Annotated in this window: 49 protein-coding genes and 1 tRNA gene (2 of these 50 running past the window's edge); 29 read left to right on the plus strand and 21 right to left on the minus strand. The window is 68.0% G+C overall.

The window, feature by feature from the left end; genetic code table 11:
* The 5 genes from phoU to MLE42_RS01635 form a co-directional block, all read right to left on the minus strand.
* On the minus strand, positions 1-84 hold the 5' end (the start) of the coding sequence (gene phoU, locus MLE42_RS01615) for a phosphate signaling complex protein PhoU (protein WP_243286129.1). Its footprint begins 582 nt before the window's first position; only the first 84 of its 666 coding nucleotides appear in the window; it begins with the start codon at positions 82-84; its stop codon lies off the left edge, out of view.
* Entirely contained in the window at positions 84-866 is a 783-nt protein-coding gene (pstB, locus tag MLE42_RS01620; RefSeq protein WP_275975636.1) for a phosphate ABC transporter ATP-binding protein PstB, read from the minus strand. The genes phoU and pstB overlap by 1 nt, the downstream gene beginning before the upstream one ends.
* Positions 866-1,747, minus strand: a complete 882-nt coding sequence (pstA, locus tag MLE42_RS01625; protein WP_243286130.1) for a phosphate ABC transporter permease PstA — start codon at positions 1,745-1,747, stop codon at positions 866-868. Before pstA ends, pstB begins: the two co-directional genes overlap by 1 nt.
* Complete coding sequence (gene pstC, locus MLE42_RS01630; protein ID WP_243286131.1) at positions 1,747-2,787, minus strand: phosphate ABC transporter permease subunit PstC; 1,041 nt, start codon at positions 2,785-2,787, stop codon at positions 1,747-1,749. The genes pstA and pstC overlap by 1 nt, the downstream gene beginning before the upstream one ends.
* A 68-nt stretch (positions 2,788-2,855) precedes the next feature.
* Positions 2,856-3,701 (minus strand): phosphate ABC transporter substrate-binding protein, encoded by an 846-nt coding sequence (locus tag MLE42_RS01635; RefSeq protein ID WP_243286132.1) that lies wholly within the window; start codon positions 3,699-3,701, stop codon positions 2,856-2,858.
* A 348-nt stretch (positions 3,702-4,049) separates the two neighbouring features.
* Here MLE42_RS01635 and MLE42_RS01640 point away from each other — a divergent pair, with 348 nt between their 5' ends.
* The 3 genes from MLE42_RS01640 to MLE42_RS01650 are packed head-to-tail and all read left to right on the plus strand — an operon-like array spanning position 4,050 to position 9,338.
* Positions 4,050-6,290, plus strand: a complete 2,241-nt coding sequence (locus MLE42_RS01640) for an Rne/Rng family ribonuclease (protein WP_243286133.1) — start codon at positions 4,050-4,052, stop codon at positions 6,288-6,290.
* A 6-nt stretch (positions 6,291-6,296) separates the two neighbouring features.
* The gene (locus MLE42_RS01645) at positions 6,297-7,019 is read left to right on the plus strand and encodes a ZIP family metal transporter (protein ID WP_243286134.1); all 723 of its coding nucleotides are present in this window, start codon (positions 6,297-6,299) and stop codon (positions 7,017-7,019) included.
* 36 nt (positions 7,020-7,055) lie between these two features.
* Positions 7,056-9,338 (plus strand): LPS-assembly protein LptD, encoded by a 2,283-nt coding sequence (locus MLE42_RS01650; protein WP_243286135.1) that lies wholly within the window; start codon positions 7,056-7,058, stop codon positions 9,336-9,338.
* A gap of 10 nt (positions 9,339-9,348) precedes the next feature.
* Here MLE42_RS01650 and alr read toward each other — a convergent pair whose 3' ends face one another.
* From alr to kdsB, 3 genes are all read right to left on the minus strand, one after another.
* Positions 9,349-10,488, minus strand: a complete 1,140-nt coding sequence (gene alr / locus MLE42_RS01655; protein WP_243286136.1) for an alanine racemase — start codon at positions 10,486-10,488, stop codon at positions 9,349-9,351.
* A 12-nt stretch (positions 10,489-10,500) separates the two neighbouring features.
* Positions 10,501-11,469: a thioredoxin-disulfide reductase gene (gene trxB, locus MLE42_RS01660; protein WP_243286137.1), complete on the minus strand. Its 969-nt coding sequence runs from the start codon at positions 11,467-11,469 to the stop codon at positions 10,501-10,503.
* A 68-nt stretch (positions 11,470-11,537) separates the two neighbouring features.
* Entirely contained in the window at positions 11,538-12,398 is an 861-nt protein-coding gene (gene kdsB, locus MLE42_RS01665) for a 3-deoxy-manno-octulosonate cytidylyltransferase (RefSeq protein WP_243286138.1), read from the minus strand.
* Here kdsB and MLE42_RS01670 point away from each other — a divergent pair.
* Genes MLE42_RS01670 through MLE42_RS01700 form a run of 7 tightly spaced genes read left to right on the plus strand, consistent with a single transcriptional unit; the run spans position 12,397 to position 22,484 of the window.
* Complete coding sequence (locus MLE42_RS01670; protein ID WP_243286139.1) at positions 12,397-14,424, plus strand: chemotaxis protein CheA; 2,028 nt, start codon at positions 12,397-12,399, stop codon at positions 14,422-14,424. The genes kdsB and MLE42_RS01670 overlap by 2 nt on opposite strands.
* Complete coding sequence (locus tag MLE42_RS01675; RefSeq protein WP_243286140.1) at positions 14,417-14,848, plus strand: chemotaxis protein CheW; 432 nt, start codon at positions 14,417-14,419, stop codon at positions 14,846-14,848. Before MLE42_RS01670 ends, MLE42_RS01675 begins: the two co-directional genes overlap by 8 nt.
* A 50-nt stretch (positions 14,849-14,898) precedes the next feature.
* Positions 14,899-15,900, plus strand: a complete 1,002-nt coding sequence (locus MLE42_RS01680) for a beta-ketoacyl-ACP synthase III (RefSeq protein WP_243286141.1) — start codon at positions 14,899-14,901, stop codon at positions 15,898-15,900.
* 12 nt (positions 15,901-15,912) lie between these two features.
* The gene (locus tag MLE42_RS01685; RefSeq protein ID WP_243286142.1) at positions 15,913-16,443 is read left to right on the plus strand and encodes an RsmD family RNA methyltransferase; all 531 of its coding nucleotides are present in this window, start codon (positions 15,913-15,915) and stop codon (positions 16,441-16,443) included.
* A gap of 25 nt (positions 16,444-16,468) precedes the next feature.
* Positions 16,469-18,955: a methyl-accepting chemotaxis protein gene (locus tag MLE42_RS01690; protein ID WP_243286143.1), complete on the plus strand. Its 2,487-nt coding sequence runs from the start codon at positions 16,469-16,471 to the stop codon at positions 18,953-18,955.
* 41 nt (positions 18,956-18,996) lie between these two features.
* Positions 18,997-20,667, plus strand: coding sequence for a sensor histidine kinase (locus tag MLE42_RS01695; RefSeq protein ID WP_243286144.1), 1,671 nt, complete (start codon positions 18,997-18,999; stop codon positions 20,665-20,667).
* Positions 20,664-22,484, plus strand: a complete 1,821-nt coding sequence (locus MLE42_RS01700) for a response regulator (RefSeq protein WP_243286145.1) — start codon at positions 20,664-20,666, stop codon at positions 22,482-22,484. Before MLE42_RS01695 ends, MLE42_RS01700 begins: the two co-directional genes overlap by 4 nt.
* Here MLE42_RS01700 and MLE42_RS01705 read toward each other — a convergent pair.
* Positions 22,465-23,175: a CoA transferase subunit A gene (locus MLE42_RS01705; protein ID WP_243286146.1), complete on the minus strand. Its 711-nt coding sequence runs from the start codon at positions 23,173-23,175 to the stop codon at positions 22,465-22,467. The two genes, MLE42_RS01700 and MLE42_RS01705, sit on opposite strands and share 20 nt — an antisense overlap.
* 81 nt (positions 23,176-23,256) lie before the next feature.
* On the opposite strand from MLE42_RS01705, the gene MLE42_RS01710 reads away from it, so the two are divergent.
* The 8 genes from MLE42_RS01710 (at position 23,257) to MLE42_RS01745 (ending at position 31,204) form a co-directional block, all read left to right on the plus strand.
* On the plus strand, positions 23,257-23,808 hold the full coding sequence (locus MLE42_RS01710; RefSeq protein WP_243286147.1) for a D-glycero-alpha-D-manno-heptose-1,7-bisphosphate 7-phosphatase: 552 nt from the start codon (positions 23,257-23,259) through the stop codon (positions 23,806-23,808).
* A complete protein-coding gene (gene sfsA, locus MLE42_RS01715) occupies positions 23,805-24,545 on the plus strand; it encodes a DNA/RNA nuclease SfsA (RefSeq protein ID WP_243286425.1) in 741 nt (246 codons plus the stop codon). Before MLE42_RS01710 ends, sfsA begins: the two co-directional genes overlap by 4 nt.
* A 39-nt stretch (positions 24,546-24,584) precedes the next feature.
* Positions 24,585-25,688 carry a glycine cleavage system aminomethyltransferase GcvT gene (gcvT, locus tag MLE42_RS01720; RefSeq protein ID WP_420843061.1) on the plus strand — a complete coding sequence of 368 codons (1,104 nt, stop codon included), beginning with the start codon at positions 24,585-24,587 and terminating at the stop codon, positions 25,686-25,688.
* 54 nt (positions 25,689-25,742) lie between these two features.
* On the plus strand, positions 25,743-26,129 hold the full coding sequence (gcvH, locus tag MLE42_RS01725; protein ID WP_243286149.1) for a glycine cleavage system protein GcvH: 387 nt from the start codon (positions 25,743-25,745) through the stop codon (positions 26,127-26,129).
* A 4-nt stretch (positions 26,130-26,133) separates the two neighbouring features.
* Positions 26,134-28,119, plus strand: coding sequence for a LysM peptidoglycan-binding domain-containing protein (locus MLE42_RS01730; RefSeq protein WP_243286150.1), 1,986 nt, complete (start codon positions 26,134-26,136; stop codon positions 28,117-28,119).
* Positions 28,120-28,169: 50 nt separating this feature from the next.
* Positions 28,170-28,245, plus strand: a tRNA-Ala gene (locus MLE42_RS01735).
* A 115-nt stretch (positions 28,246-28,360) separates the two neighbouring features.
* The gene (locus MLE42_RS01740) at positions 28,361-30,346 is read left to right on the plus strand and encodes an ABC-F family ATP-binding cassette domain-containing protein (RefSeq protein WP_243286151.1); all 1,986 of its coding nucleotides are present in this window, start codon (positions 28,361-28,363) and stop codon (positions 30,344-30,346) included.
* Positions 30,347-30,394: 48 nt separating this feature from the next.
* Positions 30,395-31,204, plus strand: a complete 810-nt coding sequence (locus tag MLE42_RS01745) for an SDR family oxidoreductase (protein ID WP_243286152.1) — start codon at positions 30,395-30,397, stop codon at positions 31,202-31,204.
* Positions 31,205-31,240: 36 nt separating this feature from the next.
* On the opposite strand, the gene MLE42_RS01750 is transcribed toward MLE42_RS01745, so the two are convergent.
* The 3 genes from MLE42_RS01750 to MLE42_RS01760 all read right to left on the minus strand — a co-directional run bounded on the left by MLE42_RS01750 (position 31,241) and on the right by MLE42_RS01760 (position 35,409).
* Positions 31,241-32,509 carry a chloride channel protein gene (locus MLE42_RS01750; protein ID WP_243286153.1) on the minus strand — a complete coding sequence of 423 codons (1,269 nt, stop codon included), beginning with the start codon at positions 32,507-32,509 and terminating at the stop codon, positions 31,241-31,243.
* A gap of 54 nt (positions 32,510-32,563) precedes the next feature.
* Positions 32,564-33,964, minus strand: coding sequence for an aldehyde dehydrogenase family protein (locus MLE42_RS01755; RefSeq protein ID WP_243286154.1), 1,401 nt, complete (start codon positions 33,962-33,964; stop codon positions 32,564-32,566).
* 74 nt (positions 33,965-34,038) lie between these two features.
* Positions 34,039-35,409 (minus strand): tryptophanase, encoded by a 1,371-nt coding sequence (locus MLE42_RS01760; protein WP_243286155.1) that lies wholly within the window; start codon positions 35,407-35,409, stop codon positions 34,039-34,041.
* 108 nt (positions 35,410-35,517) lie between these two features.
* Between MLE42_RS01760 and MLE42_RS01765 the strand changes: the two genes are divergently transcribed.
* The 5 genes from MLE42_RS01765 to MLE42_RS01785 all read left to right on the plus strand — a co-directional run bounded on the left by MLE42_RS01765 (position 35,518) and on the right by MLE42_RS01785 (position 41,033).
* Entirely contained in the window at positions 35,518-36,312 is a 795-nt protein-coding gene (locus MLE42_RS01765) for a type III pantothenate kinase (RefSeq protein ID WP_243286156.1), read from the plus strand.
* Position 36,313: 1 nt separating this feature from the next.
* Positions 36,314-36,994, plus strand: coding sequence for a biotin--[acetyl-CoA-carboxylase] ligase (locus MLE42_RS01770; RefSeq protein WP_243286157.1), 681 nt, complete (start codon positions 36,314-36,316; stop codon positions 36,992-36,994).
* A gap of 120 nt (positions 36,995-37,114) precedes the next feature.
* The gene (locus MLE42_RS01775; protein WP_243286158.1) at positions 37,115-39,403 is read left to right on the plus strand and encodes a nitric-oxide reductase large subunit; all 2,289 of its coding nucleotides are present in this window, start codon (positions 37,115-37,117) and stop codon (positions 39,401-39,403) included.
* A 22-nt stretch (positions 39,404-39,425) separates the two neighbouring features.
* Positions 39,426-39,734 (plus strand): cupin domain-containing protein, encoded by a 309-nt coding sequence (locus MLE42_RS01780; RefSeq protein ID WP_243286159.1) that lies wholly within the window; start codon positions 39,426-39,428, stop codon positions 39,732-39,734.
* Between the two features lie 6 nt (positions 39,735-39,740).
* Positions 39,741-41,033, plus strand: a complete 1,293-nt coding sequence (locus MLE42_RS01785) for an NAD(P)/FAD-dependent oxidoreductase (RefSeq protein ID WP_243286160.1) — start codon at positions 39,741-39,743, stop codon at positions 41,031-41,033.
* Here MLE42_RS01785 and MLE42_RS01790 read toward each other — a convergent pair.
* Together MLE42_RS01790 and MLE42_RS01795 are read right to left on the minus strand one after the other, a co-directional pair.
* Positions 41,002-42,201 carry a LeuA family protein gene (locus MLE42_RS01790; protein ID WP_243286161.1) on the minus strand — a complete coding sequence of 400 codons (1,200 nt, stop codon included), beginning with the start codon at positions 42,199-42,201 and terminating at the stop codon, positions 41,002-41,004. The genes MLE42_RS01785 and MLE42_RS01790 overlap by 32 nt on opposite strands.
* A gap of 7 nt (positions 42,202-42,208) precedes the next feature.
* Positions 42,209-43,705, minus strand: coding sequence for a Ppx/GppA phosphatase family protein (locus MLE42_RS01795; RefSeq protein ID WP_243286162.1), 1,497 nt, complete (start codon positions 43,703-43,705; stop codon positions 42,209-42,211).
* Positions 43,706-43,807: 102 nt separating this feature from the next.
* Between MLE42_RS01795 and MLE42_RS01800 the strand changes: the two genes are divergently transcribed.
* The 4 genes from MLE42_RS01800 (at position 43,808) to MLE42_RS01815 (ending at position 47,095) form a co-directional block, all read left to right on the plus strand.
* Positions 43,808-44,194 (plus strand): BlaI/MecI/CopY family transcriptional regulator, encoded by a 387-nt coding sequence (locus tag MLE42_RS01800; RefSeq protein WP_243286163.1) that lies wholly within the window; start codon positions 43,808-43,810, stop codon positions 44,192-44,194.
* Entirely contained in the window at positions 44,191-45,507 is a 1,317-nt protein-coding gene (locus MLE42_RS01805) for a M56 family metallopeptidase (RefSeq protein WP_243286164.1), read from the plus strand. The genes MLE42_RS01800 and MLE42_RS01805 overlap by 4 nt, the downstream gene beginning before the upstream one ends.
* 174 nt (positions 45,508-45,681) lie before the next feature.
* Positions 45,682-46,863, plus strand: coding sequence for an SCP2 sterol-binding domain-containing protein (locus MLE42_RS01810; protein WP_243286165.1), 1,182 nt, complete (start codon positions 45,682-45,684; stop codon positions 46,861-46,863).
* Positions 46,864-46,870: 7 nt separating this feature from the next.
* Positions 46,871-47,095 carry a hypothetical protein gene (locus MLE42_RS01815; protein WP_243286166.1) on the plus strand — a complete coding sequence of 75 codons (225 nt, stop codon included), beginning with the start codon at positions 46,871-46,873 and terminating at the stop codon, positions 47,093-47,095.
* 13 nt (positions 47,096-47,108) lie between these two features.
* Here the strand turns inward: MLE42_RS01815 and MLE42_RS01820 are convergent, their stop codons facing one another.
* The 5 genes from MLE42_RS01820 to MLE42_RS01840 form a co-directional block, all read right to left on the minus strand.
* Entirely contained in the window at positions 47,109-47,864 is a 756-nt protein-coding gene (locus MLE42_RS01820; protein ID WP_243286167.1) for a LytR/AlgR family response regulator transcription factor, read from the minus strand.
* Positions 47,861-48,925, minus strand: a complete 1,065-nt coding sequence (locus MLE42_RS01825) for a sensor histidine kinase (RefSeq protein WP_243286168.1) — start codon at positions 48,923-48,925, stop codon at positions 47,861-47,863. The genes MLE42_RS01820 and MLE42_RS01825 overlap by 4 nt, the downstream gene beginning before the upstream one ends.
* Positions 48,925-49,635 carry a LiaF transmembrane domain-containing protein gene (locus MLE42_RS01830; RefSeq protein WP_243286169.1) on the minus strand — a complete coding sequence of 237 codons (711 nt, stop codon included), beginning with the start codon at positions 49,633-49,635 and terminating at the stop codon, positions 48,925-48,927. Before MLE42_RS01830 ends, MLE42_RS01825 begins: the two co-directional genes overlap by 1 nt.
* Complete coding sequence (locus MLE42_RS01835; protein WP_243286170.1) at positions 49,632-50,057, minus strand: LiaI-LiaF-like domain-containing protein; 426 nt, start codon at positions 50,055-50,057, stop codon at positions 49,632-49,634. Before MLE42_RS01835 ends, MLE42_RS01830 begins: the two co-directional genes overlap by 4 nt.
* A gap of 200 nt (positions 50,058-50,257) precedes the next feature.
* Complete coding sequence (locus MLE42_RS01840; RefSeq protein ID WP_243286171.1) at positions 50,258-50,866, minus strand: YigZ family protein; 609 nt, start codon at positions 50,864-50,866, stop codon at positions 50,258-50,260.
* Between the two features lie 108 nt (positions 50,867-50,974).
* Here MLE42_RS01840 and MLE42_RS01845 point away from each other — a divergent pair, with 108 nt between their 5' ends.
* A complete protein-coding gene (locus MLE42_RS01845) occupies positions 50,975-52,882 on the plus strand; it encodes a formate--tetrahydrofolate ligase (protein ID WP_243286172.1) in 1,908 nt (635 codons plus the stop codon).
* Between the two features lie 273 nt (positions 52,883-53,155).
* Positions 53,156-53,575: a hypothetical protein gene (locus MLE42_RS01850; RefSeq protein WP_243286173.1), complete on the plus strand. Its 420-nt coding sequence runs from the start codon at positions 53,156-53,158 to the stop codon at positions 53,573-53,575.
* Position 53,576: 1 nt separating this feature from the next.
* Here the strand turns inward: MLE42_RS01850 and MLE42_RS01855 are convergent, their stop codons facing one another.
* Complete coding sequence (locus tag MLE42_RS01855; RefSeq protein WP_243286174.1) at positions 53,577-54,518, minus strand: DUF4402 domain-containing protein; 942 nt, start codon at positions 54,516-54,518, stop codon at positions 53,577-53,579.
* Positions 54,515-56,850 carry the 3' portion of a carboxypeptidase-like regulatory domain-containing protein gene (locus MLE42_RS01860; protein WP_243286175.1) on the minus strand. 373 nt of this gene lie beyond the right edge of the window, so the window shows 2,336 of its 2,709 coding nt (coding positions 374-2,709); the start codon falls outside the window, past its right edge; the stop codon is at positions 54,515-54,517. Before MLE42_RS01860 ends, MLE42_RS01855 begins: the two co-directional genes overlap by 4 nt.

Raw genomic sequence — 56,850 nt, forward strand, 5'->3', positions numbered from 1 at the left:
GAGCTCGAGCATCTCCTCCGCCACCCCGGCCATGGCCATGATGCCATCCCGCAGCTCCTTCAGCTCCGTATCGAACTGCCGCATCAGCCGAACCTCCCCGTGATGTAGTCTTCCGTCATTTGCACCTTCGGCGTGGTGAAGATGCGTTCTGTCAGGTCCATCTCCACCAGCCTGCCCAGCCAGAAGAAGGCCGTGTAGTCGCTGACCCGGGCCGCCTGCTGCATGTTGTGGGTGACGATGACGATGGTGAGGCTCTCCTTCAGCTCGGTGATGAGGTCCTCGATCTTTGACGTGGCGATGGGGTCCAGGGCCGAGCAGGGCTCGTCCATCAGGAGCACTTCAGGATTCACCGCCAGGGCCCGGGCGATGCAGAGCCGCTGCTGCTGGCCGCCGCTCATGCCGCTGGCGCTCTCCTTGAGCCGGTCCTTCACTTCATCCCAGAGGGCGGCCTTGCGCAGCGCGTCCTCCACGATGCCGTCCAGGGTCGCGCGATCCTGGACCCCGAAGAGACGCGGCCCGAAGGCGACGTTCTCGTAGATGGATTTGGGGAAGGGATTCGGCTTCTGGAAGACCATGCCCACGCGGCGCCGGAGGTCCACCACGTCGATGCCGCCGCGGTAGATGTCCACCCCGTCGATCTGGATGTCGCCGCTGACGTCGACGTCCGCGGCGACCTCATGGATGCGGTTGAAGCACTTGAGGAAGGTGCTCTTGCCGCACCCGCTGGGGCCGATGATGGCGGTCACTCGCTCGGCATGGATGTCCATGGAGAGGCCGTCCAGGATCTTCTTCTGGCCGTAGCTGAAGGCCATGTCGCGGACGGACAGCTTGATGGGCTTGGTTTCTGGAATGGTGGGAATGAGCATCAACGGGTCCGTCGACGGATGGCGCGGTCCACGAGGCGGACCAGCAGGTTCAGGGTGAGGAGGACCAGGATCATCACGGCCGCGGTGCCCGCCGCGATTTCCCGGGCGTCGGGCAGGGTGCCGTCCGAAGTGACGTACCAGAGGTGCACGGAGAGGGTCTCACCGGGCACCGTGAGGCGGAAGTCCGGGAACTGGGCGCTGGCGTTGGTGCCTGCGGTGAAGACCAGGATGGCGCTCTCGCCGAAGGCCCGGCCCGCCGTGAGCACCAGGCCCGTGAGGATGCCCGTGGCGGCGTAGGGCAGGGCCACCTTGAGGATGGTCTGGAGCTTGGTGGCGCCCAAGCCGTAGCTGGCTTCTTTCAGCTCCCGGGGGACGGCCAGCAGGCTCACCTCGGTGACGCGGGTGATCACGGGGATGTTCAGCAGGGCCAGCGTGAGGGCGCCGGAGCGGATGGAGAAGCTCCAGCCCATGGCCTGAACGAAGACGATCATGCCGAAGAGGGCCAGCACGATGGAGGGTGTGGCGGCGAGGGTCTCGATGCAGAGCCGGAGGAAGCGCAGGGCCCGGCCCTGGCCCGCATAGGCCGCCATGTAGATGCCTGCGCCCAGGCCCACGGGCAGGGAGATGCCCAGGGAGAGGACCACCAGGTAGATCGAGTTGAAGATTTGCGGCTTGATGCCTCCGCCCGCGTCCAGGGTCTCGGACATCTTGGTGAGGAAGCCCAGGTTCAGGACAGGCCAACCCTGCTTGAGGATGGCCCCCACGAAGAGGATCAGCACGGCCACGAACGCCAGTGCGATGGCCCAGAGGACGCCGCGCATGAGGCGGTCCACGACCTTGGAGGTCCGGGAGCGGCGGAAGACGGGGACGGCGGCGTTCATCAGGCCTCCTTCCCGCGGCCCAGCCGCCGGGTGGCCAGGATCAGGACCATGGTCAGCAGGTAGAGCAGCAGGCCCATGGCGAAGAGGACGTTGTTCCAGGTGGAGCCGGCGGCCGTGTTGGGGAGCTCCTGGACCAGCTCGGTGGTGAGGGTCGCCGCCGGAGTGAAGAGGGCACGGAGGAACGGGGCCCGATCCGTGGATTCCCGCATGAGGGCCATCCACTGGGGGTTGTTGCCGATGACCATCTGCACGGCCATGGCCTCGCCGATGGCCCGGCCCAGGCCCAGCACCGTCGCGGTGAGCAAGCGGGGGCGGGCCGCGGGGATGAGGACGCGCCAGATGGCCTGCCAGCGGCTGGAGCCCAGGGCCTGGGCGCCCTCGTCCAGGGCGGCGGGCAGGGATTCGAAGGCGTCCGTGGACAGGCTGACGATGGTGGGCACGATCATGACCGCCAGGATCAGGGCGGACACGGCGAAGCCCGAGGCCGGGGCGTCCGCGAGCCAGGTCCGGCTCACCAGGGGCAGCACCACGGTGAGGCCGAAGATGCCGTAGACCACCGACGGGATGCCCACAAGCAGATCCATGACCTGGCGCATCAGGTTGCGCATCCACGCCGGGGCCATCTTGGCGATGAACACGCCCGTGAGGATGCCGGCGGGAGCGGCGATGAGGAGGGCCAGCCCCGTGACGCCCAGGGAGCCGGCGATGAAGGGCAGGATGCCGAAGCGATCCGAGGAGGGGGCCCAGTCCGCGGACAGGAATACTTCGGAGAAGCTCAGGGCTCTTCCGGTGTTGCCGGCCAGGGGCAGGAAGGCGGCCAGCCCGCGGGTGGCCAGGAAGTAGAGGATGCCTCCGATGAGGCCCACCACCAGGAGGCTGCAGATCAGGAAGCCGAGGTGGGCCCAGCGGTCCGCCAGCCTCTGGAGCCGGCTGTGCTTGAAGGTGGGCACGCCGGCGCCAGCGGGGCTGAGGTCCTCCTTGAGCACGGGATAGCCGCCTTCGGAGGCGGCCGCGATGGAGACTTCAGGTGCCTCAGGCATGGGCTCGGCTTTCCGCAAACCACCCGGCGGCAGGGCCGCCGGGTGGGCAAGGGTGGTTCCGATGGATCTCAAAGCTTGGTCTTGAGCGACTTCACGTAATCCACCGGCAGGTAGCCGGCCTTGATCACGTTCTGCTGGAACGCCGGGCTAAGGATGTAGGCCAGGAAATCCTCCACGGCCTGCTTCACCTTGGGATCGCCCAGCTTGGCGGGGTTGGTGTAGGCGTGGCCGAAGGAGAAGACGGGGTACTTGCCGGACTTCACGGTCTCGTTGGAGCAGGTCACGCCGTTGTAGGCGATGCCGGCGATCCGGTTCTTGTTCTTCTCGAGGTGCTCCAGCTCCACGAAGGAGACGGCCCCGGGCGTGGTGGCCACGGCCGTGACCACGGCGCCGGTCGAGTCCTGGATCAGCACGTCCTTGGCGAACTCCTGGTCGTGCAGGATGGTCTTCTTCTGGACGGCGCGGGTGCCGGAGGACTCGGGGCGGATCACGCGGACGATCTTCCGGTTCTGTCCGCCGACTTCCTGCCAGTTGCCGATCTTGCCGGTGAAGATCTGCTCGGCCTGCTGGGCGGAGAGACTCTTCACGCCGACGCCCGGATGGGCGATGAGTGTGAAGGGCTGGACCACGATGTTGTGGTTCTTCACGCCAGCCTTGTCCTGGTCGGGGGTGGCGAACACGTCGGAGATGCCGATGTGGCAGCCGCCGCTGGTCACCTGGTTCAGGCCGGTCATGGAGCCGCCGCCGCTGACGGCGATCTGGACGCCGGGATGGGCCTTCATGTAATCCTCGGCCGCCTTCTTGACGATCGGACCCAGGGCGGTGGAGCCCATGACGGTGACGGTCTGGGCCTGGGCGGCCCCGGCCACGAGCAGGCCAGCCAGGATGACCTGGGCCATGAATCGGATCTTCATTGATGCCTCCTTCGATGACCTCGACTCTGAGGGGCATGGGTGAAGGCCTGTGGCCATGGGTGTGACATCCCTGTAACTTCCGCCGGGCCGCTCTGGGCCTTCCCGGGGGGTCTAGGCTTGCCCCCGCAGGAATAAGTGGATTTAATGATTGAAGATCCAGCGGGCAGATCGAGGCCACGCCCTTTGCCCCCGGGGATCGCGACCATCCCTTTTTTTCATTCCGGGTGGCCGAAGCCAGGGCAGGGCCCCCTTCGGTTTCCCGACCTCCCATCCCGAATATCCAGCCCCAAGGAAGGCCGCCGCGCTTGCCATGCGCCAGCCGTAGCCTGGGAACCCACAGGAGAATCCTTGAACCCCAAGAAAATCATGATGATCAATGCCACCGATCCGGAAGAGATCCGGGTGGCCAGCCTGATCGACGGTGTGCTGTTCGACTACGACGTCGAGTTCCTCCACAACGAGAAGATCAAAGGCAACCTCTACAAGGCCAAGGTCGTCCGGGTGGACACCAGCCTCCAGGCCGCCTTCGTGCACTTCGGCGGCCAGAAGAACGGCTTCCTGCCCCTCGGGGAGCTGCCCCGGGACATGAGCGAAGGCCGCCGGGGCCGGATCCAGGAGATCCTCCAGCGGGACCAGGAAATCCTCGTCCAGGCCGTCCGCGAGGAGCTGGGCACGAAGGGCGCCATGATGACCGGCCAGATCAGCCTCGCGGGCCGGTACCTGGTGATCACGCCGGGAAACCCCGTCAACGGCATCAGCCGCAAGATCGAGGGCACCGAGGAACGGCGCCACTTCAAGCAGTTGGTTGACACCCTGGAGATCCCCGAGGACATCGGCGTGATCGTCCGTACCGCCAGCTTGGGCGTCACGAAGGAGGACTTCCAGCGCGATCTGGAGTACCTGCTGGACACCTACAAGGAAGTCCTGAACCGCTACAAGCACCGCCACGGCCCCGGCCTGGTCTGGCAGGAGGACGACGTCGTCACCCGCACCCTGCGCGACACCTTCAGCGCCGACGTGGAGGAAGTCCAGATCGACGACCTGGACACGTTCCATGCGGCCCAGTCCTTCTTCAAGCGCACCATGCCCCAGCACTTGGACGTGCTGAAGCACTACACCGGCAAGAAGCCCCTCTTCTCCCGCTTCCAGCTGGAAGAGCAGATCGACCGCATCTACGGCCGCAAGGTGCCCCTGCCCAGCGGCGGCGCCCTGGCTCTGGATCAGACCGAAGCCCTGGTGGCCATCGACGTGAACAGCGGCAAGACCTCCGGCGACGGCGTGGAGGACATGGCGTTCAAGACGAACATGGAGGCCGCCGAAGAGGTGGCCCGGCAGCTCCGCCTGCGCGACCTGGCGGGCCTCGTGGCCATCGACTTCATCGACATGAAGCGCGAGTCCCACATCCGCGCCGTGCAGGACCGCCTGGTGGAGTGCCTCAAGGCCGACAAGGCCCGCATGGAGGTGGGGAAGATCAACCGCTTCGGCGTGCTCGTCATGACCCGCCAGCGCATCCGCCCCAGCCTGCAGCACGTGAACCACGAACCCTGCCCCACCTGCGCGGGCACCGGGAAGGTGAAGACCCTGGAGGCCCTGGTGCTGTCCGTGGTGCGCCGCCTGCAGGGTATCCTGGCCAAGGGCGGCATCGGCGAGATCCGCGTGAAGCTGGCCCCGGCCATCGCCGCGGCGGTACAGAACCAGAAGCGCCGGGACCTGGCCCAGCTGGAGGAGCAGAGCGACGCCAGGATCCTCATCCAGGCCGATTGGTCCATGTCCTACGGCGAGATGGCCGCCGAGATCGAGCGGGCCGAGGAAGTTCCGGTCGAGAAGGCCGCGTCCAAGCCGCCCCGTGAAAAGGGCGCCCCGGAGGACGAGACCGTGGTCCTGGGCGGCGACAGCCCCATCTCCTTCGAGAAGGCCCTGGGCACCCCGGGTGAACCCGCCAAGGAACCCAAGAAGGAAGCCTTCAAGTACGACCGCCGCGACCTCCAGCGGGCCGCCCTGGATGAGCGTGAGCGGCTGCGCGCCCTCTTCGAGAGCGCCAAGCCCGAGGATGAAGAAGACGAGGAAGGGACCGACGCCGAAGGAGGAGAATCCAAGGGCGAAGGCGCCAAGCGCAAGCGCCGCCGCCGTCGCCGGAAGGGCGGTGCCGAGCGGAATGGCGAGGCAACGGTGATGCCGACCGCCGATTCCACTGAGCCGGCCTCCCGCCCGGAGCCTTCGTATGAGGCCCAGCCCGAGCCGCCGAAAGCCACGGCGGACCTCGTGGCCAGCCTCCTGACCCCCAGCCCGCGGCCGAAGATCGGCGGCGCCGCGCCCGCGGCCCACGAGCCCGAGGCGGTCCCGACCAAGCCCAAGCGCACACCCCGGGCGAAGGTGGCCGCCGTGCCGGAACCCGCGTCGGCCGTGGCGCCGGCGCCCGAGCCGGTCCAGGCCGCCGAACCTGCGGCGGAAGCTCCGGCCAAAAAGAAAGCCGCGCCGAAGGCCAAGGCGGTCGCCAAGATCGCCCCCAAAGCCGCCGCCAAGGCCGAGGAAGCCCCCGCCGCCGCCAAGCCCAAGGTCACGCGCGCCAAGAAGCCCAAGGCAGAGTAGCCGCCCATGTCGATCTACTGGCTGGCCCCTCTCGCGTCCCTGGCCACCCTTCTGGGCGGCTGGGGCGTGGTGCGGTTCCTCCAGGGACGGGCGCAGTTCATGCGCCTGCTCTCCGGGGTGGCGGCGGGTTACCTGCTGTCCGTCACCGTGGTCCGCATCATTCCGGAATGCATGGAGGCCAAGGGCGGGGAGGGCAATGCCTTCTGGGTCCTGGCCGGCTACCTGCTGGTCCACATCATGGAGCATGGCATCACGCTCCACTTCCACTATGGCGAGGAGACCCACAAGGACGGGACACCCCTGAGCGGCGTCCTCGCCCTGGTGGGGCTCTCCCTGCACAGCCTCATGGACGGCGTGGCCATCGCCGCGGCCCTGGCCACCCACAGCAACCTGGGCCCCCTGGTGGTGCTGGGCATCCTCTTCCACCGCATCCCCGAGGGCGGCACCATCGCGTCGATCTTCCTGGTGCGGGGTTTCGGGAACCGGGGCGCCATCCTGGCGGCGGGGACTCTGGCCTTGGCGGCCCTGGTGGGCGCGGCGGGACAGTCTATGCTGGGCCTGCCCACGGGGCCGGTGCTGGGGCTCACGGCGGGGCTGGCGCTCTACGTGTCCAGCTCCGACCTCCTGCCGGAGGTGCAGAAGGTCTCCGGCCTCCGCAGCACGGTGGCGCTCCTGGCCGGGGTGGGCATCTTCCTCGTCAGCGCGCGGCTGCTGCCGCACCATCACTGATCGCCCATGGCCATCCCCGGGAGGACCCGAGGCCTGATGCTGGGTGCCGTGCCGGCCCTGCTGGCGGCCCAGGGCCTGCCCGACCTTCCGCGGCCCCTTCCGCTGGATGCGCCCACACCCGCGGAGCTGCTGCCCCTCCGCCCCTTCCGCGTGGATCGGGGGCCAGGCCTGGCCAGGGTGCCCTTCGATTACCGCGGTGAAGGGGTCTTCGAGGAGGGCGAGGTCTGGACGCTGGAGCAGGGCGCCATCCAGTCCGAGGGACTGCTGCTGCTGGCGGACCGCATCCGGTACCACATCCCGGACGGCCGCCTGGTGGCGGAGGGGCACATCCGCCTGGAGGGCCCGGGCCTGCGGCTTCGGGGCGAGCGGCTGGAGATGGACTGGGAGCGGCGATCAGGCCAGGCCTGGGCACTGCAGATGGACCTGCCTCCCAGCTGGACCCTGCGCTCCAGCCACGTGGCCTTCACGACCTTGCGCACCTGGGTCTTCGATGCCGTGGAATTGAGTCCCTGCCCGGAGGAGAAGCCCGGCTGGAAGGCCCGTCTCTCCTCCCTGAAGGTCGACCTGGATGGCTTCGCCAGCATGTGGAACGCCCGGGTGCTCCTGGGGGCCGTCCCGATCTACTACGTGCCCTACGCCCTGTATCCGGCGCAGGCGGAGCGGACCTCGGGCCTGCTCCCCCCGAAGATCGGGATGTCCAGCGCCTTCGGCACCACCCTGGGACTTTCCTACTACCAGGTCATGGGCGACTCGGTGGACGCCACCCTGTCACCGGAGTACTTCACCAAGGAGGGCGTCCTCTGGGGCGGAGAAGCCCGCTGGCGGCCGGACCTGACCCACCAGGGCAGCTTCTCCGGCCAGACCATCCACCAGAAGAGCCTCGACGAGCGGCGCTACCGCTACTCGCTGAAGGAGGTGTGGCAGCGTGAGGACGGCTGGCAGCTCACGGCGGACGTGAACCAGGCCTCGGACAACCTCGTCGATGCGGATTTCGGGAAGGGTCTCGGCTATCTGGGCGCCACCAGCTTCGACTCGGCGATCTATCTGGGGCGCACCTACACCTTCGGGAACCTCAACCTCTCGGCCGCCGAACAGCGCAGCTTCTTCTACACCAAGGACCAGGGGGATCCCTTCTACAGCCCGGATTTTCCGGCTTCCCTCCGGCGGCAGACGCTGCCCCAGGCGGAATTCCGCTTCTTCCCCGTCTCCCTGGTCGGCCCCCTGTACCTCGATGGCGGCGTGCGGGTGGGCCGTTTCGCCTATCGCATCGAAGGCAGCACCACGGCCTCCGCGGATACCTATGCCTGGGACCGCCAGGACGCGAACGCCCGCATCCACGGCCGCCTGGGGCAGTGGGGACCCTTCCGCGCGGACTTCGAAGCCATGGGGCGCGCGACCCACTACAGCGCGAGCCTGGGCTCTTCCGTGTTTGATCCGGAGGGTGGGGCCACCGACACGGTGGTGAATCCCGCCACCAGCCCCTTCCAGGTGGATGGGGCGGCGGCGACGCGGTTCCTGGGCTCGGGACATCTGCGGCTGTCGGGTCCCCAAGTGGGGCGGACCTTCAAGGATGTCTCCTTCCTCGGCTACAAGGGCGAGCTCAAGCATGTCGCCGAGCCCTACTTCGGCTGGACGCAGACGAGCCTGTACGGCGAGGCGGGCAGGCTGCCGCGGTTCGATTCGGTGGACGCCTTCCCGGGGGTCAACGAAAGCGCCTCGGGCGAGCGGAGCTTCGAAGTGGGGCTCAAGCAGCACATCTTCGGCCGCTCCGGGCCTGGCACCGGGTTCGCGGATCTGGCGCGCCTCCGCATCGCCACCCGCTACCATGCGTCCCCCATCATCCTCAGCGACGGCCGCTACAAGAAGGGCTGGTCCAGCGTGGACACGGACCTGGACGTGGAACCCGACGAGCGGTTGCGGATCAGCCTCCGCCGTTCCTCGGACCTGGGCGCCGGCGGCTCGGATAATGCCCTGAGCATGGACTTCAAGGTCAAGGACGGCAGCCGGTTCAACCTGGCCTACTTCTCCACGGGCATCAACCGCTTCCTGGTGCGCCAGAAGGGTCTGCAGGCGGGAGGCGTCCAGCGCTTCTGGGACGACCGCCTCCGCCTGGAATTCAGCGCCAACTACGACTTCCACATGAGCGCCTTCGCCTCCAGCCAGGTGGCCCTGGCCTACGTGGAGCCCTGCGTGGCCTACGTGCTGAAGTACACCCACGTGGCCCTGAACACCAACCTCGTGTCCGGTGGACGGGAGGATCGCATCGACCTGACGCTCACCCTCCGCGGGCTGGGGGACCTCTTCAGCTTCCGGCGTTGAGCGACGTCTTCTACGGCAGGAAACGGCGGGTGATCCTGCGGTGGAGCGCGCAGCTCAGTTCGTAGGGGATGGTGCCGAGGAGCTGGGCCAGGCGTTCGAGGCTGTGCGCCGCCGCGGGGTCCCCGCTGTACAGGGTCATGGGCTCCCCTGGCGCCACGGGCACGTCCAAGGGCAGGGCCACCGTGAGGTAGTCCATGGAGATCCGGCCCACCACGGGGAAGGTCCGGCCGCGGAAGCCCACGACGGCCCGGTTCCCCAGGTCGCGGCGGTAGCCGTCCGCATAGCCGCAGGCCAGGGTGGCGATCTGGAGGGGATGGGGCGCGACGAAGGTGCGGCCATAGCCCACCGTCGTGCCCGCGGGCATGGCCTTCACCCGGGCCACTTCGGCCACCAGCTCCAGGGCTGGCTCGAGACCGAGCGCGCGGCCCTCGGCGACCATGGCCAGGCCGTACAAGGCCAGACCAGGGCGCACATGGGTGTCCTGGTCCAGCAGGCCCCGGAGGCAGGCGTCGCTGTTCCCGTGGTGGCGCTGGACCGGATGGACGCCTCCGTCCGCCAGTTGCGACAGGCAGGCGTCGAAGACCCGCCGCTGGCGCTGGGCGAAACCAGGATCCGGATCGTCCGCCGTGGCGAAGTGGCCCATGGCGCCCTCGATCCACGGAGAGAGGCGGCGCAGGGCCGGGAGGCAGTCCCCCAGCTCCGAGGGCAGGAGGCCGAAGCGCCCCATGCCTGTGTCCAGCTTCAGGTGGAGCCGCACGGGGTGCTGGGGCAGCAGGCGGGCGTAGTCCTCCAGATGCTCCGGCCCCACCACCGCGATGGTCAGGTTCTCCGCGCTGGCGGCCGGCAGGGCCTCGGGGCGGAGGCCTCCCAGGACGAGGATCGGGCACCTGATGCTTCCCCGGCGCAGTTCGAGGCCTTCCTCGAGGCTGGAGACGGCAAGTCCGTAGGCCCCGGCGGACTCCAGGGCCCGGCCCACGGGCACGGCCCCATGCCCGTAGGCGTTGGCCTTTACCACACCCCAGATCTGCCGCCCGCCCACGAGGGTGCGGACGCGGTCGAGGTTGCGCGCGATGCGGCCCAAGTCCACTTCCGCCCGGAGGGCCCGGCCCTCAGGATGCGGCTTCAGGGGTTCGAGATGCTGCTCATTCACGCCCGGGGGCCCTCATTCCGCCAGGCCCTGGTCCACCAGCCAGCGTTCGGCATCGATGGCGGCCATGCAGCCGCTGCCAGCGGCGGTGATGGCCTGCCGGTACACGTGGTCCTGCACGTCGCCGCAGGCGAAGACGCCGGGAATGGCCGTGCGCGTGGAGCCCTTCTCCACCTGGAGGTAGCCGGTCTCGTCCATGGGCAGCTGGCCCTTGAACAGGCCCGTATTGGGCTGGTGGCCGATGGCCACGAAGAGGCCCTCGACAGGCAGCTCGGACTCGGAACCGTCCACGGTGTCCTTGAGCTTGAGGGCGCGGATCTTCTCCACCTTCTCGCCCATGGGCGTCTCGTGGGTGGCGGTCAGCACGTCGAGCACGACCTTGTTCCACACGGGCTGGATCTTCTCGTTCTTGAGGGCCCGATCCTGCATGGCCTTGGAGGCGCGGAGCTTGTCCCGGCGGTGGATGAGGTGGACCTTGGTGGCGAACTTCGTGAGGAAGGTGGCCTCCTCGATGGCGGTGTCGCCCCCGCCGACCACGGCGATCTCCTTGCCGCGGAAGAAGAAGCCGTCGCAGGTGGCGCAGGCGCTCACGCCGCCACCCGTGCGGGAGAGCTGCTCATCCTTGCTGATGCCCAGCCACTTGGCCGAGGCGCCCGTGGCGATGATCACCGCGTCCGTGGTGTACTCGCCCTTGTCGGTGCTGAGCTTGAAGGGCCGGGACTGGAAGTCGGCCTTGAGGACGGTCTCGGACTTGATGGTGGTGCCGAAGCGGAGCACCTGCTCGCGCATCTCGTCCATGAGAGCGGGACCGGCGATGCCCTGGCGGAAGCCAGGGAAGTTCTCCACTTCCGTGGTGATGGTGAGCTGGCCGCCGGGCTGGGCGCCTTCGAACACGAGGGGCGCCAGGTTGGCCCGGGAGGCGTACAGGGCCGCGGTGTAGCCCGCGGGGCCGGTGCCAATGACGACGACTTTGTGGTGGCTCACAAGATTCTCCTGGCAAGGAACAGGCCTCGGCCGTCCTTCGAGTCTAGCGCGCCTGGACCGGCTGGCGCCTACTGCGCCAGGCCCCGCTCCCGCAGCAGGGCCTCCGCGGCGGGCACGTCCGCGGGGACGTCCACACCCAGGCTCAGGAAGGGCGTGTCCGCCACGCCGATGGGGATGCCCGCCGCCAGGGCCCGGAGCTGCTCCAGCATCTCCAGCAGCTCCAGCGGGTGGGGCGCCAGCCGGGTGAAGGCTTTGAGTGTGTCCGGCCGGTAGGCGTAGAGCCCCAGGTGGCGCTTGAAGTGGGCCAGCTGCTCCGGCTTCATCCAGGGCCGGAAGTCCGGCTCGAAGATGGCGCTGTTGCGCAGGTAGGGGATGGGGCTGCGGCTGAAGTAGAGGGCCCGCCGGTGGTCGTCCACCACCACCTTCACGGCGTTGGGGTTGAACAGCTCGTCGGCGTGCGCGAAGGGGCAGGCGGCCGTGCCCATGGGCAGGTCCGGCTGGTCGCGCATGAGGGCCACCACGGCGGCCACGGTGTCGGGGTGCATGGCGGGCTCATCCCCCTGGATGTTGAGCACGCAGTCGAAGGATTCGCCCAGGGCCTCCAGGGCGGCCGCCGTGCGGTCGGTGCCGGAGGGCAGGGCGGGGTCCGTCATCACGGCTTCGCCGCCGAAGCCCTTCACGGTATCGGCGATGCGGCCATCGTCCGTGGCCACCACCACCCGGTCCACGCCCTGGGCCCGCCGGGCCGCCTCGAAGACCCACTGGATCATGGGCTTCCCGGCGATGAGGGCCAGGGGCTTGCCCGGGAAGCGGGAGGCCTGGAAGCGGGAAGGGAGGACGGCGAGGGTGCGCATGGGAGCAGTGTAAGACAGCCCCCGGATTCCAGTCTCCGGAGGCTCCTGCCGATGCCACCTCATCGGGAGTTCCATGGATCCCTCCTTTGACGATGTCTGGGCTGAATGCGAGGACCTGTTCGTGCAGGCCCGGCAGAGGCTGGCGACGCTGAAATCGCCCCAGCCGCCGCACGTGGTGCAAGCCTCCGTGAACGCCCTGTTCCGCACGACCCATACGCTGAAGGGCATGGCGGGGATGCTCGGCTTCCCACGGTTCAGCCAGGCCGCCCACCGCATGGAGGACATCTTCGACCTGATGCGCCAGGGGCGGCTCAGGTCCACGGATTCGCTGATCGAAACGCTCGAAGCCGGCATCCAGGCCCTGGAGTCCGGATTGACCGAACTTCGGCGGGGGCGCCCGGAGCCGGAGGACTACCTGCACGCCATCCGGCGCCAGCTCGGTGAGCTGGAGGCGCTGGCCAGGCCATCCGAAGGCGCGGTCCTGGACCTCACCGGGCTCCTGGACCTCCCGCCGGACCTCCTGAAGGCGCTGTCGGAGTACGAGCGGACGCGGGTGACCGCGGTGCTCCTGGCGGGCATCCCCATCCAAGGTGTCAGCGTGCGGCTGGATCTGGCGACCTTCGATGACCGCCTCAGGAGCATCAGCGAGGCGGCGGGCGCCCAGGGCGAGCTGATCTCCACGCTGCCGCTCGAGATGCACGACGATCGCGACGGCCTGTTTTTCCTCCTGCTGGTGGCCACGCCGGCTCTGGAGACCGAGGGCCTGGGTGTCCTTCCGGAGGAGAATCTGGAAGTCATGGCACTGGCCGACCCGGACCGGGTACCGGCCAGCTTGAAGGCGGATCCCGGCCCACTGGTCGCGCCGCCGCCGGGACCGGCGCAGGCGGCTTCCGATTCCCCGGCGGCATTGCCCCAGGATGTCGAGGTTCTGAGGTTGCCGGCCCAGCGGGTGGATGCCCTGGAGGCCAGGCTCATGACCGTCGCGCAGGTGCGGGACTCTGCGAGCCTGGCCCTCCGGGGGATCCACGATCCCAGCCTCGCCAGGCCCATGGCCATGATGGGGGAGATCGAGGCCGGGCTGCTGGAGGTCCAGAAGGCCCTCCTGCAGATGCGCATGGTGAAGGTCGAGAGCCTGTTCCAGAGGATCGAGCCCATGGTGAGGGCCCTCAGCCGGGACATGGGAAAGCCGGTCCGGCTCTCCTTCCAGGGCGGGGACCTGGAGCTCGAACGCAGCCTGCTCGGGCGGCTCACGGAGCCGTTCCTCCACCTTGTGAGGAACGCCCTCGACCACGGGCTCGAAAGCCCCGAGGAGCGCGCGGCCCAGGGCAAAGCGGAAACCGGGTCCCTGAAGATCTCGGCCTCCCAGCGGGGCCGGAACCTCCGCTTCGACCTCCGGGACGACGGGCGCGGCTTCGACCTGGCCCGCATCGAGGCGCGCGGCATCGCCATGGGGCTGCTCAAGGAGGGTCAGGTCCACTCCGCTGAAGACCTCCATCGGCTGGCCCTGGAACCAGGCTTCTCCACCAAGGAGCGGGCCTCGCAGATTTCCGGCCGGGGCGTGGGCATGGACGTGGTGCGGGCCGAGGTGGAGGGGATGGGCGGCGACATCCAGATCTCCAGCGAACCCCGCCGGGGCAGCCTGGTCCGGCTGAGCCTGCCCCTCTCCAGGGCCGTGATCGCCTGTCTGAAGGTCCGCTGCGGCCAGCAGACCTTCGGGGTGCCGCTGAACCATGTGCTCCGGGTCCAGTCGAGCCTCGCTCCCCTTCACGGGGGCGGGCGCATCGAGGTCCTGGGCCGGGACCTCCCCATGGAATCGCTCCAGGCCTGCCTGGGATTGCCCGAGCCGGCCGGGGGCCAGCAGTTCTTCGTGGTGCTCCGCCAGCAGGGCGCTGCCGCCGAGGCGGGGCTGGACCTCGCCTTGGGGGTGGACGAGGTCGCGGGCCGTGTCGAGCTGCTGCTCCGGAGCTTGCCCGAGCTGGCCCACGCCCCGGGCATCATGGGTGGCAGCCTCCAGGAGGACGGTGTCCTCTGGGTGCTGGATCCGGAGGCGGTCATGGGCCTGGCCATGGATTCCCTCATGAAGCGGGTCGCCGATGTCTGAGTCACGCATCCTCCTCCACGCCAAAGCCGCTGGACGGGCGTTCCTGTTGCCCGTGTCAGAACTCCGGGAGGTGGTTCCGGGCGTCCCGGTGACGCCCATTCCCAGCGGTCCGCCAGGCATCCAGGGCGTGGTGCTTCATCACGGGGAATTCCTTCCAGTGTTGGATTGGGGCGTGGTCGGGGGAGATTCGGGCCACGCGGCACCCCCCGCGGTGCTGGCGGTCCTCCGGCCCCGGCTGGGCCTGCCCCTGGAAGGGCTGGCCGGAACGGTGGAGACCCCGGAGGGAGGCTTGAACGATCCCCCGGCCGAGGATGCCTGGAGGCCCATCCTGGCGGGGCTGTGCCGGCTGGAGAATCAGGACCTGCCGGTGCTGGATCCCGATCGGCTTCTGGCGCTCCTGCACCGCCTCCGCAAGGTCCGCTGACTGCCCGGACCGTCCATGCGATGATGGGGGTTTCGTGCCCGGAGGCCCCCTTGAACCGTCGACTTGTCGCCCCCGTCGGAATCACCGCAACTGGGCAATGTTTTCCCCCCAACGTGGTCACCAATGACGATCTCTCCAAGATCATGGAGACCAACGACGAGTGGATCCGCACCCGCACCGGCATCCGCGAGCGCCGCTGGGTCGAGCCCGGCACCGGCGCCTCCCAGCTGGGCGCCCCGGCCCTCCAGATGGCCCTGGACAACCGTGGCATCAAGGCTTCGGAACTGGACCTGATCCTGGTCACCACCGTGACCCCCGACACCCTGTTCCCGGCCACGGCCTGCCGCATCCAGGACATGGTGGGCGCCACCAACGCCTTCGGATTCGACTTGAATGCCGCCTGCTCGGGCTTCCTCTATGCCCTGACCACGGCTTCCAGCCTGGTGGCCGCCGGCGGCGTGCGCCGGGTCGCCGTGGTGGGCGTGGACATCATGTCCACTATCATCAACAAGGAGGACCGCGCCACCGCCGTGCTGTTCGGGGATGGTGCCGGCGCCGTGATCGTGGAACGGGTGGAGGATGGCCTCGGCATCCTCGACTTCGAGCACAAGGTCGACGGTTCCGGCGGTTGCTTCCTGTTCATGCCCGCGGGCGGTTCGTTGAAGCCCGCCACCGCCGAGACCGTGGCGGCCAAGGAGCACTACATCCACCAGGCCGGCAGCGAGGTGTTCAAGAACGCCGTGCGCGAGATGGCCGACAACAGCAAGCTGCTCCTGGATCGCAACGGCTTCCGCGGCAGCGACTTGAAGCTGTTCGTGCCCCACCAGGCCAACATCCGCATCATGGATGCCGCCGCCAAGCGGCTGGAGCTCGATCCTTCCCGCATGATGGTGAACATCGACCGCTACGCCAACACCACCACGGCAACCATCCCCACCGCCCTCCACCAGGCCGTGGAGGCGAAGCGCATGGCCAAGGGCGATCTGGTGGTGCTGTCCGCCTTCGGCGCGGGCTTCACGTGGGGCTCCACGCTCCTGCGCTGGGCCTACTGAGATTCCGGCGCCATGCGGATCATCGCCGGGAGCCTGAAGGGGCGCCGCCTGATGGCCCCCCCGGCCGGCGATCTCCGGGTCAGGCCGACCTCCGACCGGGCCCGCGAGGCGCTTTTCTCCATCCTCCAGCGATGGCCTTCGGGCCCTTTCCTCGACCTGTGCGCCGGAACGGGCGCGGTGGGGCTCGAGGCGCATTCCCGGGGGTACGGGCCGGTTACCTGCGTGGAGGCTGCCGAGCCCGGGTGGTCCTGCCTGCTCAGGAACGCCAACGCGACGGGGATCAGGACGATGCGTGCGGATTTCCGTCGACTGCCCGGGGATGCCTTCCGCGACCAGGCGGTGGTGTTCCTGGACCCTCCCTACGACCAGGCTGAGGCCCTCTGGGGGCGGATGGCCGCCCGGTTGAGGCCGTGGATGGCGGAGGGGGGGGTCCTCGTGTTCGAGACGGACCGGGGCATCCGGCTGGAATTACAGGACGGCTGGGCTCTGGCCGAAACGCGCGAGTATGGTGCAGCCCGATTCCATTTCTGGACCCCAGCTTGATTTCAAGGCTGAGGCTCCCGCCAGGGTGGACCCGTCCGTCCTGGCCATGGTGCTCGCCCAGCTGAAGCGGAGCACGGGGCTGGTCTGGCTCTCGGCCTTCCTGGTGGGTTTCCTGCTGTTCGTGCTCACGTCGCCTCCGGAATTCCGGTTGACCCTCCCGGGTTTGGCTGCCACGGCGAGCCTGCTGGCGCTGGCGGTGGGGGCCTCCATGCTCCAGATCCGCCGCCTGGATGGCCTCCTGGCTGGGGGGATCCTCAGGGCGGACCTCTACCGCTCGCTGACCCGGTTCCCGCAGACCTCGTCGCTGCTGTTCCTCTACCTTGGAGCCTGCCTGAGCGCCGGGACCTACCTTTGGGTGAAGCTGCGCCTGGGCCAGAGCATCCTGGTGAGCTCGGTCATGGCGGCCATTTTCCTGGTTCTGGTGGCGCTGGCGGCCATCAGCCAGTACTTCCTGACCAAGCAGAACCTGATGAAGATCTACCGGCTCCTGGCCGGGCAGCCGGGGTTCACCGAGTCTGAAGCGCGTTTCGCCACCAGCCTGCGGGCCAAGTTCGGCTTCGGCATCCTGGCCATGACCGGGGGCGTGCTCATGCTCTCCATCCTGGTGTCGGGGCTCACGCTCCAGTCCTCCATCCGCACCAAGGTCACGAGCTACGCCAGGAACGAACTGGCCAATCTCGAGGATTCCGTGGCCTTCGTGCAGGAGATGAACACCACTCCGGAGGACCTGGACGCCTTCATGGGCACGCTGAGGCTCGGCACCGGCGGCGGCATTTCGCTCCAGCTCCCCGCGAGCAAGGGCGGGAACCTGCTCGGTTCCCGCCTCCAGCCCGGGGGAGGCGGGGACATCGTCGTGATCCAGCCCCTCCCGGACGGCTCGAAGCTGCGGGCGGTGATCCCCGAGGCGGAATACGCGGACGCCATCTGGAAGGCGTTCCGGCCCAGCCTGGCCATCCTGCTCCTGGCCGGGATCTTCCTGATCTACTTCATCCAGCTGATCCTCCGCGACGTGCAGCAGCCGCTGCTGCTGCTCAGTCGCAACGCCAAGCGGGTGGGGGAGGGGCGCATCGATACCCTCGAGGCCGTCTACAGCGACGACGAAGTGGCCTCCCTCGCCGAAGGCTTCGGCCGCATGGTGGGGAGCCTGCGGGGCATGGTGGTCCAGATCCGTTCGGCCAGCCGCGACCTGGCCAGGGCCTCCAGCGCGATCCGCGAATCCGCGGACGGGGTCCGCCAGTCCAGCCATGGCCAGCGCGAACTCATCGAATCGTTCCACGAGGAGATCAACGAGCTGACGGACACCTCCATCAGCATCAGCGCCAGCTCCATGGAGCTGAGCCTGGCCTCCGAGAACACCAACTCGACCATCGTTCAGATGGCCGCCAGCGTGCAGCAGATCAACCGGAGCATGGATGAGCTGTTGCTGGTGGTCGAGGGGATCACCTCCGCCATCCGCGACTTCGACATCTCCATCAAGAACGTGGGCAAGAACGTCGATCACCTCGCCGGCCACGCCGAGCACACGCGGGAGTTCGCGGAGAACCTGGAGCAGAGCGCCTCCGCCATCGACGACAACGTGAAGATCGCCCGGCGCTATGCCAAGAACGTGATCCACACCGTGGCCAGGGGCATGGAGCTGGTGGCGAGGAACCGGGACAAGATCCAGGTGATCGACCGGGTCGTCCAGGACTTCCAGAGCACCACGCGCACCCTCCTGCAGCAGGGAACGGACATCGCGAAGATCCTGGACTACATCGGGAGCCACGCCCAGCAGACCAACCTGCTCGCCCTGAACGCCGCCATCATCGCCTCCCAGAGCGGCGTGGCGGGGGAGGGGCAGGCCAAGGGGTTCTCCGTGGTGGCTGACGAGATCAAGGAACTCGCCGAGCAGACCGGACGTTCCACTCAGGAGATCCAGCAGATCATCGGCACTCTGCAGGCGGAGATCCGGAAGGCCTACCAGCAGGTGGAGCTGGGGATCGATGCCGTCCGGGACGGGGCCGAATCCGTGGTCCAGAGTGAAGAGGCTCTCCAGGCCATCCTCGAATCCGTCGGGGGCATGGACAGGGTCGTGGAGAGCATCCTCAGCGAGACCCTCCAGCAGGGCGGCCAGGCGAGCCTCATCCACGAAGCCAACCGGAACATCCACCACCAGGTGGAGACGATCCGCTCGGTCATGGAGGAGCAGCAGCAGACCAGCAACCACATCCTGTCCCTGGCCATGAACGTCCAGCAGGCCACCAGCGTGGTGCGGGATTCGACCCGGGAGCAGAGCGCGGGCAGCGATGAAATCGCGAAAGCCACGGAGCAGGTCCGGACCCTGGCCAGCAGCCTCCACGAGATCCTGGCCCGCCAGGAGAACCATGTGTTGTCCCTGAAGGAGACCATGAACCGCGTGTTGGGCAAGGCCCTGGAGAGCGAACAGGCCATCGAGGACTCCAGCGGAGCCGTGGAACAGCTGGGGGTCCAGGTCCACATGCTCAACCGAGAGGTGAACCTCTTCAAGTTGTAGCGCTACTGTTAGGCTGGAAGCCGCTTCCCCGGGCCCCCTGCATGTACCGCCTGTCCATCAAGACCAAGCTGAGCGCTGTCATCAGCATCCTGGTCCTCTCGTTCATCGCCTTCAACCTGCTCTACTACCCGCGGTGGGTGGAACAGCAGATCCGCACCCAGGCTGAATTGAGCGCCCGCCAGGTTGCCGAGACGGCCAGCTATGCCCTCGGCCCGGCGGTGAGCAAGGGGAACACCCGGGACATCGCCAAGGTGCTTCAGGGCGTCCAGAACATCCCCTCCTTCCGGTTCAGCGCCGTCTACGGCTCGGACGGCGAAGCCCTGGACAGCACGCCGACCACGCCCGAGTGGGCCACGGGCCAGGTGCTGCGGGATGGCATCTCCCACACGTACACCCGCCGGGAAAGCAACATGCTGGTGGCCGTGGCGCCGGTCTTCTACGAGGAGCCACGGGCGGACCAGGTGGGCACCCTCGTGCTCGGCTTCACCACCGAGGGGACCCAGCGGGCCGTCCGGGAGAACATCCGCGCGAGCCTGGCTGTGGGCCTGGTGACGCTGGTGCTGGGCATCGGGGCGGCGATCTTCCTTTCGAACCGCTACCTCCGGCCGGTGATCCAGCTGACCGAGGCCGCCCAGAAAGTGGCCCAGGGCCACCTGGAGACGGTCTCCGTCAAGGTCTCCACGCGGGACGAGATCCAGGATCTGAGCCAGTCCTTCGAGGTGATGACCGACAAGCTTCGCGTCTCCCGGGACGAGATCGAGCGCCAGAACCGCCTGTTGGAGTACCGCGTCCAGGAACGCACGCGCCAGCTCATGGAAACCATCTGGGAACTGGAGGAGATCCGCGCCAACCTCGAGCAGCTCGTCCAGGAGCGCACCCGCGGGCTGGAGCAGAGCCGGATGGAGCTCAAGGCCTGGGCCAGCACCCTGGAGGAGAAGGTCCAGGAGAAGACCCGGGAGCTGCGGGACCTCAACGACAGCCTGCTCACCAGCTACCAGAAGCTGAAGGAGGTGGACCGGCTGAAGGACGAATTCCTGGCGAACGTGAGCCACGAACTGCGGACTCCCCTCAACTCCATCATCGGGTTCTCGGGCATGCTCATGCAGGACCCCGGCGGGCGGCTGGGGGAGGAGGTGAAAGAGGATCTTCAGATCATCTATCAGAACGGGCGGTCCCTTCTGGGTCTGATCGACTCGATTCTCGACCTCTCCAAGATCGAAGCGGGCAAGATGGCCCTGGACCTCGAGGAGGTGGACCCCGTGGCATTGCTGGACGAAGTGAAAGCCATGGCGGCGGGTCTGGTCCAGGGCCGCCCCATCACCCTGGAGTACCAGCGTCCCGACGGCCTGTTCCGCGTCATGGGGGACCGGGATCGGCTCCGGCAGGTCTTCACGAACCTCGTGGGCAATGCGGTCAAGTTCACGGAAAGCGGGTCCGTGCGGATCGCGGCCGAGGCCGTCGGAGACCGCTTTCTCGTCCGCATCGAGGACACGGGCATCGGCATGACGGAAGAGGACCTGGGCCGCCTGTTCAAGCCGTTCCAGCAGGTGGATGGGAGCATCTCGCGGCGCTTCGGCGGGACGGGCCTTGGCCTGGCCATCAGCCAGCGGTTCATGGGCCTCATGAACGGGCGCATCCGGGCCTCCAGCCGCAAGGGTGAGGGCAGCGTCTTCGAGGTGGAGATGCCGCTGGTCACCGGGGTGGCGGCATGAGCAGTAACCTCCGGAAGATCCTCTGCATCGAGGACAACGCCATGAACTGGCGGCTGGTCCACCGCCTGCTCTCCCAGGCGGGGTTCGAACCGCACTGGGCGGACGACGGCCTGAAGGGGTACGAGATGGCCGTGCAGCTCAAGCCGGCCCTGATCCTGCTGGACATCAACCTGCCCGGCCTTTCGGGGTTCGAGGTGGCCACCAAGCTGCGCCAGAATCCGTCCATGGATGGCGTCCTGATCGTCGCCCTCACCGCCAAGACCATGCGCAGCGACCGGGAGACCGCGCTGGTGACAGGCTGCGACGGGTTCATCTCCAAGCCCATCGACCCGTTCCTGTTCGTGGGGCAGGTCGAGGCGTACCTCGGCGGACAGCGGGACCGCCTCGAGCAGGGGCGGGAAGGTGCGGCCCTCCGGCAGTTCACCCACCAGGTGGTCGAGCATCTGGAGGCGCAGCTCCGCGAGGCACAGGAGGGCAACCGGAAGCTCCTGGAAGTCCAGGCGGTGCTGGAGCAGCGCAGCCACAACCTCTCCAGGCTGCTGGCCCTCAGCAGGGACACCATTCCCCTCAGGGATGTGGACGAGATCTGCTCGCGGATCCTGGGGCAGATGCGGGAAGAGCTGGGCCTCGATCGCCTGACCACCTACCATCTGCACTCGAGCGGGGCTTATTTCCAGGGCTGGACCTGGAGTTCCGGCGGGATGGAGGAGACGCCCGTGCTGCCGAGGGAGCAACCCCTGGTCACCGGGGTGGAGGCGCTCCCGGCCGGTCTGGTCCTCATCAACACGGAGCTTCGCCAGACAGCGGCCTGGGAGCAGGGGATCGACCTGGGACTGTGGGATCCGAGAGCCCAGGCGATGCTCTTGCCCCTGCGCAGCCGATCCGGTGAGGACCGCCTCTGGGGGTTCCTCGCGGCGGATCGCTCCGGCGCGGCCTTCCAGGCCTTCGAGATGGAGCTGGCCGCCCTCTATGCCGGCAGCCTCCAGGTCACGGTGGAGAACGCCGAGCTCATTGGGCACCTGGACGAGACCAGCCGGGCCCTCAGCACCAGCTACGAAGGCCTCGAATCCACCTATGTGGCGCTCAAGAACGCCCAGCGGGCCCTGGTGGCCCAGGACCGGAAGACCGCCCTCGGCGCCCTCTTCCTCCAGATGGCCCAGCGCCTCCAGACGCCGGTGCGGACCCTGAAGGAGGAGAGCCACATCCTGTCGGTCCACATGGAACGGGCCGATATCCCGCCCCCCGAGGAGCGCGAGGCCTGCCAGCGTTCCATGGAATCGATCCGCCGAGCCATCGCCCAGGTGGACGACCTGGTCCGGGTCCTGCTCCGCCGGACGGGTCAGGTCGAAGCCAGCGCCCCGGAGTGGATCCACCTGCACGACTTGATCCACCAGGAACTGGAGATCCTGCACGTGGACGGGACGCTCCCCCCGGAGTTCCCGTTGGAACTCAACCTGCAAGCCCCCAGGGATCTGATCTTCGGGGTCTCCACCGATTTCTCGGACCTGCTGGGACACCTCGTGGCCCATGCGCTGGGGGGTGCCACGAACCGGATCCAGTTGCGCTCCTGGGGAGGGAAGCGGCACTTCCGCCTGGAGCTGGAGGATGATGGCGGCCCCATCGCTCCGGAGCTCCTGGAGCGGGCGTTCGAACCTTTGTCCGGGCTGCGGCCCGAGGCTCCGGCCCCGGAGCCCGGGCGGCGCCCCGGGACTGGATTGCCGTCCTGCGCCCAGCTCATGACCGCCTACGGGGGCACCGTCGAGCTCATGGCCGCCCCTCACGGAACCATTGTCCGGCTCAGCCTCCGGATGGATTGACGCGCGTCACCACCTTCTCGATCCGCTTCTCGTAGGCCGTTCCCAGCACGAGCCGGTGGACGAAGATGCCGGGGGTGTGGATGGCATCGGGATCCAGCTCGCCCACCTCGACGATCTCCTCCACTTCCGCGATGCAGACCTTGCCGCAGGTGGCTGCCATGGGGTTGAAGTTGCGGGCGGTCTTGCGGTAGACGAGGTTGCCCAGCCGGTCCGCCTTCCACGCCTTCACCAGGGCGAAATCGGCGAAGATGCCTTGCTCCAGCACGCAATCGCGCCCATGGAACCGCCGGGTTTCCTTCCCCTCCGCCACCTTCGTGCCGGCGCCCGTGGGCGTGAAGAAGGCCGGAATGCCGGCGCCGCCGGCCCGCATGCGCTCCGCCAGGGTGCCCTGGGGCACCAGCTCCACCTCCAGCTCGCCACTGAGGAACTGGCGCGCGAATTCGGCGTTCTCGCCCACATAGCTGCTGACCATCTTGTGGATCTGGTGGTTCCGGAGGAGGATGCCCAGGCCGAAATCATCCACGCCGGCGTTGTTGGAATAGCAGGTCAGGCCCTTGACGCCGGTCTGGGCCAGGGCCGCGATGAGGTGTTCGGGAATGCCGCAGAGGCCGAAACCGCCCACGGCGAGGTGGGCTCCGTCGGGGATGTCCTTCACGGCTTCCAGGGCGGTGCTGATGCGCTTGTCGATCATGGGGGGAACCTCGGAACGGCCCAACAGTGTGCCATCTCTGGCATCCTGCTCCAGTCCCTGTTTGAACCGGGAGGAGGCCCCGTGAAGCCGGCAGTGTTCCTGGATCGTGATGGCACCCTCAACGAGGAGGTGGATTACCTCAGCGATCCGGACCGCCTGGCGATGATCCCCGGCTCTGCGGCGGCCGTGGCCCGCCTCAATGCCAGGGGCATCCCGGTGGTGGTGGTCACGAATCAGAGTGGGATCGGGCGGGGGAAGTACGGATGGCAGGATTTCGCCGCCGTCATGAGCCGCATGGGGACGCTGCTGGCCCTGGAGAACGCCTGGATCGACGCCGTGTACGCCGCCCCCCACCACGAGAAGGGGCAGGGGGAGTATGCCGTGGCGGACCACCCGGACCGCAAGCCGAACCCGGGCATGCTGCTGAAAGCGGCTGAAGAACATGGCCTCGACCTGGCCGGATCCTGGATGGTGGGAGACAAGGCCATCGACCTGGAGGCCGGCCGCCGGTCGGGGTGCCGGGTGGCCCTGGTCCGCACGGGGTATGGCGCCGAGGTTGACGGGTCCACGGCGGACCTGGTGGCCGCGGATCTGTCGGAGGCCGTGGATCGCATCCTGGCCCAGTGGCCATGATCCTGATCGAGAAGACCGGGCTGGTGCCGGGCACGCTGATCAAGCGTTACAAGCGGTTCCTGGCGGACGTGAGGCTGGCGGATGGCTCCATCGTCACCGCTCACACTACCAACACGGGTTCGATGAAGACGTGTTGGGAGGCCGGGGATCGGGTGCTGCTGGAACCCTCCGCGAACCCCAAACGCAAGCTGAAGTTCACCTGGCTGGCGGTGGAGCGGGCCGGTGGCTGGGTGGGCGTGGAAACCGGCATGCCGAACCGAGTGGTGGCCGAAGCCGCCCGGCGGGATGCGCTGCCCGGGCTGCCTGGCCTGCTCGGCGTGCGCACGGAGGTGAAATACGGGGTTGAGAACAGCCGCATCGATGTCCTGGCTGAAGACCGAGAGGGCCGCCAGGTCTTCATCGAGGTGAAGAACGCCACCTTGAAGGACGGGCCCTGGGCCCTGTTTCCCGATGCCGTGACCGAACGTGGAACCAAGCATCTGCGCGAACTCCAGGCCATGGTGCGCGAGGGCCATCGGGCGGCCATCGCCCTGTTCGTGCATCGCACGGACGTGGACCGGTTCGATGCGGCCCGCGAGATCGATCCGGTCTATGCGGCGGAGCTCGATCGCGCGGCGGATACCGGTGTGGCAGTCCTGCCGCTGGCTGTGCGCCTCGTCACAAGGCAGGCGGAGAGCGGTCTGTGGAGGCTGGGATGGGAATTACCGGGCCTTCTGCCCTGGGTTCCCCGGCGATAGACTGGGGCTTCCCAACCGGAGTAGCCCATGTCCACTTCTGTGTCCGAGCTGATGAAGACGCCTCTGAACGCCGCCCACCGCGCCCTGAACGCCAAGATGGTGGACTTCGGCGGATGGGACATGCCCGTGCAGTACCCCACGGGGATCATCGCGGAACATGAGGCGGTCAGGACCAAGGCGGGTCTCTTCGACGTGAGCCACATGGGGGAGTTCCGCGTGAAGGGCCCCGGAGCCCTGGCCCTGGTGGAGCACCTCACCCCGAACGCCGTCTCCAAGCTGGCCCTGGGCCAGGTGCACTACACCGCCTTCCTCTACGAGAACGGCACCTTCGTGGATGACCTGCTGGTCTACCGCGAGGGCGAGCAGGAATTCCTCCTGGTGGTGAACGCCGGCAACATCGACAAGGACTTCGCCTGGGTTCAGAAGCACGCCGCGGCATTCGACTGCACGGTGGTGAACGAGAGCCCGGCCACGGGCCAGATCGCCCTCCAGGGCCCGCTGGCGGTGGGCATGCTCCAGCCCCTCACGAAGACCCCGCTCGATCCCATCGGATACTACTTCTTCACGCACGGCGAGGTGGCGGGGATCAAGTGCCTCATCAGCCGCACAGGCTATACCGGCGAGGACGGCTTCGAGCTCTACTGCGCCGCCGCCGACACCGAGAAGCTCTGGAACGCCGTCCTGGCCGCCGGCAAGCCGGCCGGCCTGGTCCCTGCGGGCCTGGGCTGCCGCAACACCCTGCGCCTGGAATGCAAGATGGCGCTCTACGGCCACGAGATCGACGACAGCATCCACGCCCTGGAGGCGGGCCTCGGCTGGATCGTGAAGCTGGACAAGGGCGGTTTCATCGGCCGGGATGCCCTGCTGGCCGCGAAGGCCGCTCCCGCGCCCCGGAAACTGGTGGGCTTCAAGACCCTCGAGAAGCGGGACATCGCCCGCGACCACATGCCCGTGGTGCAGGCCGGCAAGCAGATCGGCTTCGTCACCAGCGCCGCGCCCTCGCCCACCTGCGGCTTCAACCTGGGCCTCGCCTACGTCCCCACCGAGCTGGCCAAGGTCGGCGGGCGGATCCAGATCGAGATCCGCGGCCGGGCCGTGGATGCGGAGATCATCCCCACGCCGTTCTACAAGCGGCAGAAGTAGCTCTCAGCTATCAGCCGTCAGCTATCAGTTTTCATAGACCAACCTGGAGGATTCATGTTCCCTGCCGATCTGAAGTACACCAAGGACCACGAGTGGGTGAAGCCCGCGGGCGACGGCACTGCGCTGGTGGGCATCACGCACTACGCGCAGGACGCTTTGGGCGATGTGGTGTTCGTGGACCTGCCGGAGGCCGGCGCCTCCTTCGGAGCTGGCGAGGAGTTCGGCACGGTGGAGTCCGTGAAGACGGTGTCCGAGCTGAACATGCCCTCCGCCGGCGAAGTCCTCGAAGTGAACGCGGCCCTTGCCGACCATCCGGAAGCCGTGAATGAGGACCCCTACGGCAAGGGCTGGATGGTCAAGATCAAGCTGTCCGGCGCCCTGTCCGGCGAGCTGCTGGACGCCGCCGCCTACGAAGCCCTGGTGAGCGCGGAAAGCCACTAGGCTCATGCCGTTTCCGCTTCTGACAGCCCTGCTCTGGGGGACGGTGCCGGTCCCGGGACCGTTGCCGTCCGCCCAGCCCCTGGGAGTGCCCCAGGCGGTGGTCGCCCCCGCCCGGGCGCCCGAATCCGATGCGACGCGAATCGCGCGGTTGCGCGCCCTGGTCGAGGCCGCCGAGAAGGCTCTGGAGGCGGACGATGAGGACACGGCCGGAACCCGCTCGGATGAGGCCGATGTCCTCACGGCCGATTGGCCTCCCGAGCTGCTCCGCAGGCCGGAGGTGCAGGAGCTGATCCAGCGCCTGAAGGAAGTGCAGGACCAGTTGGCCGCCGAAGAGCCCGAGGCCCCGGGAGAGGCGGAACCCGGGCTCAAGGCCGCTGAGGAGGTGATCTCCATCAGCGGTGAGGAGCTCAAGAGCGAGCTGGAGAAGGTGCGTGCGGCCGAGCAGGGGGCGACCTACGACTTCCCCATCGACCTGAATGACAAGGTGCTCACCTGGGTGAGCGTCTTCACCACCACCAAGCGCGGCTTCATGGAGAACGCCCTGGGCCGTGCATCGGTGTACATGCCCATGATCCGGCAGATCTTCGCCGAGGAGGGTGTCCCCTCGGACCTGGCCTACCTCGCGGTCATCGAATCGGGCTTCCGCAACGAGGCCAAGAGTCGGGCCAAGGCCGTGGGCATGTGGCAGTTCATCCGCTCCACCGGGCGGATCTACGGACTGACCGCCAATGCCTGGGTCGAAGAACGGCGCGATCCGGTCAAGTCCGCACGGGCCGCGGCCCGCTACCTGAAGCGCCTCTACGAGATCTCCGGGGACTGGTACCTGGCGGCCTCCGGCTACAACGCGGGCCCTCTGACGCTGGAGCGCGCCATCCAGAATGTGGGCACGCGCAACTTCTGGGATCTGGCCCGCTCCCGCTGGCTGCGCACCGAGACCAAGAACTACGTGCCGGAGCTCTGCGCGGCGATCCTGGTGGGACGCAATCCGGTCCGGTACGGCCTGGCCATCGCCCCTCTCGCGCCCTACGTCTACGAGACCGTCACGGTCCCCACCCAGACCAGCCTCGCGGTGCTGGCCCGGTGCGCAGGGACGGACGCGTCGACGCTGAAGGCCCTGAATCCCGAACTTCTGCGGGGCTCCACGCCCCCGGGCAGCTACACCCTCCGCGTGCCTCCCGGCAAGGCTCTGGAGTGTATGCGGCAGCTCGCCCGCATGCCGGCCGGCCGGCGGCTGAACTTCCAGCACTACACGGTCCGGCGGGGCGACACCCTCGTGAAGGTCGCGAAACGGTTCAAGCTGACGCCCGATGACCTGCTCGATGCCAATGACATCACCGCCCGGCAGTTCAAGCCTGGAAAGCGCCTGCTGATTCCTCCCGCGCCCAGCTTGCTTCTGGACGCGCGGGATCTCGCGCCCAGGATCGAGCGCGTGAAGCTGCTGGGCGACCGGCCCCTGGATCCTCTCCCGGCCGTTCCCGTGGTGTCCGCTCCTCCTGCGGAAGGCGCCCCGGCCCCGGCGGTCGAAGCGGGCAGCGGCGCCGCCCCGGCGGTCGCTCAAGTTCCCGCCCAGTCTGAGGCTCCTGCTCCGGCATCCGCGGGCGCGCCTAGTTCTGCGGCCAACGCCGATCGGACCGACGCCACCTCCTCTGAACCCGCATCCACCGGCGCCACCTACCGGGCCAAACCCGGAGACACCCTCGCCAAGATCGCCCGGGCCCGGAAGATCCCACTGGGCGAGCTCATGCGGCTCAACCCGGAGGCTGTGAAGGCTCTGCACCCCGGAGATAGCGTGCTGCTGCCTGGTTCCAAGGGGCCCGGCGCCTCTGCAAGGACGGAGGCCGCGCCCCGCATCCACGTCGTCCGTCGCGGCGAGACCCTCGCCGCCATCGGCCGGAAGTACGGTCTGGATCCCATGGATCTCAAGGCCTGGAACCGGATGAAGGGTGACCGCGTCAAGACGGGCCAGAAGCTCCGCCTGACACCCCGATGATCTGTGCTTGCGGAAGCCGCAAAGGAGTGTGATACTGGGTCTTCCCCATTGGGGCCATAGCTCAGCTGGGAGAGCGCTTGCATGGCATGCAAGAGGTCGTCGGTTCGATCCCGATTGGCTCCACCAAACAGAAGGCCACCGCAAGGTGGCCTTCTTGCTGTCAGCCTTCAGCTATCAGCTGTCAGCCACCCTCGCACCGATAGCTGATAGCTGATAGCTGATAGCCGAAAGCTGAAACCCCATGCTCGCTTCCCTCAACCATGTCGATCTCCGCTTCGGCCCCCAGGAGGTGCTGAAGGACGTCACCTGGGCCATCCAGGAGGGCGAGTGCTGGGGCGTCATCGGCCGCAACGGCGCGGGCAAGAGCACCGTCTTCAAGCTCCTGCTGGGCCAGCTGGAAGCCGACAGCGGCACGGTGGTGAAGCCCACGAAGGAGCGCGGCATCCGCATGGGCCACTACGCCCAGGACCTGGTGCCCGAGACAAAGGGCAGCGTGCTGGAGGAGGCGCTGGCGGCCTTTGGCGACGTGGAGAAGCTTCAGCACGAGATGCGCGAGCTGGAGCATCGCATGGGTGAGACGGGCTCCGACCTCGATGAGGTGATGGCCCGCTACCAGAAGGTGACGGAAGCCTTCGAGCATCTCGACGGCTTCACGATCCGCGCCCGCGCCGAGAGCATCCTCCAGGCGCTGGGATTCAGCGCCGCCGACTTCGAGCGCCCGGTGGAGACGCTGTCCGGCGGCCAGAAGAGCCGCGTGATGCTCGCCAAGGCCATCCTCCAAGGCCAGGACCTGCTGCTGCTGGACGAGCCCACCAACCACCTGGACCTGCCCAGCCTGCGCTGGCTCGAGTCGTTCATCCAGGACACGGACGCCACCGTGGCGGTCATCAGCCACGACCGCTACTTCCTGGACAAGATCGCCACCGAGATCCTGGAGCTGGAGCTGGGCCGCTCCCGGGCCTACGACGGCAACTACTCCGAGTTCATGGAGAAGAAGGAGCAGGAGCTGGAGCTGCTGGAGCGCCACTACGAGCAGCAGCAGGCCTACATCAAGAACCAGGAAGAGTACATCCGCCGCAACATCGCGGGCCAGAACACCAAGCAGGCCCGGGGTCGCCGGACCCATCTCGCCAAGCTGGACCGCATCCAGAAACCCCTGCGGGACCGCCGCAAGGTGAAGTTCAGCTTCCCCGAGACCCAGCGCAGCGGCGATGTGGCCCTGGTGCTGGAGAATGCCAGCGTGGGTTGGGGCGGGAAGGCCCTCTACGCGCCGCTGGAACAGCTCCAGATCAAGCGTGGCCAGAAGATGGGCATCGTGGGCCTCAATGGCACCGGCAAGTCCACGCTGCTGAAGGCCATCTCCGAGGAGATCCCCTTCATCACGGGCCGGGCCCGCCTGGGCAGCCAGGTGAAGCTGGGCTACTTCGACCAGCACCACAAGAACCTGGACCCGCGCAACACCGTGTTCCAGCAGATCCACGCCGTGAACCCCCAGGCCCTGAAGCAGGACGTGCTCGGCTTCCTGGCCAAGTTCCAGTTCCGCGGCGACGACGTGGACAAGCCTGTGACGGCCCTCTCCGGCGGCGAGCGCGCCCGGCTCAGCATCGCCACCCTCATCCGCCACGGCGTGAACCTGCTGCTGCTGGACGAGCCCACCAACCACATGGACATCCCCAGCATGGAAGCCATGGAGGACACCATCCTCAGCTTCACCGGCGCGGCCATCGTGGTCACCCACGACCGCTACCTGCTGGGCCGTGTGGCCGATTCGCTGCTGCGCATCCACGAGGGCCGGGCCGAATTCCGCGAGGGCGGCTACGAGGACCACCAGGCCTGGGTGGACCTGGACCTGAGCGCCGAGGAGGGGAGCGGAAGTACCGACCCCGAGCCCCCCAAGAAGTCTGCCTCGCCGCAGGCGAAGCCAAGCCCGGCGGCGAAGCCGCAGGGCCCTGCCAAGCCCCAGCTTCCATCTCCCAAACCCATCGACAAAGACAAGCAGCGGGCGATCAAGCGCTTCGAGAAGCACGTGGCCGAGGCCGAGGCCAAGGTGGCGGAGCTGGAAGCGAAGCTGGCGGGCCTCCAGAAGGAGATGGCCGCCATGGACCCCGCCGACTGGCAGGCCTTCAGCGCCAGGCTGGACACCCAGAAGACGCTGGAAGCGGATCTGGCCTATGCCATGAGCGACTGGGAAGCGGCCCAGGGCGCCCTGGAGGAAGCCCAGCGCTAAGAGCCGAGCTCGGAGCCTGCTAGGATCCTGGAAACCCCCGAGGCTTCCATGACTTCCTTCCGAGGCGCCCACGTCCTCATCACCGGTGCGGCCAGCGGCCTGGGCCGGCTCATGGCCCTGGAGGCCGCTGCCCGTGGCGCCCGCGTGAGCCTGCTAGACCGGGACGCGAAGGGCCTGGATGCGCTCTGCGAGGCGATCTTGGCCAAGGGCGGGGAGGCCAGGGGCTTCGCGGTCGACCTCTCCGACCGGGCCGCCGTCCAGGCCACCTGCGCGGAGATCCGGCAGCAGCGCGGCGGCGTCGACATCCTCATCAACAACGCGGGCATCGTGTCCGGGAAGACGCTCCTGGAATGCAGCGACGAAGGCATCGAGCGCACCTTCCAGGTCAACGTTCTGGCGAACTTCTGGACCGTGCGGGCCTTCCTGCCGGACATGCTGGCGGCGAGGAAGGGGCACATCGTCACGGTGGCCTCCGCCGCGGGCCTGGCGGGGACCTCGCGCCTGGTGGACTACTCCGCCTCGAAGTTCGCCGCCGTGGGCTTCGACGAGTCCCTGCGCATGGAGCTGAAGCGGCTGGGCAGTCCTGTGCGCACGACGGTGGTCTGCCCCTTCTTCATCGATACGGGCATGTTCGAAGGCGTGAAGACCCGCTTCGCGTGGCTGCTGCCCATCCTCAAGCCGGACTACGTGGTGCGCCGCATCGTGGGCGCCATTGAAGGGAACCGCTCGCGCCTGATCATGCCCCGCTTCGTGATGACCGTGCCGGTCATCCGCGTGCTCCCGCCCTTCCTCTTCGACGCCGTGCTCGGCTTCTTCGGCGTGAACCGCAGCATGGACGAGTTCGTGGGACGGCATTAGCGGAACGGGCGCCGTGGCTCTGGACGGTGGGCACCTTCAGTCCCATTCCCGGGCCACCAGATAGGCCACGGCGGTGGCCACCAGGGCCGGCACCACCAGGGCGGCCTGGGCCGTGGTCTCCGCCAGGAACACGACCGGAACCAGCATCGTCTCGTTGAAGGCCCCCGCGAAGGCCGTGGCTCCGAGCATCGTGAGCAGCCCCGGATAGCCCGGCAGGAACCAGGCATCGAAGGCGGAGCCGAGACAGGCGCCCATGGCCACGGCCGGCAGCCAGGTGCCCCCGATGCCGCCGGACCCGAGCGTCAGGGCGGTGGCCAGGATCTTCACGGCCAGGAAGATGAGGGCCATGCGCAGGTCGGGCGGGGTCGCCAGGAGGTGGTTCACGAGCTCCACGCCCCCGCCGCGCGCCACGGGGATGCCGGGCAGCAGGAGGTGTCCCGGCAGCATGAGCACCACCAGTCCCACACCGCCCGCCAGGCCGCGCAGGGGAAGGGGGATCCAGGCGAGCCGCCTGCGGAAGGTGGCCTGGGCCGCGCTGAAGAAGCTGGAGCCCAGGCCGCAGGCCAGACCGAGCGGAAGGGCCATCCAGATCTCGCGCCAGGCCAGGGTGTAGGGCCGGGTGAGGGTGAGCAGGGGCTGGTGCCCCATCATCGCGGCGAAGACCAGGTAGCCGGAGGCGGCGGCCACCAGGGTGGGCACCAGGTTGAGTGAGCGCAGGGTGCCGTCGTGCTCGGCCGCGAACAGGGCCGCGCTCAGCGGCGCACGGAAGACCGAGGCCAGGGCTCCCGCCGCGCCACAGGCCACCATGGTGTGCGCGTCCATCAGGAGTCTGCGGAAGAACTGGAGCCGGCGGGAGAGGGACCGGACCAGCCGGTGGCACTGGAGTCCGACGGCGGCGCCGAACCACTTTCCAGGTCCCTCCAGGCCCGCGCTTCCCCCGAGGAAGATGGTGGCGAAGCAGGCCAGCACCTTGATGAACGACTCCCGGAAAGGGAAGGCCCGGTAGGGGTCCTTATGGGAGATCTCGATGTCCTCGGCCAGGGTCACGTCGCCGACGCCGCCCAGGGCCAGGATCGTGGTGGCGAGGGGCAGGCCGATCAAGGGAAGGAGGAGGACGAGGTGGTTCCGGGTCATGCTCTCCCGGAACCACTCGAAGAGGGCGAGGTAGGCGGCCACGGCCAGGCCCATCATCCACCCGGTGAAGGCGCCCAGGGGGAGCATGAGGAAGATGATGCGGCGGCCGTGCGCCAGGACCCTGAGGTTCCTGCGCTTGGCCCGCGACTGGAGGAGGTGGCTGAGTTGCATGGAATGTCTCTAAGGGCCCTCGGGCCTCACGGAAAGAATGGTGCCCGAGTCAGTTCAGAAGTGCTTTAGCGTCAAGTCGATCATACGCCGCACGAAACCGGTGTAGGGCGGGTACATGAGCTGGACGGCCGAGAAGCGCGTGGGCTGGCGCAGGATGCCCCGGGCATTGGAGAAGGCCTCGAAGCCGTGGCGGCCGTGGGCCTTGCCGAAGCCCGAGGTGTTCACGCCACCCGTGGGCAGGCCGGTGTGGGCGAAGTGCAGCACCGTGTCGTTGATGCAACCGCCCCCGGCCGTGGTGCGGGCCAGGAGGGCCCCGGCGGATCGGCCGCTGCCGCTGAACACGTAGAGGGCCAGGGGCTTGGGCCGGGCGTTCACGAAGGCCACGGCCTCGTCCATGTCCTCCACCCGCAGCACGGGCAGCAGGGGGCCGAAGATCTCCTCCTGCATGATGGGCGCGGTGGGGGCGACGTCGGTGAGCACTGTCGGACCGATGTAGCGCGTGGCGGCGTCCGTCTCGCCGCCGAAGGCGACCTGGGCTGCGGACCCGCTCAGAAGGGCCTGGATCCTCGTGAAATGCCGGTCGTTGATGATCCGGGCCAGGTCCGGGCTGGCCCTGCGGGCTTCAGGCGAGGCGCCGTAGAAGGCCTCGAAGGCGCCCTTCAGCTCATTCACGAAGGCGTCATGCACGCGGGTGTGGACCAGCACGTAGTCCGGCGCCACACAGGTCTGGCCCGCATTGAGCCCCTTGCCCCAGGCGACCTTGCGAGCGGCTTCGCGCAGGTTGGCGTCCGCGTCCACCAGCACGGGGGACTTGCCGCCCAGCTCCAGCGTCACGGAGGCCAAGTGCTCGGCGGCGGCCTTCATGACCGATCTCCCCACGGCAGGACTACCCGTGAAGAAGATGTGGTCGAAGGGCAGGGCCAGCAGGGCCTGGGCTGCGTCGGCCTCGCCCTCCACCAGGGCCACTTCCTCCTCCGGGAAGAGACCGGTCAGCAGCTTCCGGAGGAAGGCATTGGTGCGGGGGGTGAATTCCGAGGGCTTGAGCACGGCGCAGTTGCCCGCGGCGAGGGCGGATACCAGGGGGCCGAGCGTCAGGTAGATGGGGTAGTTCCAGGGGCTGATGATGAGGATCACGCCCCGGGGCTCATGGATGACGGTGCCTACGCTGCCGAGGAGGCCGATGGGGGTGGGCACCCGGCGTGGCTTCATCCAGCGCGGCAGATGGCGCAGGGCGTCCCGGATCTCAGAGATGACGGGGTAGAGCTCCGTGAGGTCCACCTCCTCCGGCGCCTTCCGAAAGTCCGCCGCCAGGGCCGCCTGGGCCTCAGCCCGGTGGGCCATGAGGGCATCCAGCAAGGCCCGGAGCTTTGCCCGGCGCTGGTCGGCGGACGTGGCCGCCACCCGCCAGCGGGCAGCTCGCTGGCGGGCGAAGAGGGCTTCCACCTCAGAGGTCACGGGCGCTCCAGAATGGATGAGTTACGCCCATGCTATCGAAGAATCGCCGCGACCGCGCGGGAGACTCCTGGATCCTACGCCCAGGCCATCTCGGCCGTGAAGTGCCGCAGGTACTTGCTCTGCTTGACGATCTTCACGCCGCGGATCTCCTTGGCCTTGGCCTTCACCTCGGCGATGACCTCGGCGGCGAAGTCGAAGTGGCTCTGGGTGTACATGCGGCGGGGGAAGGCCAGGCGCACCAGCTCCATGCTGTGGTAGGTCTCGGTGTCGTCGTCCAGGTGCTTGCCGAACATGACGGAGCCGATCTCCACGCCGCGGATGCCGCCTTCCAGGTAGAGGGCGTTGCAGAGGGCCCAGGCCGGGTACTGCGCCACCGGCATGTCCGGCAGCACGGTCTTGGCGTCGAGGTAGACCGCGTGGCCACCGGTGGGTTTCACGAAGCCCACGCCCGCGGCCTCCAGTTTCTCGCCCAGGTATTCGGCCGTGCGCAGCCGGTAGCGCAGGTAGGACTCCTCCATGCCTTCCTCCAGGCCCACGGCCAGGGCTTCCAGATCGCGACCGGCCAAGCCGCCATAGGTGGGGAAGCCCTCGGTGAGGATCAGCATGTTGCGGACGGGATCCAGCCACTCGTCGCTGCGGAGCATGATGAACCCGCCGATGTTCACCATGCCGTCCTTCTTGGCGCTCATGGTGCAGCCGTCGGCGTAGCTGAACATCTCCTGGCAGATGGCCTTGATGGGGGTGTCCTGGTAGCCGTCTTCGCGCAGCTTGATGAACATGGCGTTCTCGGCGAAGCGGCAGACATCCATGATGAGGGGCTTGCCGTACTTCTTCAGGAGCTGGGCGTAGGCCCGGAGGTTCGCCATGGACACCGGCTGGCCGCCGCCGGTGTTGTTGGTCACCGTGATCATGCCGAAGGGAATGCGGTGGCCGTCCTTCTTCAGCGTCTCCTCCACGCGCTCCAGGTCGATGTTGCCCTTGAAGGGGTGGATGCGGCTCGGCTGGAGGCCCTCGGGGATCACCAGATCCACCGCCTCGACGCCGTTGTACTCGAGGTTGGCCCGGGTGGTGTCGAAGTGGCAGTTGTTGGGCACCAGATCGCCCTTCTTGCACACGGCCGTGAAGAGCACCTTTTCGGCGGCGCGCCCCTGGTGGGTGGGGACGAAGTGGGCCATGCCCGTGATGTCCTGGAGCACGGCCTCGAGCCGGAAGAAGCTGCGGGCCCCGGCGTAGCTCTCGTCGCCCACCATGATGGCGCCCCACTGGGCGGAGCTCATGGCGCCCGTGCCGGAGTCCGTCAGCCAGTCCAGCAGCACGTCTTCGGCCCGCAGCTTGAACACGTTCAGCTTGGCGGCCTCCAGGAGCTCCAGCCGCTCCTGGGGGGTCGTCATGCGGATGGGCTCCACGGACTTGATGCGGAAGGGTTCGATCAGGGTGCGGGGCATGGCGGCTCCAGGCGGAACCACCAGGGTACTGGAGGGGCCGGGAATCGGCATCACAAGGGGGTGGCGGGCGCGCCCCCGTCAGGCGATCCTAAGTGGCTCGGAGCGCGCATGAGTCTTCTGTTGGCCGTCGATGTGGGCAACACCAACGTGGTGTTGGGGATCTACGATCTGTCAAAGGGGCCTGACTCTCCGCTGGTCTGCTCCTGGCGTCTGGCCACGAGCCGCGAGCGCACGGTGGACGAGTACGGCGTGTCCGCCCTGGCCCTCATGCGCCACCAGGGCATCGAGGCCCGCCAGATCAAGCACGTGGCCATCTCCTGCGTGGTGCCGCCCCTGCACCCCATCCTCATGAGCCTGTCCTCGGTTTACTTCGGGGTGGACGCCTTCTACGTGGAGCCGGGGGTGAAGACCGGCGTGAAGGTCCTCATCGACAACCCCGCGGAGCTGGGCGCCGACCGGCTGGTGAACGCAGTGGCGGCCATCGAGGCCTACGGGGCGCCGGTCATCGTCGTGGACTTTGGCACCGCCACCACCTTCGATGTGGTGAACGCCAAGCGGGAATACCTGGGCGGCCTCATCTGCCCCGGCCTGAAGATCAGCGCCGACGCGCTCTTCCAGCGGGCCAGCCGCCTGCCCCGGGTGGAGGTGGCCGAGCCCGACCGGCTGGTGGGCCGAAACACCGTCCAGGCCATGCAGGCCGGCATCTTCTACGGCTACGTGGGCATGGTGGATGGCATCCTGGACCGTCTGCTGGCCGAGTGCCCGGAGGCCAAGGTGGTGTCCACGGGCGGGCTGGCGAAGGTGATCGGGCCCCATACCCAGCACATCCGCCTGGAGGCGCCCGACCTCACCCTGGATGGCCTGCGCATCCTCTGGCTCCGCAACCAGGGCAGCCGGAAGTAGCGTGGACCTGCCCCTGATCCACCTGGCCTCGGTGGATTCCACCCAGGCCTTTCTCCGGCGGCACCCCCACCTGGGTTTCTGCGCCGTGCTGGCGGACCGCCAGACCGAAGGCCGGGGTCGCCAGGGCAACCGCTGGGAAAGCGCCGCGGGAGCAGGGCTCTGGCTGTCCGTTGTGCTGCCCGCGTCCTCAGGCGTTGCACCGGGCCTGGTGCTCCAGCGCGCGATGACCGCCGCTGCGCAGGTGCTGGATCCCGAAGGCAGGATTCTGGGCCTGAAGTGGCCCAATGACCTCGTGGCCTGGAAGGCGGGCAGGCTGGTGAAGGTGGGCGGCATTCTCGGCGAGCAGGTGGGCGCCCGTCTCATCCTGGGCATGGGCGTGAACCTGACATCTGCCCCCGAAATCTCTGACCGCGCCGTTCCCCCTGCCTGTCTGCAGGACCTGGGACTGGAATTCCCATCCATCGAAGTCTTGGCAATTCATATCATCAATTCATGGCGTAATTTAACGCAAAATATTCAACCGCCTTTCCGTTGGCCTGAGACGGGGACCCCCATCCGCTGGGAGGACGGGCAGGGCACGTGCCTGGGCTGGGAGCCGGACGGCCGCCTGAAGGTGGCCACGGCGGAGGGCATCCGACGCCTCAGCGCCGGTGAGGTCACCGGGTTGGGACAGGGCGGTTGATCGACGGAAGAGGCCGGGAGCCTGGTTTCGAACTCTGGTGTCCGAATTCTGCTTGAGCATTGTGTCGTTCGAGCGCACTGTTTGATGGGTTTTTCCGGATCCATCAAGGAGATGCGCGCCATGAGCGGTTCCCATCAGGATTCCACCCCCCTTTCCCCCCGCTGGCGTCAGGCCGTCATCCTCGTGATGATCTTCGGTTTCAGCCTGCTGATCTGGGTCACGGCCAAGACCTACGCCGGCGCGCCACCGATTCCAGCGCGCGTCGTGGGGGAGGCGGGCCAGGTCCTCTTCACGGGGGAGGACATCAAGGACGGCCAAGAGGTCTTCCTGAAATACGGTCTCATGGAGCACGGAACCCTCTGGGGCCATGGCGCCTACCTGGGGCCCGACTACACGGCCGAGTACCTGCACCGGCAAGCGGAGATCGGGCGGGATGTCCTGGCCCAGGCCCGGTACGGCCGGCCCTTCAAGGATCTGAGTGAGGGGCAGGCCCTGGAGATCGGCGCCCTGCTGGCCTCGCAGACCAAGCAGAACCGCTACGATCCGGGCACGGACTCCCTCCGCTTCACAGAGCTGGAGGTCGCGGCCTACCGCACGCAGATCGGCGAGTGGAAGGCGTACTTCTCCGGCGACAAGCCCGCCGTGGGCCTGCCCGCGAAGTTCATCCAGGACGAGGGAGAACTGCGAAACCTGACGGCCTACTTCGCCTGGGCCACCTGGGCCACCGTGGCACCGCGCCCCGGGAAGGACTACTCCTACACCAACAACTGGCCCTACGAGCCGCTGGTGGGCAACACGCCCACGGCCTCGACCTATCTGTGGAGCGCCATGAGCCTCATCGCGCTGCTGGGCGGCCTGGGCCTCATCCTCTTCATCTTCGGGAAGTTCGACTACCTGGGCTGGGGTGGCGAGGCGGGCTGGAAGCACGCGGAGGAGGGCCGGCTCCACGCCTGGACCCTCACCCCCAGCCAGAAGGCCGTGGGCCTCTTCTTCGCAGTGGTGGCCCTGCTGTTCCTCGGCCAGGCGGCCCTGGGCGGGGCGCTGGCGCACTACCGCGTCGAACCCGGGGGTTTCTACGGCTTCGACCTGGCCAGCATCCTGCCCTACAACCTGGCGAGGACATGGCACCTGCAGCTGGCCATCTTCTGGATCGCCACGGCCTGGGTGGGCGGCGGCCTCTTCCTGGCTCCGCTCGTGGGCGGGGCCGAACCCAAGGGCCAGCGGGCCGGCGTGCTCCTGCTGCTCGGGGCCCTGGCCATCGTGGTCTTCGGCAGCCTGTTCGGTGAGTACGCGGGCATCAACGGCTACCTCGGCAGCCTGTGGTTCTGGCTGGGCCATCAGGGGAGCGAGTACCTCGACCTGGGCCGCTTCTGGCAGCTGTTGCTGGCGGCAGGGCTCATCTTCTGGCTGTTCCTCATGTTCCGGGCCCTGCGGCCGGCCATGAAGGATGGGAGCCAAGGGGAGCTGCCCTCCCTCTTCTTCTACGCGGCCATCGCCATCCCGCTGTTCTACGTGCCGGCCCTGTTCTACGGGCCCCGCACCAACTTCGCCGTCATCGACAACTGGCGCTTCTGGATCATCCACCTCTGGGTGGAGGGCTTCTTCGAGCTCTTCGCCACGGTGCTGGTGGCGGTGATGTTCTATCAGCTGGGTCTCGTCACTTCGAAGTCCGCCACGCGGCTCGTGTACCTCGACGCCATCCTCTACCTGGCCGGCGGCATCATGGGCATCGGCCACCACTGGTACTTCACGGGGCAGGGGACCCTGAACATGGGCCTGGCCGCCAGCTTCTCCGCCCTGGAAGTGGTGCCGCTCACGCTGCTGACGCTGGACGCCTGGGACTTCATCCGCCTGCAGGACAAGAACTGCGAGGACTGCGGCAAGCCCCTGGCGGCGCGGCAGCGCTGGGCCATCAAGTTCCTCATCGCCGTGGGCGTGTGGAACTTCGTGGGGGCAGGCGTCTTCGGCTTCCTCATCAACCTGCCCATCGTGTCCTACTTCGAGATCGGCACGACGCTCACGGCCAATCACGGGCACGCGGCCATGTTCGGCGTCTTCGGCATGCTGGCCCTGGCCGTGCTGGTCTTCTGCCTGCGGGAACTGAAGGGCGACCGGGCCTGGGCGCGGGCGGAGAAGGGCATCCGCTTCGGCTTCTGGGGACTCAACATCGGCCTGGGTCTCATGCTGCTCCTGGACCTGTTCCCGGGCGGCGTCATCCAGCTCTGGGACGTGCTCTCCCACGGCTACTGGCATGCCCGCCGCCTGGACTACCTCATGGGCGGCGCCTTCCACACCCTGGAGTGGATCCGCATCGTGGCCGACACGGTCTTCCTGCTGGCCGGCGCCCTGCCCATCGCCTACGCCACTCTGAGGCTGGTGTTCTCCCCTGAACCCAAAGACGCGGCCTGAGGGCCGCAGCGAAAGGATCTCCATGCCCATCACGAACCTCCAGGAAGCGCTGCCCATGCCTGAATCGCAGCGGGCCACTCTGCCGCTCATCGATGTGGAGCACGGTGTCAAAGTCGTTCTCGTGGCTCTGCCCGGAGGGGTGAAGATCGCCCCTCACAAGGCCCCCTATGTCGCCACGGCCCAGCTTCTGACCGGGCGCATCGAGGTGCTCAAGGGCGAGACCTGGATTCCCATGGCGCCTGGCGACCGGGTGGTCTTCGACAAGGACCAGCCCCACGCCCTCACGGGAATCGAATCCTCCTACGTCCTCGTGACGCACATGCGGGACTGAAGGCCGGTGGCGGATCAGGGCTTCGACCGGCCCACGGTCCTCATCGTCGGCGGCGGGTTCGGGGGGCTGCGGGCCGCCCGGGCCCTCGCCGGGGCGGCGGTCCGCGTCGTGCTGGTGGACCGCCAGAACCACCACCTGTTCCAGCCCCTCCTCTACCAGGTGGCCTCGGCCACGCTCTCCCCGGCGGACATCGCGGCCCCCATCCGCCACATCCTCCGCGAGCAGGGCAATGCCGAGGTGGTGCTCGGGGACGTCGTTTCCGTGGAACCCGGCACTCGGCAGGTCCTCCTGGCGGACGGGAGGGGCCTGTCCTATGACTTCCTCATCCTCGCCGCGGGCTCCCGCAGCTCGTACTTCGGACGGGACGCCTGGGCGGGCCTGGCCCCGGGCCTCAAGACCCTGGAGGACGCTTTGGAGATCCGCCGGCGCTTCCTGCTCAGCTTCGAGCAGGCGGAGCAGGAGGAGGATCCGGAGCTCCGCCGCGAATGGCTGACCTTCGTCGTCGTCGGGGGGGGCCCCACGGGCGTGGAGCTGGCCGGCACGCTGAAGGAGATGGCCCGGTTGACCCTTCCGCGGGAATTCCGGCGCATCCGCACGGATCGCGCCCGGGTCATCCTGGTGGAGGCGGGGCCGGCGATCCTGGCGAACCTCGGGGTCGGGCTGTCCGAGAAGGCGGTGGAGAGCCTGGAGCGCATCGGCGTCGAGGTGCGCCTGGGCCAGCCCATCACGGGCATCGATGAGCGGGCCGTCCAGCTGGGCGGGGAGCGCATCCCCACGCGGACGGTGCTGTGGGCGGCGGGGGTGGCCGCGGTGCCCCTGGGCGCCGGCCTCGGCGTGCCCGTGGACCGCCTCGGACGGGTGATCGTGGAGCCGGACCTCAGCCTCCCGGGCCATCCCGAGGTCTTCGCGGTGGGCGACCTGGCCGCCTTCACCCATGGCCCCGGGGGCCCGCTGCCCGGTGTGGCGCCTGTGGCCATCCAGCAGGGGGAATGGGCCGCAGCCAACCTCCTGGCCACCTTGGCGGGCCAGCCCCGGCGGCCCTTCCGCTACCGGGACAAGGGCAGCATGGCGACCCTGGGCCGCGGCCGCGCCGTCGCCCGCGTGGGCGGCCTGAGCTTCACGGGCTACCCCGCGTGGCTGGCCTGGCTCTTCATCCACCTCATGCTGCTCGTGGATTTCCGCAGCCGCGTGTTCGTCTTCTTCGAGTGGCTGTGGGCCTACCTGACGACCCAACCCCGGGCGCGGCTCATCGTCGGGAGGAGGGCCCCTACAACACCGCCCGGATCTCCCCCTCACTGAGGATCCGCGGGCTGTTCTTGGCGGCCTGGAGGATGCGCTCCACCCGGTCGGGGCTGGGGTCGTAGCCATTGAGCTCGAGCCAGTAGACCACGTTGCTGTGGCCGGCCATGGGGCCGATCTCGATCTCCTGGCGGCGGCCCACCAGAGCGGCGGGGACGCCGGAGTAGACCGTGTCTGCCAGCTCCACGTCGCCCCGGTGGAGGGCCTTCACGATGGCCGCCGCATGTACGCCCGTGCCCGTGCGGAAGGCATCGCGGCCGAGCACGGGATAGTTGGTCGGGATCTCCACGTCGCATAGCTCCGCCACGCGCTCAGCCAGGGCCGGCAGGTCCGAGAGATCCCCCTTGGGGAAGCCCATGAGATGGAGGTTGATCATGAGCTGGTCCAGGGCCACGTTGCCGCAGCGCTCGCCGATGCCCAGGATGGTGCCGTGCAGGCGGTCTGCGCCGGCTTCGAAGGCGGCGATGGCGTTGGCGACACCCAGGCCCCGGTCGTTGTGGCCGTGCCAGTCGATGCGCACGGAGCGGTCCTTGACGACCTCGTCCTTGATGAAGCGAACCAGGCGCCGGGCGCCATCGGGCGTGGCATGGCCGCAGGTGTCCGACAGGCAGATGGACTGGGCGCCCTCCTCCAGGGCGGCGCCGTAGATGGCCCGGAGCACGTCGGGCCGGGCTCGGGTGCTGTCCTCGGTCACCATCATCAGAGGCACCTCGTGGCGGCGGCAGAAGGCGGCGGCCTTCCGTGCCATGTCCACGAGGAAGGCCAGGTCCCAGCCTTCCACGTCCATACGGATGGGGCTGGAGCCCAGGAAAGCGCCGGCCTCCAGGGCGGTGCCCACGCGTTGCTGGATCTCGGCCACCTGGGCCAGATCCGCTTCCATGGTCCGCACCGCCACCTGGGGGTGGATGGGCAGGCGGTGGTCCCGGATCTCCACCATGAGGGCCCGCACCGCCGCCAGGGCTTTGGGGCCGGCGCCGGGCATGCCCAGGTCCACCGCGTCCACGCCGAGGCGCGCCAGGCGATGGATGAGGTCGCGCTTGGCGGCGATGTCCGGGTCACGCACCGAGGGGCTCTGGAGCCCGTCGCGCAGGGTCTCGTCCAGCAGGACCGGAACGCGCCCCCCCGCCAGCGGTCCGTTCCAGTCGTTGATCAGCTCGTCGAGGGTCATGGAGGAATCAGCCTACGGTGACTTCGATCCTGCGGTCCAGCAGGGTGGCCAGGAGGGCGGATTTCTCCCGGAAGGCCTCCATCTCGGGATCCGCGTCACCGGCGGCGTCCAGCCGCACCTTCAGGGACTCGTCATCGATGACCACGGAAAGGTCCCGCACCGCCTGCCGACGGCGGCGATCGAGGGCGTCGGCCCCTCGCAGGAGGGCCGCCAGCTTGCGCACGACCTGGCGGCGCCAGGGCGGCAGGGCGCGGAAGGCCTCGTGCTTGGCATGGTGGGGCGGCTTGCCCCGGTGAAAGCGCACCACCTGGGCCATCAGGTCGACCTCCTCGGGCCAGAAGCCTGGGAGGGTGGCGTTCCGCACCAGGTATTCGCCGTGCTTGTGGTGATTCTTCTCGGAGAGGGAGAAGCCGATGTCGTGGAGGCGCGCCGCGAAGGCCAGCCACTGGCGTTCGGTGTCGCCCAGCTCGAATTGTGGTTGGAGCGCGAGGAAGAGCTGGTCCGCCAGCCGGGCCACCTGGCGGCTGTGGCCGGGGTCGGGGTCCAGCCGCGCCGCCAGCTGTTCGATGGAGGCCCGCCGGCGGTCCGCCAGGGGCGGGATGGCCGCGCCGCCATGCTGGAGGGCCTCCCAGATCATGCCTTCCCGCAAGCCCACGGCGAGATGGCGCAGGGGCGGCGTGCCCAGCCATTCCATCAGGGACAGGGCCCAGATGGCGCCCACATGCAGCACCTCGGCCCGTTTGGGATCCACGTCCAGGCGGTCAATGCGCTGCTGCGCGTCCGCCCGCCAGAGCTTCAGGGCGTAGGCGCGGAGCTGCTCCGCCGTGAAGCCCATTCCGTCGTCAGAGCCCCGGGCGAGGTCCTCCAGCGTGCCGGAAGTGCCGAGGAGGAGCGTGGGCTCGGGCAGCTCGGTGGGCAGGTCCTTGCGGGCCTTCTTGAGGATGCGGCGGATCATCTTCCGGAGTTGCTTGAGGTCGTGGGCGGAGGGAGGGTCGGAGGTCCGGGCGGCATCCGCCAGCCGCTGGAGCCCCCAGGGCAGGGAGATGCTGGCCGCCACGCGCCCCGCCTGCACCCAGGTCAGCTCCGTGCTGCCCCCGCCGATATCGACCAGGGTGACGGGCTCCAGAGGGAAGGGGATGGCGTGGGAGACCGCCTGGTGGATGAGCCGGGCCTCCTCCTCGCCAGAGATCACCTGAATGGCGATGCCCAGCTTCTCCGCCTCCATGACGAAGGCCTGGGCGTTCTTCGCGTCGCGTAGGGCCGCCGTGCCGCAAGCCATGACGGTCTCGCACTCGAAGCCGCGAATGGTCTTGGCCATCTGGGCCAGGGCGTCGAGGCCGGCCCGGAAGGCTTCGGCACCGATCTCGCCGGAGGTCGCTTCGCCCCGGGCCAGCCGCACCATGGCCTTTTCCCGGGCCAGGATCTGCTGTCCGCCCATGGGATCCGCCTCCACCACCACCAGGTGGATGGAGTTCGATCCGACGTCCACGGCCGCGATCCGCATGGAACGATTGTCGCCTGAAGGCATCTCCCAGAAAGTACGAATCAGTTCGTTGACAACTTACGAATCGGTTCGTATGTTGTCTCCAGACCCCCTGGAGGCCCCGTGTCCACCGCGCCCATCCGTCCTTCCGACGGCGAGCTCGCCATCCTCAGGGTCCTGTGGTCGCGGGGACCCTCGACGGTTCGGGATGTGCACACCGAATTGTCGAAGGACCGGGACATGGGCTACACCACCGTGCTGAAGCTCATGCAGATCATGGTGGAGAAGGACCTGGTGGCGAGGGACGAACGCGCGCGTTCCCACACCTACCAGGCCCTCCAGGGGGAAGCCGAAACCCAGCGCTGCCTGTTGAAGGAACTTCTGCAGAAGGCCTTCGCGGGCAACCGCCGGGACTTGGTCCTCCAGGCCCTGGAAACCGAGCCCGCCTCGGCCGAGGAACTGGAGGAGATCCGCAAGCTGTTGAATGACGCCAAGGGGAGGATCCGATGACCGACCTATCCTCCTTCCCTTTGCTGCAGGCCATGGGCTGGGCGCTGCTCCACAGCCTTTGGCAGGGCCTGCTACTGGTCCTGCTGGCGGCGACAGCGCTCTGGCTGGCACGGCGGCGGTCCGCGGAACTCCGCTACGCCATCGCGTTCACCACCCTGGGTCTGCTGGTTCTGACCTTCGCGGGAACCCTGATTTGGGTCTCAGCCGGCGGGGAACCCCTGTCCACGGCCAATGCCGTCTTGATCACCCCCATGGGCGAGGGAGGCAGCTTCGGGGGCTGGGTGTTCCGGCTGCACGCCATTTTCGGTCTCTGGATCCCTTGGCTGTTTCTGGCCTGGTTCTTGGGGTTCAGCTTCAGGCTCGTGCAGATGGGACATGCCATGACTTGGCTCTACGGGCCCTGTCTCAACAGCCTTCAGCCGCCACCCGTCGAATGGCTGACGCGATTCGAGGCCCTGAGGGCACGCACTCGCGTCCAAATTCCGGTCCGTCTTGGGTTGTCCGACCGGGTGGATTCGCTCGTGGTGCTGGGTTGGCTGAAACCCGTGGTGCTTGTTCCGGCCGCGGCCCTGCTGGTTCTGTCGCCCGAAGCGCTGGAAGCCCTCCTGGCCCATGAACTGGCTCATGTCCGACGGGGCGATTTCCTTGCGAACCTTGTCCAGACCCTTGCAGAAGCTCTGCTGTTCTATCACCCCGCCGTCTGGTGGCTCTCCCGGCGCATCCGCCAGGAGCGTGAGCACTGCTGCGATGACGCAGCCGTGAACACCTGCGGTGATCCGATCCTCTACGCCTCCGCCCTCGTCGGGCTGGAGGAACTCCGATCCCGATCGAACCTGATTCCCGATCTGGCCCCCGCGGCCAGTGGAGGCCACCTCATGCTCCGCATTCAGCGACTGCTCCGTCCCCATCCCACCCATGCCACGGGCTCACCTGTGGCCGCGTTCATCCCGGCCCTCCTGCTGGCGACGGCCCTTGGTCTCACCACGCTGTCCGCCACAACCACACCGAAGCCTGCAACGAGGGTTTCGGATCCCGTGGAGATGGACTTCAAGAAGATCCGCGTCAAGCATCAGCCCGACGCACCCGCCTATCCGCCCGAAGCCAAAGCCCAACGCATCCAGGGCACCGTCGTGGTGGTCGTCGTCATCGATGCCCAGGGCAAAGTGCAAGACGCCAAGGCCATTTCCGGTCCTCCCGAACTGCATGCCTGCGCCGTGGGCTATGCCAAGATCTGGGAATTCGAACCCGTCAAGGTGAAGGGCAAGCCTGTGCCCGCGAGGTTCAAGCTCACCATGCCGTTCCGGTTGCGATGAGGCATTCCGATCCGGGCGCAAAAGGGGCCGGATGGCCCCTTTTGCGCCTTGAGAGAGATCTGAAGGAGCCTGACCTCTGGTAACCGTTGCATGAAGTCCGAGGGCCCGGCCATGCTCGATCCCACATTCCGAGGTGATCAAATGGCTTTGACGGTGGATGGCATCTTTGCGCTCATGCCTGAACTCTTCCTGCCTGAGAAGGCACAGGGGCTCACGGTCTCCGTCTACTATCAGGTGACGGGCGAAGGCGGCGGTGACTACACGTGCCTCATCGAGAACGGGGCCTTCTCCCTGAAGCGGGAGGCCAAACCCGACGCCACCTCCGTGGTGGTGATCGGCGCCGAGGACTGGATCGCCCTGAACGAAGGCAAGCTGGATCCCATGCAGGCCTTCATGACCGGCAAGCTCAAAGGCACCGGCGACCTGGGCCTGCTCCAGAAGTTTCCGAAGTTCTTCAAGAAGCCGCAGAAGGAGAGCGGCCCGGTGAAGCCCCTGAAGGACCTGGTGCCGGCGCGGCTGGCGCTGGCCGGGGCCGGGATCAAGGTGACTGTGGGCGGCGAGAGCTGGGGCGACGGCGCCGAGGTGGCCGGCGACGAAGCGGCCGTGCGCGCCCTGGTCTGCGGTATCGCCGACCCCGGTCCGGCCCTGCTGGGAGGCCAGCTCCGCTTCTCTGGCGACATGACCGTTCTCCGAAAGGCGTGGAAGACCTGGTCCCAGGAGCCCGAGATCAGCTTCCCCGACACGCCCGGAGGCAAGGCCCTGGCGACGCTGCGCAAGCGCTACAAGGGCGGCGCCACCGGCACCATGGAAGTGAAGGTGGACGGCGTTCCCTACCGCCTGGACTTCAGCCCCGAGGGGCTGTCCGTGCGGCCCGGCGAGGTGGAGGGCGGCGCGGCGCTGGGCATCTCCGACGCGGACTTCGCGGCCCTCAACGTCGGCAAGCTGAACCTGGTGGCGGCCCTTCTCGGTGGCTCCATCACGGTGAAGGGGGACGTGAGCCAGGTGGCGTCCTACACGGCCCACTTCGAGGCCGCCGTGAACCCGGCGGAGGCGCTCCTGGAATCCATGCCTGAGCGTTTCAACGCCGAAAAAGCCGGAGATCTTGAAGCGGCCGTGGGTTACCAGATTGATGACCTGGGCTACACGCTTTTCATCCGGAATGGCGCCTGCATGGTGTTCCCCCGGCTGATGAAACCCTGTGATACGCTCCTGAAAGCCAAGGCCGACGACTTCATTGCCATGAGCACCGGAATGCTGAACGCCCAGGAGGCTTTCATGACCGGCAAGATCCAGATCGAGGGCGACCCTCTGCTCATGCAGAAGGTCGCGAAGAGCTTCAGGCGCCCGGAAGCCTGAGCCTTCCATGACCCCTGCCGCCCCTTCCCGCAAGAAGTCCCCGGCCCCTAGGCCCGGGAAGGCGGCTGTGGCGACCATCCGCGTGGCCAAGTGCATCGTGCCCTTGCCGGCTCCCAAGCCCAGGGCGAAGGGCTCGGTCGACCATGAGGAGGATCTGGCGCCGGGGCTGCCCTGCGAAGGGCGCTGCGGGCACTGCCATCACCACCCCTGCCGCCTGCACGGCGCGGTGTGAGGGCCAATTCCCTTCAGGCTCCTTCCCACAAGGTCCGCAGTCGCTGGTAGCCTGCGCGGCTGATGGGGAGGGTCGTGCCGTCGCGGAGGATCGCGTCCCGGTGCTCCTTGCTGTCCTGCTCAACCCGCACGAGGCGGTCGAGGTTCAGGATGTAGCTGCGGTGGATGCGGATGAAGCGATTCGGATCGAGCTGGGATTCAAGGCTGGCGAGGGTCTGCTGCTTGAGCAGGCTCCTGCCTTCGGTGCGGAGGAGCACGTAGTCGTCCTGGGCCTGGATCCAATCCAGGCGGTCCAGATGGACCACCGTCACCTTCGGGCCGTCCTTCACCACGATGCGTTCCAGGGGCCTCCCCTGGCGCGCCGCCGCGGCGAGGTCCGTCGCGGACGGGGCCGGAACCGCGGGCTGAGCCGCCTGCAGGGCCCGGGCTTTGGCCAGGGCCGCGTCGAAGCGCTCCTTCGAGAAGGGCTTCAGCAGGTAGTCCACCGCATGGGATTCGAAGGCGCGCATGGCGTGCTGGTCGTAGGCGGTGACGAAGACCACGGCGGGACGCTTCCCTTCCGCCTCCAGGAGCTCCAGCACTTCGAAGCCGTCCAGCTTGGGCATCTGGATGTCCAGGAAGACGAGGTCGGGGTGGTGCTCGGCCGCGGCCTTCAATGCCTCGAAGCCGTTGGCGCATTCACCCACCACCTCCACGTCGGGGTGGGCGGCCAGATGCTCGCGCACCACGGAACGGGCGAGATCCTCGTCGTCGATGATCAGGGCTTTCATGGCTCCATCTCCAAAGGGAAGACCAGCGTGACGCGGTGGAGGCCGTCCTGAGCCGTGGCCTCGAAGCGGGCCCGGTTCCCGAAGCGGCCCAGCAGGCGCTGGCGGACCTGGCGCAACCCGAGCCCCAGACCCTGGGGGACCGGAGCGTCGGCATCCAGTGGATTGTCCACCTTCAGCAGGACGTGTCCTTCCACCACCTCCGCGGCCACGGCCAGGGTGCCGCCCTCAGGCAGCGCCGCGATGCCGTGCTTGATGGCGTTCTCCACCAGCGGCTGCAGCAGCAAGGTGGGCAGGAGCGCCGGTTCAGCGGCGGGATCGATGCGCCAGTCAAGCTTCAGACGGGTGCCGAAGCGGATCTGCTCGATGGCCAGGTAGGCCCTCGCCAGATCGAGCTCCTCACGCAGAGCCACCTGGCGGCGCTCGCCCAGGCCCAGGCTGCGGCGGAGGAAATCCGAAAGCAGCACGCACATCTCCCGGGCCCGTGCGGGATCCACGGCGGTCAGCGCCGACAGGGAGTTCAGGCTGTTGAACAGAAAGTGGGGATTGAGCTGGGCCCGCAGGGCCTTCAGCTCCGATTCCTGGGCGAGGATCTGGAGCTCGGCTCCTTTCCGCTCGGCTTCCATGGCGCGTTCCTGGGCCAGCATGAGGTAGCTGAGGGCCACGGAGGCCAGGTAGAGCAGGATGCCCAGGCCCGTGAGCACGGGCAGGGCGATGTCCACGCGGCGGGGCAGGGCGCCAAGGCCGGGAATCCAGGCCAGGACCCGGGCCAGCAGCCAGGCCAGCCCCGCCCAGATGCTGCCCATGAGCACGGCCGCCAGGCTCCAGGCCGCTCCGTGGGAGCCCAGCGTCTCCACCCGCTGGCCGAGCGGGAGCGCCCGGCAGAGAAACCAGGCGGACAGGAAGAGGAAGGCCGCGATCAGGCAGAGGGGCAGGGCCAGGGCGGCGCCCTCCGCCCAGCTCCAGTTCTGGGTCCGGGCGATCCCCATCAGCAGCAGGGCGATGGGGGCCCACCCCAGGAGGTAGGCCCCCAGACGCGCCCGGTTGGCCAGGAGGGGATGCATCAGCTCTTGACCTCGGTTCCGCCGAAGAGGATCAGCCCCGTGATCACCAGGCGGGGCCGGCCTTCCACGGGGGCGGGCCCGTGATGGGTGCCGTCGTTGAGGGCGCCGGCGATGGCCGTCGCGCGATGGACCACCTCCCACCCGTCCGGCACACGGATCTCCCCGCCGCCGAAGAGCACGAAGACGTCGATGCGGGCCTGGCCGTTCTCGATGGCGGCCTGGCGGAGATCCACTTCATAGCCACCGAAGATGGCCGTCAGCTCGCCCCCCTTGAAGGCCTGGGTGACCACGCGCCGCTTGAAGCCGCCGAAGATGGCCGTGCCCTGGAGGAAGTCGTCGGAGCGGGCCAGCTCGGGCGGGATGCCCCGGCTCTGCTTGAGAGCCTTGGTGACGATGAGGATGCCGAGGGCCACCACCAGCATGGGACCAAGCGCATCCGCCAGGTGGCCGTGGCCGAAGGTGAAGAGCAGCAGGAAGGCACCGCCCAGCACGAGGAACCATCCGCCCGTGCTGCTGCCCTGCCGGTCCTGGCGGATCTTGGCGATGCCCACGGCCACCAGCGCCAGCGGCCAGAGCTTGAAGAGGGTGTGGGCCTGGACGAGGCCGAGGTTGTCCAGGGTGAGCACGAGGCCCGCCACGATGATGGCGACGCCCAGCACCAACTTGGGGCTGAACGGACTCGGAGTCCGGGTGTCGTCGGCGGCGTTCATGGGTTCACCTGCGTGGATCCGGAATCAGGATCACAGGAATCGGGCTCGGTTGGCGACGGCCGGCGGCGCCTGCTGCGGCGCGGTGGGCTCCATTGGGGGAACAGGGCGCGGAGTGTGACGATGAGGCCGCCCCACACCAGGAAGACCGGCCACCAGCGTTCCAGGAGCCCCCAGGGGCCGAACTGGGAGATGAAACCCGCGACGGCGAAACCCAGCCAGATGTGGCCGCGGAGGCTGAGGGGGCCATCCTGGGCCAGGCGGGCGAGACCAATGGCGGCCACCGCCAGCGGCCACCAGGCCAGCAGGTGCCAGGCGTCGAACCAGTGGAGGCTGTCCACCAGGAGGATCAGGCCGGCCACGATGACCACCAGGCCGAGGACCAGCTTCACGGAAAAGACAGGGGGACGATCCTGGACGTTCATGGGTGGCGCTCCTTTCGGCCGGAACCCGCGGAAAAGCTGAAGGCGAGCGTGGGCAGCCACAGGGCCAGCCACCACCAGGGGCTGTCGATGAACCATCCCAGCTGGATCATGGGCACCTCCTTCCGCATGACCAAGCTACGGGCGTCCTGACAGGAAACCGGGCCGGGATCGGTGAACGGCGGGTGGGGATCGGCGAGTGGTCAAGCCCAGGCGATCGCCCCGCCCCGGCTGCGCTCCCGCCAGGCGTGGTCGAGGGCGGGACAGAGGTCCGGCGGGCACTCGAAGCGGAGGACGGCCGCGTCTCCCTCGAAGGTCTGGCCGGTCACGGAAGCGGCCGGGAAGGCCCCCAGCAGGGCGAAGGGCAGGTGGGCCTGGGCCGCGGGGACACGGATCTCCCCGTGGCGGAGAATCCGGACCTCCTCCCAAAGGCCCCGGACTTCGGCTTCGGCCAGGGCGCCCTGGACGCCCTCCGTATAGGCCCGCACCAGACCGCCGGTGCCGAGCTTGGTACCCCCGTACCAGCGGATGCAGACCGCGATGAGGTCGGTGGCCTCGGCTCCCTCCAGCACGGCCAGCATGGGCTTCCCGGCCGTGCCGGAGGGTTCGCCGTCATCATCGGCCCCGAAAGCTGCGACCGGGACGCCCTCCCGCCAGGCGCTGCAGTGATGCGTGGCGTCGAAGTCCCGCTTGCGAAGCAAGGCCAGCACGACAGCCCGGGTTTCAGCGTCAGAGGCGGGATGCAGCTCCGTGAGGAAGACCGAAGCCTTCTCCCTGAAGCGATGGGTGGCGACCCCGGTCAGACGACGCATGGATCCAGCATGCGAGCGCCTGTGACGCGAATCAACAAAGGCGATCCAATTGCGACCGTTCAGTCGTTTTTTACTTATAGTTGAAGTGGATCTTTTCGAGGAGACGGCATGACCACCGTCACGCGGCCCTTCACGCCCACGGCCCTGCAGCGCAGAACCCCCGTGCCCTCAGATCTGGACATCGCCCAGGCGGCGACCCTCAAGCCCATCAGCCAGATGGCCGCGGAGCTGGGCCTCGAGGCGGACGAGTTGGAGCTCTACGGCCCCACCAAGGCCAAGGTGCGGCTGGAGGTGCTGGACCGCCTGAAGGGCCGTCCGGACGGCAAGTACATCGACGTCACCGCCATCACCCCGACGCCGTTGGGTGAAGGGAAGACCACGGTCACGGTGGGGCTCAGCCAGGCCCTGGGCGCCCACCTGGGCCAGCGAGTGGTGACCTGCATCCGCCAGCCAAGCCAGGGCCCCACCTTCGGCATCAAGGGCGGAGCCGCCGGCGGCGGCTACAGCCAGGTGGTCCCCATGGAGGACTTCAACCTCCACCTCACCGGGGACATCCACGCCATCACCGCGGCCCACAACCTGTGCGCGGCCGCCATCGACGCCCGCATCCTCCATGAAGCCGGTGCTTCGGACGAGCAGCTGTTCGAGCGGATTTTCCCGGCGGGAAAATCCGGAAGGAAGTTCCCGCGGTCGCTCCAGCTGCGGTGCGCGAGGCTGGGCATCACCAAGGGGAATCCCGATGATTTCACCCCGGAGGAGCGCCGTCGCGTCTGCCGGCTGGACCTGGACCCCGCCGCCATCACCTGGCGCCGCATCCTGGACACCAGCGACCGGTTCCTGCGAGGCGTGACCGTGGGGCGGGGCGAGGAAGAGCAGGGCTTCGCCCGCGAAACGGGCTTCGACATCTCTGTGGCCAGCGAGATCATGGCCGTCCTGGCCCTCACCACGGGTCTCCAGGACATGCGGCGCAGGCTTGGAAGCATGGTGGTGGGCCTCGATCGCCAGGGGCACGCGGTGACCGCGGAGGATCTGGGCGTGGCCGGCGCCATGACCGTGCTCATGAAGGACGCGCTGAAGCCGAACCTCATGCAGACGCTCGAGGGCACGCCCGTGTTCGTGCATGCGGGCCCCTTCGCCAATATCGCGCACGGAAACAGCTCCATCCTGGCCGATCAGATCGCCCTCAAGCTGGCGGACTACGTGGTCACCGAATCGGGCTTCGGCGCCGACATGGGCATGGAGAAGTTCTTCGACATCAAATGTCGCGTTTCGGGGTTGAAGCCCGACGCCGTGGTGCTGGTGGCCACCGTGCGCGCCCTCAAGATGCACGGCGGCGGGCCCAAGGTGGTGGCGGGGAAGCCGCTGGATCCGGTCTACGTGGATGAGAATCTCGATCTGCTCCGCCAGGGGCTGCCGAACCTGCTGCACCACATCCGCATCGCACGGAAGTTCGGTGTGCCCGTGGTGGTGGCGGTGAACGGCTTCGCCACGGACAGCCCCGCGGAACTGGACCTGGTGCGCCGGGCCTCGCTGGAGAGCGGCGCGGAGGATGCGGTGGTCTGCCGGAACTGGGCCCTGGGCGGGGAAGGGGCCCTGGATCTGGGTCGGGCCGTCATGCGCGTCTGCGAGCGGTCTTCGGAGTTCCGTTTCCTCTACGGCGTGGACGAACCCATCAAGCAGAAGATCGAGGCCATCGCCACGGAGGTCTATGGTGCCGACGGCGTGGACTACACGCCGGAGGCCGAAGCGAAGATCGAAGCCTACACGCGGCTCGGCTACGACCGCCTGCCCATCTGCATGGCCAAGACCCACCTGAGCCTGAGCCATGACCCGGCCCTGAAGGGCGTCCCCACGGGCTTCCGCATCCCGGTCAGGGATGTCCGCCTCAGCGCCGGAGCCGGATTCCTCTACCCGCTGCTGGGCAAGATGGCCACCATGCCCGGCCTCCCCACGAGGCCCGGCTTCTATGATGTGGACATCGATCCGGATACGGGCCGCGTGGTGGGGCTGTTCTGACCGTGCGTGGCAGGGAACGGAACCGGCCGCTCCACCAGACCCCAGCCCTCCGGTACCGGCTGCGGATTAGCTGATAGCCAGGTCGTCAAAGCTAGGGCCGGAACAGCCTGTCGCGCGATCAAATTGCTTGTAATGTATTTAATAACATCATTTTAAAATGGATGTACCCCTGGGCAGCCGGCCTCGGCTGGCCCCATCTTTTTTTATTCGGGGGTGTTATCGCGGCCTTCCGCAGGGTCGAAAAGAAGGTTGACCACCTGCGAGGAGCGCCCGATGGGCCGCCTTGGAACCTTCCGATCGACCTGCCGCCTGGGGCTCCTGCTGGCCCTGGCCTGTGGCTCGGAAGTCGTGGTCATGGCCCAGAGCACGAGCAGCGCCACCTGCACCGTCCGGATCCGTCCTCGCGAAGCGGCGGATTATGACCTTTCCACGGAAGTGACCATCCACGGCGTGGTCGATGGCTGGGAGGGCCGGTCGCTCCGGATCCGCCTGGCGGCCGGAGTTCTGTGGGTGGACACCGGCGGGTGGAACACGTCGAACCTGTTCGAAGCGGGAACCCCTCTCGAGGTTCTCGCGTCCCGGAGCGTGGTCGAGGGTCGGCAGCGGTTCCTCGCTCGCGAGATCCGCCATGCGAGGGGAGTCCTGACGATCCGGGACGCCTTCGGGGCGCCGATCCAGGCCGGCTCTCTCTAGATCAGTTGTAGGCCACCGTCACGCTGAAGGTTCCGGCGTAGTCTCCGTCGGGCTGATTGGCGGACACGTTCAGCGTGCCGCCCACGCTCAGCGTCTGCCGCCCGGTGGGATCCAGACGCCCCGTCGGGCCGGGAGAACTCGTGAAGGCGGTGATCGTGAGGGTCCCATCCGGAGAGCTGAGGACGACGCTGCCCGGGAGGGTGATGGCGTAGGTGGCGTTGGCGGCTCCGGTCACGGAGAAAGTGGCGGGTCCGACCGGCAGCTGGGAACCCAGGCTCACGCCGCCCGTCGTGCTGAGCGTGCCGGCGGGGCTGAGCACCACCGTTCCCGGAGCCGGGCTCGTGAAGACCGCCCCGAACCGCAGCCCCGTGAGCTCCGCGAGGCTGATGACGGGCGCGACCTGGATCTGCACCGAGAAGGTCATGGGGGTGACGGCTCCCTTGAAGGGGTCCATCACATTCAGGGTGTAGCTGCCGGAGTAGGTTCCCGCCGGCGTGGCGACGTTCGAGCCGACGGAGACGGTGGCGCCCAGGTAGTAGTAGCCCGTGGTGCCCGTGGAAGGGAAGGTGCCGCTGGTGGCGGGCTGGCAGTCCACGGCCGTGACGACCACTGTCGCGCCGCCCGGTCCCACGAGGGGGAAGGGAACGGGGCTGCCCGCCGAGGCGAACCAGCTGTCGCCCACCTTGCCGGTCAGGGTGAAGCTGCCCAGGCTGACGCCAGCGGAGGAACCCAGGGCGGTGCCACCCGAGGCGCTCCGGTTCCCGGATGGCGAACTGAGCACCGCCGTCCCCCCGAAGGCGCTGGGGATGACATAGCCCAACGAGATGTCCGAGTACTTGTTGATGATCGGCACCCAGGCCTGGCTGAAGGCGGGGAGCGACGCGACCGCCAGAATCGCCAGGCAGAACCGTCGGGAGAGCGCTGAGAGGGCGGAGAAGCTCATGGTTGATCTTCTTTCCGGCCGTCCTGTCCCGGAAGGGGCGGGTTGGAGCGGTCTGGGGTGAGCAGGAGATCGAGGCCGTCCACGACCGTGCCCTCGGAGGTCACGACCACAGGGATGGGCGGCAGTTTCGAGAGCCCGAAGCGCTGGATCTCGGCGTCCGGCACCCGGAGCTGGTAGGTGCCGGGCGGGAGATCGGACAGGGTGTAGAAACCGTCGAAGGCCGTCCGGGTGGTCTTGATGGGTTTGCCCTGGCTGTCCACGAGCTCCAGGAGCAGGCCGGGAAGCTCCCCGGAGGCGCCATCACGCTTCAGATAGGCCGTTCCCGTGACCTCGCCGAACAGCACCACGGGGACCTCGATCCGGGCCACATGGCCCTGGCGCGGGGTGATGCGCAGGCCCGGGCCCTGGGGTCGCATGAACGGATCTTCAAGGGTGGTGGAGTTGGCGGACAGGTTGGCGTCGAGATCGCCGGAGAGGTTGGTGAGGAAGGCCACGCCCTTCGTGTCCGTGCTGGCTGGCTGAGACGCGCCGTTCGCCAGGAAGCCGACTCCCTGGAGGGGCTTCTCATCGGCATCCATCACGCCATTCCCATTGGCATCCAGGAAGGCGCGGGCGGAGACGGCGCCATGGGCGGCGATGCTCTGAGCCTGCGTGTGGACCCGGCCGTTCCGGGGTTCCCTGGCCAGGCCCACCCGGAAGGTGAGGTCCAGGGACAGGCGGCTGCGGGTGGAGTAGCCCAATTCCACGCTGAGGGCATAGGTGCCCTGGGTCTTGTAGGCCCCGAGCTGCACCAGGGTGTCGTTGGATGCCACCGAGTGCGTGAGCCCGGCCCGGAGGTTGAAGGGGATGAAGACCGGCGTTTCCAGGAAGGTGGACAGGGCATTCAAGCGCCGGGCGCCGCCGCCCAATTGATAGTTCGCCTGCGCCCGCAGCGAGAAGGTCCGGAAGAACTTGCTGGCGAGAAAGTCGCCGATGGTGGTCGCGGGGAAGGGCGTCGCCGTGTCCAGGCCCCGGGTGAGGGTGATCTCGTTGGAGAGAAAGTACCCCTGGAAGGAGGTGGAGAGGCGGTTGTAGAGACGATCGATGCTGCCGCCCGCGAGGAGCCGGTCCCGGGCGGCGCCGAGGTCCAGCGTGACGAGGCTGCGCTCCAGGCTGGGCAGCAGGGAGGAGGTCTCCAGGCCGCTGCGGCTCCGGATCGGGCCGTAGATGGGCCGGAACACCTCGCTGGAGAAGCCATCCTGGAGTTGCGCATGCTTGACCGTGAGGCTGGTTGAGCCCAGGCGGCTCCGGAGACCCAGCTGGGCGACGCTGCCTCCGAGCTGGTCGCTGACCGCGCTGAAGGTCGCCGACAGAGGCTTCCAGAACCCCTGAAGATCGATTCCGCGGTAGGCGTGATGGCGCCCGTCCAGGTCCAGGCCGGACAGGGAGAAGCCGGCCGTGAACTGCCGGGAGAGGCCGTAGCGTCCTTCGACCTGGCCCCGCTTTCCAGCCTGGCGGGGATCCACACCCACCAGCCGGTACTGGAACTCGCCCTCCGGTGTCTGGTTCTCGCTCACATCGAAGCGCACGACTTCCTCGCGGCGCTGCCCCTGGGGGCCATAGAACACCAGGCGGAAATCGTTCCAGCCGAAGTAGAGCGGCACATTCAGGAATTCATAGCGGCCATCGGGGCGGGAGGCCTGGAAACCCAGGAGAGCCTGGTTCCGGTAGAGTTCCACCTGCCAGCCCGGCGACAGGTTCCCCTGGAAGGAATGGCGGTCGAAGGCGTTTTCCCGCTGGAGAGGATAGTTGGTGAGCAGGGCTCCCGTGCCCGCCATGGGCAGGGTGAGCAGGCTCAGGCCCGGATCGAGCACTTCCCCGAAAGCGAACTCCGTCGCCTTGAGCGGGCCGAGCAGGCCCGCGTGGGGATCGCGGCGGCCCATGGCCATCCGGAACTCTGAGAGGCCGCTCTCGGTATCGAGGATCGCGTAGAGGTTCGAAGACAGCCCGAGGAAATCCCCCGCGGCGAACGTGGTGCTCTGGGCCCGGATGTGCCGATCCGCATCGGGCGACGTCTGGGCCGTCAAGCGCAGTGTCTCGTCCACCATCGGCACTTCGAGGATGCGGTAGGGATCCGGCGATCGCGGGAAGACCTTCGGGCCCTCCGAAGGACGGAACCGGCCGACCATGCGCTCCCGCTTCCAACGCTCCTGGATGGGAAGGGGTTCCCGGGGCGACACGGCGATGGATGAGCTGCGGAGGACGACCTGGAAATCCAGGGGCAGCCACGTGGCGAGGAGGCGCGTGTCCACGTAGATGTCATCCGCGTGGAGTTCCATCAAGGACCGGTCGA

It is taken from the genome of Geothrix terrae (assembly GCF_022808775.1).
GTDB classification, from domain to species: domain Bacteria; phylum Acidobacteriota; class Holophagae; order Holophagales; family Holophagaceae; genus Geothrix; species Geothrix terrae.

Coding starts and splice junctions, on each gene's coding strand:
- pstB (WP_275975636.1), bottom strand. CDS start 866: ATGCTCATTCCCACCATTCCAGAAACCAAGCCCATCAAGCTGTCCGTC.
- pstA (WP_243286130.1), bottom strand. CDS start 1,747: ATGAACGCCGCCGTCCCCGTCTTCCGCCGCTCCCGGACCTCCAAGGTC.
- pstC (WP_243286131.1), bottom strand. CDS start 2,787: ATGCCTGAGGCACCTGAAGTCTCCATCGCGGCCGCCTCCGAAGGCGGC.
- MLE42_RS01635 (WP_243286132.1), bottom strand. CDS start 3,701: ATGAAGATCCGATTCATGGCCCAGGTCATCCTGGCTGGCCTGCTCGTG.
- MLE42_RS01645 (WP_243286134.1), top strand. CDS start 6,297: ATGTCGATCTACTGGCTGGCCCCTCTCGCGTCCCTGGCCACCCTTCTG.
- MLE42_RS01650 (WP_243286135.1), top strand. CDS start 7,056: ATGCTGGGTGCCGTGCCGGCCCTGCTGGCGGCCCAGGGCCTGCCCGAC.
- MLE42_RS01670 (WP_243286139.1), top strand. CDS start 12,397: ATGGATCCCTCCTTTGACGATGTCTGGGCTGAATGCGAGGACCTGTTC.
- kdsB (WP_243286138.1), bottom strand. CDS start 12,398: ATGGAACTCCCGATGAGGTGGCATCGGCAGGAGCCTCCGGAGACTGGA.
- MLE42_RS01675 (WP_243286140.1), top strand. CDS start 14,417: ATGTCTGAGTCACGCATCCTCCTCCACGCCAAAGCCGCTGGACGGGCG.
- MLE42_RS01685 (WP_243286142.1), top strand. CDS start 15,913: ATGCGGATCATCGCCGGGAGCCTGAAGGGGCGCCGCCTGATGGCCCCC.
- MLE42_RS01695 (WP_243286144.1), top strand. CDS start 18,997: ATGTACCGCCTGTCCATCAAGACCAAGCTGAGCGCTGTCATCAGCATC.
- MLE42_RS01700 (WP_243286145.1), top strand. CDS start 20,664: ATGAGCAGTAACCTCCGGAAGATCCTCTGCATCGAGGACAACGCCATG.
- MLE42_RS01705 (WP_243286146.1), bottom strand. CDS start 23,175: ATGATCGACAAGCGCATCAGCACCGCCCTGGAAGCCGTGAAGGACATC.
- sfsA (WP_243286425.1), top strand. CDS start 23,805: ATGATCCTGATCGAGAAGACCGGGCTGGTGCCGGGCACGCTGATCAAG.
- gcvH (WP_243286149.1), top strand. CDS start 25,743: ATGTTCCCTGCCGATCTGAAGTACACCAAGGACCACGAGTGGGTGAAG.
- MLE42_RS01730 (WP_243286150.1), top strand. CDS start 26,134: ATGCCGTTTCCGCTTCTGACAGCCCTGCTCTGGGGGACGGTGCCGGTC.
- MLE42_RS01740 (WP_243286151.1), top strand. CDS start 28,361: ATGCTCGCTTCCCTCAACCATGTCGATCTCCGCTTCGGCCCCCAGGAG.
- MLE42_RS01745 (WP_243286152.1), top strand. CDS start 30,395: ATGACTTCCTTCCGAGGCGCCCACGTCCTCATCACCGGTGCGGCCAGC.
- MLE42_RS01750 (WP_243286153.1), bottom strand. CDS start 32,509: ATGCAACTCAGCCACCTCCTCCAGTCGCGGGCCAAGCGCAGGAACCTC.
- MLE42_RS01760 (WP_243286155.1), bottom strand. CDS start 35,409: ATGCCCCGCACCCTGATCGAACCCTTCCGCATCAAGTCCGTGGAGCCC.
- MLE42_RS01765 (WP_243286156.1), top strand. CDS start 35,518: ATGAGTCTTCTGTTGGCCGTCGATGTGGGCAACACCAACGTGGTGTTG.
- MLE42_RS01775 (WP_243286158.1), top strand. CDS start 37,115: ATGAGCGGTTCCCATCAGGATTCCACCCCCCTTTCCCCCCGCTGGCGT.
- MLE42_RS01780 (WP_243286159.1), top strand. CDS start 39,426: ATGCCCATCACGAACCTCCAGGAAGCGCTGCCCATGCCTGAATCGCAG.
- MLE42_RS01790 (WP_243286161.1), bottom strand. CDS start 42,201: ATGACCCTCGACGAGCTGATCAACGACTGGAACGGACCGCTGGCGGGG.
- MLE42_RS01795 (WP_243286162.1), bottom strand. CDS start 43,705: ATGCGGATCGCGGCCGTGGACGTCGGATCGAACTCCATCCACCTGGTG.
- MLE42_RS01805 (WP_243286164.1), top strand. CDS start 44,191: ATGACCGACCTATCCTCCTTCCCTTTGCTGCAGGCCATGGGCTGGGCG.
- MLE42_RS01810 (WP_243286165.1), top strand. CDS start 45,682: ATGCCTGAACTCTTCCTGCCTGAGAAGGCACAGGGGCTCACGGTCTCC.
- MLE42_RS01815 (WP_243286166.1), top strand. CDS start 46,871: ATGACCCCTGCCGCCCCTTCCCGCAAGAAGTCCCCGGCCCCTAGGCCC.
- MLE42_RS01820 (WP_243286167.1), bottom strand. CDS start 47,864: ATGAAAGCCCTGATCATCGACGACGAGGATCTCGCCCGTTCCGTGGTG.
- MLE42_RS01825 (WP_243286168.1), bottom strand. CDS start 48,925: ATGCATCCCCTCCTGGCCAACCGGGCGCGTCTGGGGGCCTACCTCCTG.
- MLE42_RS01830 (WP_243286169.1), bottom strand. CDS start 49,635: ATGAACGCCGCCGACGACACCCGGACTCCGAGTCCGTTCAGCCCCAAG.
- MLE42_RS01835 (WP_243286170.1), bottom strand. CDS start 50,057: ATGAACGTCCAGGATCGTCCCCCTGTCTTTTCCGTGAAGCTGGTCCTC.
- MLE42_RS01840 (WP_243286171.1), bottom strand. CDS start 50,866: ATGCGTCGTCTGACCGGGGTCGCCACCCATCGCTTCAGGGAGAAGGCT.
- MLE42_RS01845 (WP_243286172.1), top strand. CDS start 50,975: ATGACCACCGTCACGCGGCCCTTCACGCCCACGGCCCTGCAGCGCAGA.
- MLE42_RS01850 (WP_243286173.1), top strand. CDS start 53,156: ATGGGCCGCCTTGGAACCTTCCGATCGACCTGCCGCCTGGGGCTCCTG.
- MLE42_RS01855 (WP_243286174.1), bottom strand. CDS start 54,518: ATGAGCTTCTCCGCCCTCTCAGCGCTCTCCCGACGGTTCTGCCTGGCG.